The following is a 41571-nucleotide window of genomic DNA, read 5'->3' as shown; positions in this document are numbered from 1 at the left end:
GCGGCCATCCAAATTGTGGCCCATAGCCATGATCCATGCAGATCGTTGGCAGAGCGCCCCCCGCAAAACCCGCATACGCACAATCCGACCCACGCGAGCCATGCGGCTATTTCGTAGCCTGACGCCCTCATGCCCGCGCCCCCTCGTTCATCTCCAGAAATTGACGCATCACCATGGCCGCGCCCCCACTTTCTCGGATGGATCGCTGAACCATGTGCGTGGTCCGTCGAAGCGCATTGGAATATCGCGCCCTTCTCCATGTCGATTTTTCCGGTTCAGGAACTCAGCTTTGTCCTTCGTTTCCTCAAGCTGATCGCGCCACCTGCTTTCCCGATCGAGAAAGTCCATTTCGCTTTCACGCTCTCTTCGTTCCGGCTTCTGTTTTGAGAGGTAATAATGTTCTCGATAGATGAACGTGACGCTGTCCGCGTCCTGCTCGATCTGTCCGGAGTTTCGCAGGTCTGAGAGCGTAGGGCGCTTGTCGTCGCGCTTATCAACTTCGCGATTAAGCTGCTGTAGGATGAGCATCGGAACACCGAGAGATTTCCCGGTATGAAGAAGCCCCTGGCTGATCTCCGTCGTTTTCGCCGTCTGCTCAAGACGCGATGATGAGGCCGACATCAGGTCGAGATAATCCACGACCACAAGGCCCAACTTCCCATGCTTGCGGGCCAGCCCACGTGCAACTGCCTGTAGCCCGGTCACGCTGATCGCGGACTGATCGCAGATGAACAGCGGCAGTTTATGAATGGCTCTCTCAGCCTCCACCAGCGCGTCAAAGTCCCGCTGCGTCAATTTGACGCGCTCGGTTTCTCCATCGCTGTATCGAGATGGAACCTCACGATACCCGGTCCTGATCGCATTGACGGATATTCCTGTCCACGCGGCGATCAGCCTGCGCGTCAGGCTCTTGGCCGACATTTCTCCCGACCAGTAGAGCGTGGGGAGCCCGGACTGGACGGCGGATCGAACAGCCACCCCCAAGGCAGCGCCTGTCTTGCCCTGCCCCGGCCTGCCAGCGATCACATTGAACGTCCCCTCCTCCAATCCTCCCAGAGCGTCATCTAGGCCTCTAAACCCCGTGGAGGCTCCGATGATACCAGAACCGCTTTTGAACGCGCTCTCCGCTTCGGAAATCGCCTCTGCGGCTGCGTCCCCACCCGACCAGACGGTGCGCTTCGTCTCGACACCCGCCAAATCGAGCAGGCCGGTTTCGAGCCGATGGAGAATATCCCCTGTCTGCAATCCCTCGCCGGACAGAACCTCGGACCGGGCCTGCGTGGTGAGATCGAGGATCGTTCGACGCTCCCACGCGTCCTTGATCGCCCACCCATAATCGGGAGCGTTGATAATCCCCACGCAGGCGTCCAGCAGCTTCGCCACGTATCCAATGCCGCCAACGGCCTCCAACTGCGGCGAGCTGAGAAGCTCATTGCGAAGCGTGACAGGCGTGACGTTGATGCCTGCCTCGATCTGCCGCTTGATCTGCTGGTAAAGCCAACGGTGCGCCTCAACCGCAAACATCTCTGGCCGCAGGAATGGCGTGAGATCGAAGGCCTTGTTGTTCGTCAGGATCGCCCCAAGAAGCGCCTGCTCGGCATCGACGTTGCTGGGCGGCGGCACAAGGTTATCCCCGCGCAATCCGGCGAATGGGTCAGGCTGCGACATTGCGGGCCTCCATCCAATCAGCGGGGCTCATGCGCTCGGTTTTTTCGACCCGGCACTGAGCGGCGTAGGCGCGATACGCGGCCATTTCGCCCTCGGTCATTTCTCCGCTCGGGACAGCGGCGCGAAGTTCGTCCATCCGCCGTTCTGCGACGAATTTTGCAAGGTCTTCCGCCACCGGGCCTCTGAAATACTGGAGCCCCCTGCTTACCCCGTCCCTGTTGGAAACCCGCGTCACGGCCCCGACAATCACGCGCTCCGCCTCGTCCAGCGTCAGCCCGGCGTTGACGGCATCGCACAGCCACTGGCGCACAAACCCGATTTTCGACGATCCGGGAAATTTCACTCCGGGAGGGTCGCCGGCGATCCGTTCGCATTTCACGCCGAGGGTCATGTAGCGCTGGTTGATTTCTGCTTTGAGCCGCTGTGAGGGCGGGAGGTCGTCGTCGCTCTCGACCGGCTGCGTTGAGGCCATCGGCTCGCGCCCCCGCGCTCCTCTCTCTGGTTCTTGATGGTTCTGATGGTTATCTATAGGGGCGGTCAAATTGGCCGGTTTTGTGGACAAATTGGCCGGTCTAGCGGTCAAATTGGCCGGTTTTTTCTGGTCATTTTGGCCGGTTTTCCGGTCAAATTGTCCGGTTTTGTTTTCGGAATCGGGCGTGAGAATAAACCCTTTTGACGGATGATTTTCGTCTGCCAGAGCGATAAATCCACCTTCGATCAGTTCGGAAAGGGCCCGGCGCAATGTGCGCTCAGAAACGCCAGCGTCTTCGGCAAGCAGCATTCTCGATGGCCATGCATGCCACTCATCATTGGCAAAGTTCGCGAGTGATTTAAGAACCGCCTTACGCGATGATTTCAGGGGCTGCGATGTTGCCCAGTTCAGTGCCTTCCAGCTCATCGTGACACCTCCTGCATCTCTGCCCAGAACTGGAATATCCTCGCCGTCAGATGGTCTGTATGCCCCCACTCCTCTGTGATCGTGTCATAATCATTGTTCAGATAAACCCACCGCGAGAACGCGACGGCCATCTGCTGGCGGGCAAGCCAGAACTGAGCCAGTGCTTCACGCTCTCCACCCTGCGCCAGCATCCCGTTGATGATCGGGTCAATGCTCGCGGGTTGGGGCTGCGAATTATGGCTAGCGTTTGGGAACTGTAAAACTGTCATCTCTCATTCACTCCACATAGGAGCGAAGTCGCACCACGCCCATCGTTGACAGGCGGCAACGTGATCCGGCATGTACCAGATCAGCCGCGCAAGGGTGCATGCCTCGCGTTGGTTAGAGGGCCGGTCGAGTGGTTCCAACACTCCCGGCCTTCGCTGTTTTTGGTGTAGCACACGCCTGCACCAATCGTACAGATGCAGCACGCTGCTCCTCGGCATCTTGACCTGCAATGTCGATCATTTTTCCGATTGTCGCCATGTCGAGATCGAGCAGGTAGCAGAGCGAGAGGAATGTTGTCCCCGTCAGGAAACCACCTGTCCGCAAATAATTATATTGGCCTGTGGAGATATGAAGCTCTTGGCAGGCTTCTTGAAGCGGCAATTCGCGCGCGGCACGATACTTCTCGATCTCATTGAACATGATTCCTGCCAATTCTGGCGCACATTGGTGACGTTTGATCGGTTGGCTCTTCATGCGAGTTCTCCCCGCATCGGAAACCCAACGTCCCGCAGGACCGAGACCACATCATCCAGCGACCGGCACACCGCCACCGACATTTTCTGGCGCCGCAAAGACGCATGAATGTCGCGCTGGGCTTTCGTCGGCCTGTTGTCGCCGTGCTTCAGCTCGATAAACAGCGATCGTCCATCGTGATGGAACTCCATGTCTGGCACTCCGGCACGGCAGCCCCGCGCTTTTCTCCGTGCGCCCTCACGAGCGCCATTGAAACGGTTTTCGTTCGACCACCACTCGACCTTTTCCCGGTCGAGCAGCATTTCCAGCGCACGGGCAATCTGGGTGTGGAGAGCGTCCTCGTGGTGCTGGTGGCGCTTGCGAGGCTTCACGTCGCCATAAAGTGCATCGTCAACTATGCGCATGGCTGGCACTCCTCAAATCGTGTGATGGTGCCGACGAATTCTTCGATGAAGATGCTGGCGGCTTGCGGGACGATCGCGTTCCCGTAGCCTTTGAGGCGTTGCGTGCGCCACGCTTGCGGGTTGCTACAGAGATAGCTGCTTGGATCGCTGCATGGTCCCACGATTTTGGAAAGCCCATCAGCCAACGGGAATGTGCCGGATTCAACCGACCTCCACTTTCCATCTCGGCAGAGGAGCCAGTCAACATCGTTCCATCCTGGCACATCCTTACGGGGCCAGTCATCAATGCAATCTGGTTCAGAGAAACGGTCGCCTTTCTTCCATCTGGTCGCTCCCCTGTTGGGCTCGCGTCCTTCGCCATTTGAGAACCGGACGCGTTCCCCACCGTTGGCGTGGGCCACGCTGCGAGAAGTGACTGCCCCGGCAGCTTCAGTATCTTCTCCCGTGACCCGTCCGCCCTCGTTTTCCCGTAACAATGGGTCGACTGGCAATCGTTCGCTATCGGCGTTCCCCACCCGGCAATTAATGCCACTCTCGGCAGTTGGTCCAGCCGGGAACGACCGTCCTTTCGAGTGGTCTCCATTCCCGGCGTGTCTTTCCAATCCCGCGCGGCTGCGGGCGGCCAGGATGCAAGATTCACCGCCGTCTGTATGTTCAGGCCACCCTTTCTTCCGGATGCACCGGCGCCCGTCGTCGAGTTCGCGTGAGGCGTCGGCCATGCCGAAAAAGAGTCTGTCTCTCTGGTGCGGGGCACCCACACCCGCAGCCGGAATACCCGCCGCTGCGCAGGCGTATCCTGCAGCTTCTGCTCGCTCGAATAAATCATCGATCCAGCATTTATTGACGGCCGCCCAAACCTGCTCTCCAAAGATGAGTTCAGGGCGGATTGCAAGGACGATATTAAGCCAGACGGGGGCAAGGTGTCGTTCGTCGTCTTGGGCGAGTTGCTTTCCCGCGACACTGAAGGGCTGGCAGGGAGGTGATCCCGTGACGATTCCTGCGCGACCTTCAAGACCGGCCCAGCGAAGGGCAAGCGGCCATCCTCCGATACCTGCGAAGAAGTGCCATTGCCTGTATCCGACAAGATCCTCAGGTCGAACATCTCTGATTGATCTGGTGTCAACGAAACCGTCGGGGATTTCTCCGGCGGCGATAAGCGCACGCAACCATTCCGCTGTGTCTTTGTCCCATTCATTATAATAGACGGACATATCAAACGAACCTCCCGTTCGCTTCGCGGCGATACTCCCGCAGCATCCGGTCGCGACCGGCGAGCTGGCCTTTCAGCCGCTCAATTTCCCTGTCGCGAGATGCCACAAGCCCGAGGAACCGGGCGTTCTCATTGGAGAGGGCAGCAACCCGACGACGCAGGCGTTGGACTTCGTTGGACGGGCGCAGGGCTTGGAGGATCTTCAGCATCCGAGCGCTCTCCGATAGATATCCAGAAGCGTTTCCTGCTCTTCGACCTCGGCAGGCTCCTGCTTCCGAATGCGGATGATTTGCTTCAGTACTTTCACGTCGAAGCCAGCAGATTTCGCTTCCGAAAAGATATCCTTGATATCGCCTGAGAGGGCCTTGCGCTCTTCCTCCAGTCTTTCGACCCGCTCCACGATCGAACGCAGCCGATCGGCAGCGATGCCGCCCGTATTGTGTCCGATCTCTGTCATCGGTTCATCCCTTTCAGTGCCGGAACGCACATCGGCCGCACGCAATATCCGAGCGCATTGATCAGGCTTTCAGGAATCGTCTCGCGCTGCCCTGATAACACTGCTGAGATCACCGGCTGCGCTATGCCAATTTGGCGAGAAAGCGCACGCTGACCGCCAGCGAGTTCCACCCGGTCAGCAAGACGGCTGCGGATTTCTTCGACTGGGAAAGGTGTCATTCCACGCTCTCCCCATTGATGGTGATCGTGATGTCCTTACCCATATCCACTGCGGCTTGAATGCAAATGATCCGGCGCCGCATGTTCTTGCATGCAAACTGAAGATCATCATTCATCGCGGACAGTTCAGCGTTTTTTGCGCGTAATTCCTGAACCTCAGCCCACAGGCTTTGACGAGTAAATGCGAAGCCGATCACACCAAAACGAAGCTCCACAAAGCCGTCGCCTCGATCAAAACCAAAGCCTCGCCATTTCAAAGTTTGGATTGCTGTAGGCATTTCCTCGTTTCTTCGACCATGCGGTCGACCTTCTCTTGAAGCTCGGGGCAATCCGCCATCAGGACAATCAAGTCCTGCATCCGGGGCGCGTTCTTGCCGTAGAACCAGTTTGTGAATGCCTTAACCGTCCATCCGCGCGCCCGTGACACGCGCTTGGCGGCATTACGAAAATCCCCGTATTTCTCTTGAAGAGACGCGCTTACCGTCTCAATGCACTGTTCGTTCGTGATCATGTCAGTCGAACTTTTGGGGGAAAGATTAAACCGAGAAATTTCCATGCTGATTCTCCAATCTCCGTTTTGCAGACAGGAGGATTGGAGGAGACAAACATGGAGGATGAACCACGCAGGAAGTTCGAGGATTGCGTCCTCGACAAGCGTGCACAGCCCATCATCGAGCAGTCGCTTGTCACGGCGGCTCGAACATGGGCCACGCTGCATCCGGGCGCCTCGCTTGAGGCCCGGATGCTGCTGGCGGCGCGGGTGGAAGTGGCGATCATGGGCGGGGTGTCGTGCGCTTAGAACGGCGGTTCTTCGTCGTCCCAAGACGACTGAGAAGAAGCATTGCGTGGCTGCTGGCGTGGCTGGTTATTCCCGCGCTGCTGTGGCTGGCCGTTCTGCTGTTCGCTGGCATCGTCCGAGCCGCGGCCATCGAGAAGCACCAGCTCACCACGGAAGCGGTCAAGCACGATCTCGGTCGTGTATTTCTCCTGCCCGGATTGGTCCGTCCATTTCCGCGTCTGGAGAGAGCCTTCCAGATAGACCTTGCGGCCTTTGCGCAGGAACCGCTCCGCCACATCGGCAAGACGCTCATTGAAAATAACGATGCGGCTCCATTCAGTGCGCTCTTTACGCTCTCCGGACGCCTTGTCAGTCCACGTTTCGCTCGTGGCTACCGACAGACTGGCGATTTTCTGGCCGTTCTGACTGGTGCGGATTTCCGGGTCTTTCCCGAGAAAACCGACCAGAATAACCTTATTCACGCTGCCAGCCATTCAACCGATCCTTTTCGCGCAATAAATCGCCGTGTCGCCATCGTTGACGATCTTCACGTCCCATTTCCGCAGGGACCGCCACGTGTTCATGAGTTGCTGCGAGATCGGCTCGCCTGATCTTGTCTTGGCCAGCGGGAACCAGTGGCCACCCCGGAGAGCGCCGACCTTGCGATAGCCTGTGGGAATGGTGGCGCTCACGACCGCTCTCCCATCCGCACGGTCTGTCCGAACGCGACGGCCACGCAGAGCGCGAGGATGATCCAGCCGACGATGAACGCGGCGTAGGCGATGAGGTGGATCATTCTGCGGCCTCGCGGCGGAACAGGTCGGGGCGTAGTTCTTCGCGAGGAATGCCGAACTCGCGCTCGATCACCGGGCAGTGATGTGCCGGAATTTCTTTCCATAGAATTGGGGTGGAATGTTTGACGCCTAGCGCCTTACCCAACACAGAAGGCCCACCAACGCGGGCGATGAGATCACGAGGTTTCATGTTGAAATGTTTGCCACACGAACACGTCAGACAGCAAGCATTTTGTTTGCGCGGCAAACTTATTATTCCCCGACGTGTGCCATAGTGGTCGCATGTATAACCGTCAGATCATGGCCGATCGATTAAGGAAGGCACGCTTGGATAAGGCGGCTGACGAAGGTCATAAACTGACTCAGGAAGACGTATCCGCTGCTACCGGAGTATCTAGGGCCCACATTGCGAACGCCGAGGGCGCAAGAACGGGCATAAGCCTAGATGCAGCACATGCTCTATCCGAGTTTTATGAAATCCCTCTCGATTACCTTGTTGGAAAAACGTCGGTGCCGGTCAGCGTGGCGGATGATTTCGCCAAGAACGACGACGAGCGCCGACTGCTCGATGCGTGGCGCAGTATAAGCGAGGAAGATCGTGGGGCGCTGAAGATCGCGCTTCGGAACGCTGTCCGCGCTCAAGACTCTAATGCCGCTTAACTCCCCCATACCCCTCTCCTTCTCACTTCATGCGAACCATCTCACAAATGAGAACGGATGGGGAACATTGGACAGGTTAATGGCGGTTATGCAGTGATTTGGGTTGCGGAGCGCGTAGGGACGAAAGGAACATCCGAATGGATGAAAATAAAAATAACGACACTAAAATAAGAAGTTTTTCATATGAGGAATTTTCCTCAAAACTAACGCGGTATCTCAATAAAAAAGCAGGCGGTAATTATAAGTGCAATATTTGTTCTCATGAGGAGATGTGGAGCGCTAGCACTATAGGTATAGATAACCTTGATACAACAAGCCTTCGATATCGTATTGCGACGATAAATGTTGGATGTATTAACTGTGCACATATAAACTATTTTTTACTTAGCGCTGTCATCGATAGCGAGGATTTCTCCTAATGGTCATTATCTATCCCTTCCCGCCGCAGGAAACAAAAAAAGAGATGGGAAGTCGCGATGGGGACGGCTATGATGGTGGTATGGACAGACGCCTGACCGCTCTTGAAGAAGATATGAAGGTAGTCAAGAAAGACTTGACCGACCTGAAGGTGAGTGTCGCCTCGATGTCGGGGAAAATAGACATCCTAATCGCTAAAATACCAAGTTGGTGGCAGGCTCCTGTGGGAGCTGGTGGCCTGATAGCCCTTCTGGCTGCGTTGATTGGTTTAGCTAAAGCTCCTCACTGGCTGTAAAAACGCAGCGTCCCCCTCCCGGCCTTCGCGCCGGGATTTTTTTTGCCCGGATTTTGGCGGCGGAATGGACGGCGGAAATAAAATGTTTGTCCCATAAACTTTTCTCTTGACCGCAAAATGTTTGTGCGGCAAACATAATCCCATCAACACCGCACACCGGCACGCCGGACGGAGGATGGGATGGCACTCTCTTTCTACACACCAGCACAAGACGACAGACTTGCAGCACTCCGTGATGCACGAGACGCCGTCATTTCCGCAATTCAGGCGGTGAAGGCTTTAGGAGCCGATATCCCAGAAGAGTTTGAAAACGCGGAAGGACCGATGCTCGATCTCTATGGCGATCTGGGAATCTGCATTGATCGTTTCGATGACACGCTGAGGGAGGAGCATGAAAATATGCTCGAAGATGCAGCAGATGCTCGGCGTGATTTTCTCATGTTCTCCTGATCCCACTGCTCCACGAGGGCTTCGGTCCTCGCTTGGTAGCCGGATACGGCACGACATGGAGGTTCTGATGCAGAATAAAAACTACAGAACGCTTTCCGACATTTTTGAAAGCGTAATGAAGGACGACAGGTTTTCATATGATTTGAAGACCGAAATCTGCGAGCTGGTTGGAGAGGCGTTTGAAGTCGGAGCTCGCATGATCATGGATTCCAATAAGGCGCTGAGTGAAGAGTTTGCTCGGGCTGATGCAGATCTCCGAAACGAGATGGAGCGCGTGGCAGCATGACCCCGACGAAAGAAGCAATCGACGCCGCTGTCGAGGCGATGCGCAACACGCCGGTGTCAGAAGGGCCGCGCAAGGTCGCTGAGAACATGCTGCGGGCTGCTCTGGAGGTTTCGGAAGCGGATACGCGGCGGTTGGATTGGTTGGCTGACAGGGTGGTTGTTCTAGAGCGGAGCGAAGGTGGATCATTCGATATGATCTTCATGAATGAAAACGCGAAATACCCAGAAAGCAGAATACAATTTCGAATAGACATCGACGCCGCTATGAAGGGAGAAGCAGCATGAACGCCATGACCACCCTCGCCCACGGCCTGACGCACCACGATTACCCGATGATCGAGCGTGCGGCGAAAGAATTGCAGCGGTCACACGATGCGGTTGTCTCAGAGAACGACCACCTGCACAGGCGAAACCGCGAACAGGCAATGACGATCACCGGCCTCCATACGGAGTTGGATATCTGCCGCGAGTATATGGACCGTCCAATCACGCTGATTGTCCTGCCGCGCATCTGGCAACAGATCGTCTCCATGCCCGCAAACACGAGCGACGCGATCGGCATGGTGCTCCGGTGGTTAGATGAGCAGGTTGCGAAACTGCCCGACAGCATCACGGTATCGACGCGCGTTGCTGTCGGAATGGCCGCGCTGATGTTCGTCGTGTGGGCTGGGCTTCTGGCCGGGTTCGAGGCTTTGGCCGGCAACTGACACGCCCGTGTTCCCGGGGTTGCGGCCCCGGTTCCATGGACGAGTTTGTCCGATGTTTCTCCAACAATGGAGGGTGAGATGCAGGTGTGCGGCCTGACGAAAGATGATGCGTATCGCATTGGGAAACGCGAAGAGACTGCGTTCCAGCTTGAGGCGATGCGCGAGACCATGGCGCGGATGAAAGCAGATGACGATCTGGCAAACGAGTTCGAGGACCAGATCAGCTCAATCGAACTTGAGCTGGCCGAACTGACGAACGATCTGCGCCGGTCTGCGAACAGTATTCGCGCTGATGAACGCGACGCAATCATGGAAGGCGCGATGATCTTTGCTGACGTGGCATTCGATCAGGCGGGATGGGTACGATGACGCAGATCACCAAAGCCGGCATCTACGACCTTTCGAACGATGCCTATCACGCGGACCCATGCCTGCCTATGAGCCTATCCAGCACGGGCGCTCGGAAACTGACGACAGACTGCCCGGCCATGTTCAAATACGAGCGTGACAATCAGGGAATCAGGAAAAGAGCGTTCGATATCGGAACTGCTGGACACCTTATGGTTCTGGAGCCGGAGAAGTTCGAAGATCAGATCGTTCTTGTGGAGGGATTCACGAAGGATGGGAAGCCTTCTGCTGGATACGCGACCACCGATGCGAAGGAGCAGCGCGACGCAGCCTATGCCGCAGGGAAAACGCCGCTTCTGAGGCCTGAACTGGACATGCTCCAAGAGATGCGTTCCGCAATCTGGAATGATCCGGTCGTCTCCAAGGCTTTCGTTGGTGGAGAACCTGAAAAGTCCATGTTCTGGCAGGACGAGGAAACGGGGATCTGGTGCAGGTGTCGCCCGGACTTTCTACCGCGCAATGGACGTTATCTGCTCGACTACAAAACAGCAGACGATGCCAATCCGGAGAAGTTCCAAAAACGAGCTTTCGATATGGGATACCACCAGCAGGCGGCCTGGTATCTTGAGGGATACCGCGCGGTCACAGGAGAAGATCCGACACGTTTCTGGTTCATCGTCCAGTCGAAGAAGCCGCCTTATCTGGTGTCGATATGCGAGATGGACCCGTATGCGCTCCAGATCGGTGAGGCCCGCAACCGATACGCAAAGGGCGCTCTCGCATGGTGCCTGAAACACGACGAATGGCCCGGATACCGTCCGACACTAGCTGATCGGAACCGCGTGTTCCAGATCGCGCCGCCCGCATGGGTTTCCAAGGAATACGACCGGCAGATGGAAGAAGGCTCACTGGAGCCGCCTGCCGTGTCTGAAAGCAAGATTGAGGAGTTTGCGTGATGAGTGGATCACGTCAGGTAAAGCGCATGGACCGCGACACATTTGCTGCGGGCTTTGCTCAGGTTTCGTCTCAGGTGAAGGCAGTTCTGCCGACGCACGTCACCTTCGACAAGTTCGAGCGCGTGGTAAGGATCGCTGTACAGAAGAACCCGAAGCTTCTGGAGTGCAAACCCCAATCACTGTTCATGGCCTGTGTTCAGGCGGCTTCTGACGGACTTCTCCCGGATGGCCGCGAGGGCGCAATCGTCCCGCGCTGGAACAGCAAAGAGTCCTGCAACATGGCGTCATGGATGCCGATGGTGGCCGGCCTCATGAAACTGGCGCGCAATAGCGGACAGATCGCCAGCATCACTTCTCAGATCGTGTACGAAGGCGAGAAGTTCAGCGTCATCATGGGAGACGATGAACGCATTGAGCATGAGCGCGACCTTGCTAAAACAGACGGAAGTATCGTTGCAGTTTACGCCATCGCTCGGCTTAAGGATGGATCAGACCCGATCCGCGAAGTCTTGTCTTGGAAGCAGGTCGAGAAAGTCCGCAACGTCAATAAGGATTGGGCGAAAGGTCCATGGGCGCAGTGGTCAGATGAAATGGCCCGGAAGACAGCTATTCGTCGCCTTGTGAAGCGCCTCCCGTTGAGCACGGACAAGGAGGTTGAGCGCTTCGAGCAAGCCGTTCACCGCATTGATGCTCTTCACGATATCACTGAATCCGCCCCTGCCATTGCCGCACCACCAGAGGATGACTTCATGGCCGCAGCCATGGGTGAGGCGCCCCAGATCGCAGCCCCTTCCCTCACCGAGCAACTGGCACAGGCCCGCACGCTTCAGCAGGTTCAGGAACTTGAGCCAGCGGTGAACGAAGCGATGGATCAGGCTGAAACATCAGAGAAGTCTCAAGAGCTGGCGGATGCTTTGGAGAATGCCTTGAAGCGAACGGGAACAAAGCAACTCGATCTCGCGGGAGAGCCAGCATGAACATGAACGACGTATTCGCCGAACAGATGCGGCAAGAGGACGCGAAGGATGCGCTCCTGCGGAAACTGGCAGAGCGGTTCTCGGATGATGCGGAGATTGCGGCGCTTGTGCGTGCTGCTTGGGGAGGGGCGCAATGACCCCGACCCCAGAAATGATCGAGGCGGCGGCGCGGGCAATCTGCGTAAACAACGGCGCTGACCCGGATGGCAACGATTCAGATATCCAGAGCGACATGGGAGCAAATTGGCGCGCATATTCGGGAGACGCGCGTGAAGCCCTCAAAGCCGCCCTCGCCGCGATGTGGAGGCCGATTGGTGAACATGACGGAACCACAAAGCATGTTATCGGAATGGATAAGGAAGGGAATGTTTGCTCTATGTGGTATTTCGCGCCCTCTTCACTGACGCGGAATTGGTGGCGTGTTGGCGGAAGCGGTAAACGGCCAGAGGAATGTTTCCCTGTGTATTTCTGCGCACATCCATCCATTTTCGAGGACCGCAAGTAATGGCCCGGACAAGAGAAGAGCAGATCGTTCAGTTGAAGAATTGTGTTCTCGATTGGCAGCCTGAGTTGAGCCCGTCAGCAAGGCAAGCATTGGCGGCTGTAGCAAAAGCCTATGTCGAAGAAGCCGAACAGCGCGGTTACGAACGGGCGCGTGATGAGATACTGAAGGGTCATTCATGGTTTTATATGGTTGATGATCCTGAAAGCGGGTATGCAGATATGGCCGACATGCTCTGTGAGACAAAACCATTTGAAATCGTGGAAACGGTCGAGGCTGGTGATATTCGAACCTTCTTCGCATTCCAAGATGAGGACGGAGAAATTCACGAATTTCCCACAAGAGCCGAAGCTGAGCAGGCTGCAACAACAGCCGCCGCCATGAAGGAGGCCGGACTGTGAGTGATGGTCAGTTAGTCATATGCGCCGATGAAACGCGATATCCCTCTACCGAATATCGTCTGGTGGGAAGCGTAAAAACAGTTCGTGGAAAAGATATAAACAAACCCGCTCGCATAGGCCAATTCCCAGTATTCATAGATAAAAAAACAACAAGTATGTTTACATACTCAAGAAAAATAAAGAAAATTACTGATGCGTGAAGTTGTTGACATAAGGGGCCAGCGGTTCGGAAAGCGCGTTGTTATTGGCCTCGCCCCTTCAATATCTGGTCGAGCAAGGTTTTATGTCAGGTGCGATTGCGGCGATGTAACGCATGTGTTCGGGCATCTTATAAGGGACGGGAAAGGTCATTCTTGTAGAAAATGCCAGAGAATACAGGGAAGCCTAAAGAAAAAAGATGCCCTTGAACGTGAATATGTAGGAAAACGCATAGGGCTCAGGACTATCGAAGGTATCCAATTTGGCAGTTGGGGAAAAACAGGAAGTAGAGGATTTGTTGCAGAGACTGTGTGTGAGTGCGGATACAGATCACCTGTTTCTTTTTCAGCTCTAAAACGGGGAATCGTAAACGGTTGCATTTCATGCTCAAAAAAACTGAAAAAGAAACAGGATATGTGAAGTGGCATGGGATAAGAGAAGTTACGATGTGAACCTTGTCATATGCATAACAGCTAGTGGCGGAACCCGATCTGGCTTCGGCGCTCTTATGGTCAAGCAATTATCAGACCTGCATATTGCTCCTGATGGGGCGCAGTCATTCCCGCTATATGTTTACGATATGGAAAATAAAGATGAGAAATAATCAGGGTGCATTTTGTTCAGACGAGAACGAGTGCAGAAGCTATATCAGGCGCGATGCTATTACTGACGAGGGATTGAATCACTTCCTTGAAGCGTATCCCGGAGAAGAGATAACGAAGAGAGACCTGTTTTATTACGTATATGGTATTTTACACTCAGAAGAATACCGAACACGATATGCGAATAATCTTCGTAAAGAACTTCCCCGCATACCCCGCGTGGCGACAGCAGAAGATTTTTGGAATTTTTCACATTCCGGGAAAACGTTAGGTGATATGCACATTAATTTCGACAGTGGGGATATGTATCCGGCTGAACTTCGGTTCAAATGCCCGGAAATGGCAGCGTACAACCCTGAAAAATTCTACCGTGTCGAGAAGATGAAATTCGCGGGGAAGCGACCAGAGCAGGATAAAGCAATTATTATTTATAACGAATATATTGCCGTTTCAGGAATTCCTTTGGAAGCATATGACTATATTCTTAATGGGAAGACCGCCATCGGTTGGGTGATGGACGGCCAGAGGGTCAAAACTGATAAGGCCAGTGGCATACGAAACGACCCCAATGATTGGGCTATTGAGGAAGAAAGAAATCCCAGATACCCACTCGATCTACTGTTGCGGGTGATAAATATCAGTTTGGAGACTACCAGAATTGTAAAATCTCTACCCCCATTGCGATTGTTCCATGCTGATTCTCCAAACTTATCAAAGGAGGGCGCGAATGTCTGATGAAGTGAAGCTGCCTGGGAGTGACGTAGTGGTTTATGGAGATCGTTACTATTCCGCCGACCAACTCCGCGCGTACGGCGAGGCGTGCCGGAAGGATGAGCGGGAGAGTCTTCTGCAATCACTGAAAGAAACGCGGATTCCTGATTTCTCCATGCCTGAGCAGTGGTTCAACAATGGTGTTGATGCCGCAATTTCTGCCATCCGCGCGAGGTCAACACCATGACCGCCCCCACACCCCTATTCGGCGGTGCAGACCCACGCGCCGCCAGTCTGGTACGGGCAATCCTCGCGACAATCGCAGAACGCAGCGACGGAATGCCCTTCCCCACAATACTCGGCTGTATTCGCTTGGCGGAATTGCAGCTGGTCAGCGATGAGGTGCGAGCGTGAGCAAGCAACGTCTCGACGCTGAAATACGCATGTGGGCCATGGATCGAGCGCTTGATTCGTTTGATCGCAAGAGTTGGGAAGACAGTTTCTTTCGCGCCTGCGTTCTTACGCAATGGGCGTCTTCTTCGAAGATCCCTAAATTCACCAGTAATGGGGGCATCGACGTTGAGGAGTGGCTTCATCCGACAGAGGAGCAGACGACAGATGAGTGAGACGATCACGCCGCGCTGCCTGCCTATACGAGAGGCGGCGCGGTATCTCGGTATCACAGAGACGATGTTTCGCTCTATGGTCCAACCTAAGATCAAGCCAGTCTATATGAGTCCCCGACGCCCGGTTTGGTTGCGTGACCAACTGGACGCTTTTATCAATGAGAAGGCCGGTCTGTCCGCTGCCTCGCAGTCTGATGAATTAATGGATGCGATCACCGGTCATTAGAATCAAGCACGTCCAGAGATATAAAGACCGGCACGGGAAGGAGAGATGTTACCTCAGAGTGCCGGGAAAGAAGCCGGTAAAACTCCCCGCGCAGTCTGATCCATCTTTCCCGTCGGCCTATCTCGAAGCTATCAGTCTTCTGGAAGATACTGACGTATCGAGAAACTATCCTCCTCGCAGCCTGAGCGCATTGATAGAAGAATGGTATCGGTCGCCAGAGTTTCGCTCGCTTGGTGAGACCACGCAGATCACATACCGGCGAATCCTGGAATACATGCGTGAACAGCCATACGCGCAATTCAATGTCCTGAAATTCACGCCACGCCACATACGCATGATCATCGCGCAACGGGCAGATACCCCGGCTCGCGCTAATCATATCCTGCGCCTGTTCAAAATGACGTTTGCTTACGCCATTGATCTAGGGTGGCGAGACGACGACCCGTCGTTTGGCGTCAAGAGGCTCAAGACCAAAGACAAAGAGATCGAAACATGGTCGGAAGCGCATATTGAACAGTTCGAATCGTTCTGGCCGGTTGGGACGCGGGAGCGGCTGGCGTTCGATCTCCTGCTCTACACGGGACAGAGGCGCTCAGACATTGTGACTCTCGGTCCTCAATCGATCGTCAATGGCCGCATCTGCCTGACGCAGATAAAGACCAAGACATACATCGAGATACCCATCCACGAGCGCCTGCGGATGTCTTTGGACGCTACCGCTCCTCATGCAGAAACATTTATCCGCACAATAAAAGGGCAGCCGTCCTCATCGAACGGATTTTATAATCAGTTCATCAAGTGGTGCGAGCAGGCGTCGATTCCCAAGGGGCTGTCACCTCACGGCCTGCGAAAGGCCATCGCCAGACGACTGGCTGAGGCCGGATGCACGCCGCATCAGATTGGAGCCATCACCGGGCATGAGACATTGAAGGAGGTAGACCGATACACGAGAGCCGCGAACAAAACACATCTCGCTGATGAAGGGATGCAGGCTCTGTCAAAAAAGAGGTCTTTCTAACCTCATTTTATAACCATCCAAGAAATGGCCGATATCCGCGATTTTCTTTATACAATGGTGAGCCGGGTGGGACTCGAACCCACGACCATTCGATTAAAAGTCGAATGCTCTACCGGCTGAGCTACCGGCTCGCCACGGGCAATCGGGTAACGATGGCTGCCGCTCATGTCAACAGCCATCGCCATAAAAACCTGAAATCAGGCCTCCGCAGAAGCCGGACGCATCTTCAAAATCTTGTCCGGATCCTTGACGGTGCCGCCAGCGCCGGAGCCGCGCTTGATCTTGTCGACCAGATCCATGCCTTCGATCACTTCACCGACGATGGTGTACTGGCCATCCAGATGCGGAGAAGGCTCGAACATGATGAAGAACTGGCTGTTGGCGCTGTCCGGGTTCATCGTACGCGCCATGCCGATCGTGCCACGCTCGAACTTCGCTGCACGGGTGAACTCGGCCTTCAGGTCGGGCAGCTTGCTGCCGCTGGTGCCGGTGCCGGTCGGATCACCGCCCTGCGCCATGAACCCCTCGATCACGCGGTGGAACGGCGTGTTGTCATAAAAGCCCTCAGCGGCCAGCGTGCGCATACGCTCGGCAGCCAGAGGAGCGAGGTCCGGACGCAGACGGATCACAACCCGTCCACTCGCCAGATCCATGTTCAGAATATCGTTCTTGTCAGTCATGTGCCTATCCAGTCACGTGAGAAGACCAGAGGCTTCGCCTTGACGAAGCGCCCTGCCTCCCACGGCTTAGGCCACAAAAACCGGAAACGCAAAGTGCCGTTTCAGCGTTTCAGGCGTGCCAGCACACGATGGGCCGCCCCTTTCGGGGTGAAGCCGCTGATATCGCCCCCATAGGCGGCAATTTCCCTGACCATGCTGGACGAAATGAACTGGGTGCTTTCAGAGGCCATCAGGAAGATCGTCTCGATTTCAGGCGCCAGCCGCCTGTTGGCTCCCAGCATCTGCGCTTCATAGTCGAAATCGACCAGTAACCTCAGCCCACGGACGATCATGGACGCCCCGGCCCGACGAACGGCGTCAACGAGCAGTTCATCATACGCCATGACATCGATCACACAGTTGGCCCTCAGCGCAAGCGCTGGCGTTTCTTCCTGAATGCTGGCGACACGCTCATCGACGGACAGCAGGGGCTTTTTCCCTGCATTGACCGCCACGCCAATCACCAGCCGATCCACCAACCGCGCCGCCCGCTCGATGACGTCCAGATGTCCGCACGTCACCGGATCAAACGTGCCGGGATAAAACCCGACCCGCTCGGGTCTGTCAGCCTTCATTACTCGCGCTTTCTCCATCCGCGCCAGCATCGTCATCGCCGTCGGAGGATTCGTCCTCCAGAACGGGGAATACGCTGGTCACTGCCTCCGTGCCGTCGAGACGCAGAAGCGTGACGCCGCTGGCCTGACGCGACATCACTCGCACCTGATCGACCGGAACGCGAATCAAACGCCCGGCATCGGTAACAAGCATCACGTCAGTACCCGGAAGAACGGGAAGCGTGGCCACCACCTCGGAACCGCGCTTGCTGGAGGAGAAATTCATATTGGAGATACCCAGACCACCGCGCCCGCTCACGCGATAATCATAGGCCGACGAACGACGTCCGAACCCGCCATCACTGACGGTAAGGAGGATTTCCTCGCCAGCCTCAAGCTCTGAGAAGCGCTCGGTGGACAGGGTGGAATCGTCCGCCAGAACCTCCTCTTCGGCCTCGACACCGACTTCCTCGGCATCGGCCTCGTCCGTGGCGGCGTTTTCCGCACGACGTTTGGCGTTGGCCGCACGCAGATACAGCGCCCGTTCTGCTGGCGTCGCATCGACGTGATTCAGCACGCAGAGGCTGATGACCGCATCGCCTTCCGCCAGACGGATGCCACGCACACCCGTTGAGCCACGACCCGCGAACACACGCAGCGTCTCGTCCGTGATCTGGAAGCGGATGCAGCGCGCCTTGCGGGTGGCAAGGAACACGTCCTGACCCTCGCGGCAGGTTGCCACGCCGATCAGGCGGTCGCCCTCATCCAGCTTCATGGCGATCAGGCCAGACGAACGGATATTCTGGAAGTCGCTGAGACGGTTACGCCGCACACCGCCGCTCGCCGTGGCGAACACGAGGTGCAGCGCGTCCCACAGTTCCTCGTCCTGCGGCAGCGGCAGAACCGCCGTGATCTCGTCGCCGCCAAGGTCTGGAAGCAGATTGACCAGCGCCCGGCCCTTCGCGGTCGGGCTGGCTTCCGGCAGACGCCAGACCTTCTCACGATAGGCTTTGCCGCCCGAGGAGAAGAACAGCACCCATTGGTGCGTATGGGCGTTGAACGAGCGGACAACGATATCGTCCCCGCGACGCCCCGCCGCCGTCCGGCCACGGCCACCACGATTCTGGGCGCGGAAGACTTCCAGCGGCGTGCGCTTGATGAAACCGTCACGGGTGATGGTCACGACCATCAGCCCCGGCTCGATCAGGCTTTCATCGTCCTGATCGCCCGCATAGTCCGCAATTTCGGTTGCGCGTGGCGTGGCGATTTCGGCGCGTGCCAGCAGCAATTCGTCGCGCATGACTTCCATGCGGCGGATGCGGCTGCCGATGATCTCCAGCAGCTCGTTGATCTTCACCGCCACTTCGGACAGCTCGTTCTGGATCTTCTCGCGCTCAAGACCGGTCAGGCGCTGGAGCCGCAGTTCCAGAATGCCGCGCGCCTGTGCTTCCGTCAGGCGGACCTTGCCATCCACGACGACATTGCCTTCGTCATGGATCAGCGCCAGCAGCGGCTCCACTTCCGTTGCATCCCACTCAGCGGCCATCAGTTGCTCACGGGCCGTCGCTGCGTCCGGAGCCGCACGGATGATGCGGATCACCTCGTCGATATTGGCGACGGCGATCACCAGACCGACAAGGATATGCCCGCGATCACGCGCCTTGTTCAGGTCGAACCGGGCGCGACGCAGGATCACTTCCTCGCGGAAGGCCACGAACGCCGCCAGCACCTCACGCAGACCCATGAGCTGCGGCTGACCGCCATTCAGGGCCAGCATGTTCACGCCGAACGAGGTCTGGAGTTGCGTGAAGCGGTAAAGCTGGTTCAGCACCACTTCCGGCGTCGCATCGCGCTTGAGCTCGATGACCACGCGCATGCCGGAACGATCCGATTCGTCGCGGATGTCCGAAATGCCTTCGATATGGCGGTCGCTGGTCTTATCGCGCACCAGCTCGGCGATTTTCTCCTGAAGCGTCGCCTTGTTCACCTGATATGGAATCTCGGTGATGATGATCGCCTTGCGGTCCTTGCGGATCTCCTCGAAATCCGCCTTCGCCCGCACGATGACCGAGCCACGTCCCGTGGCGAACGCCGACCGGATACCCGTGCGCCCAAGGATGATGCCGCCGGTCGGAAAATCCGGTCCGGGGATGATTTCCATCAGCTCTTCGAGCGTAATATCCGGATTGGCGATCATCGCCAACGTGGCGTCGATGACCTCGCCCGGATTATGTGTCGGGATGTTGGTCGCCATGCCGACGGCGATGCCCGTCGCGCCGTTGACTAGCAGGTTCGGGAAGGAAGCCGGCAGAACGGTCGGCTCGTTCTCGCTCTCATCATAGTTCGGCTGGAAATCGACCGTGTCGCGGTCAATGTCATCCAGCAGGAAGGAAGAGGCCTTGGCCAGACGCGCTTCGGTGTAACGCATGGCCGCCGGACTATCGCCGTCCACGGAACCGAAGTTACCCTGACCGTCGATCAGCTTCACGCGCATCGACCAGCTCTGCGCCATACGGACCATGGCGTCATAGATCGAGGAGTCGCCGTGCGGGTGATATTTACCCATCACGTCACCGACCGCGCGGGCCGATTTACGATAGGGCTTATCCGCCGTGAACCCGCTCTCGCGCATCGCGTAGAGAATACGGCGGTGAACAGGCTTCAGCCCGTCCCGCACATCCGGCAGGGCGCGGCTGACGATGACGGACATCGCGTAAGCAAGATAGGAGGAGCGCATCTCCTCCTCGATCGCGACCGGAACGAGGTTGGAGGGCAAGGCGGGCAGGTCTGAGTTCTCGGTCAAGGCTCTTCCGTCATGTCACGGCCGGTGGGCACGTCGAAACGGCCCCGCGGCACAGCCAGCGTATAAAGGACCGCCTACCCTAGCACACCGCCCGCCACACCGTAAGGCGCGCAGAAGCCGCTCCTGCCCTCATCCGGTCATTAAGAGCGCTTTCAGCCGCCGTGTTGCCGGACCGCTTCAGACCATCGCCGCCAGCGTGTCGCGCAGATGCTGCGCATAACGCGTCACCGTCGCCTCGACATTTGGAGCCTTCATGACATCCGTGGCCAGAAAGGTCGGCAGTTCCGACATAGCGAGAAACTGGTTCGCCTTGTGGAAAGGGAAATAGACGGCATCGACGCCCTTTCCCTCGAAGAACTGCGCCGGATCGACGAACGCCTCGTCCGGCGCGTTCCATGTGACCGAGAGCATGTAGCGCTTGCCGTGCAGCAGGCCGCCCGAACCATATTTGCGCTCGGGATGGGCGCGGCTGCGTCCGTCATTGGCGTACAGCTTTCCATGACCGGCCGTGAACACCTCGTCCATGTATTGTTTGACGGTCCACGGCGCGCCCATCCACCAGCCGGGCATCTGCCAGATCACGATGTCGGCCCAGAGGAAGTTTTCCACTTCCCCTTCGATGTCATAGCCATCGTCGATCTTCGTCTGGCGGATAGCGAAGCCCATTCCGGTGAGCGTCTCGGCAGCCACGGCCTGCAGGGTGTCGTTGAGACGACCATGCGAGTGAGCGAAAACCTTGCCGCCGTTCAGAAGCAGAACATTCGTCATGCTTTATGACTCTTCCTGAAATTTTCGGTATTTTTCATCGTGAAAACGCGAACTCGGTCAGCCGCCCTTTTCCAGCAGGTCCCTGACATGGGCGACAGCACCGCCATAGGCTGCCTCATAGCGCGCCCGCGCCTCGTCTTCCGACAGACCGACCGGCTCGAAACGGCTGCCCCAGCTTATCAGGCAGGTCTTTTCACCCGTTTCCCGCACCCGAACCTCGCCGACATAATCCTTCACCGGGTCCGGCCCTGATACATAAGAGTAGGTGTAACACCGCTCCTGTTCGCTGAAGGTCAGGAGACGCTCGACGATCACAGTCCCGTCGCTGGTGGTCAGGCGGCGGACACGACCGCCCTCTTCCAGAACACTGCCTGCGATCATCGGAATCCAGAGAGGAAGATTGTCGAACCCTCCGAGAAGTTCCCATGCCGTCTCTGCCGCGACACTGGCCTCGATCTGACCGCTGACATTCATCATGTTCCTGCTCTCACACTGTTCCAGAAGAAGCCCGAAGATAAGGCGCGCCTTCCAGAATGGAACCGGAGAGCGGGCATGATGCTCATTTATCCATTCCTGATGGATTATCGGACGGTTTCGCTTTCGCGCATCATCATCCACGCAATGTCGCTCAGACGCCTGGGCGTCAGACGGGAAGATGGTCCGCTGAGGCCGATGCTGGCCCGGACTTCTCCGCCTTCACGCCAGGGAACCGCCACGCAGTTCAGTCCCGGCAGATGGCCTTCCCGGTCCAGCGCAAAACCATGTGTTCGAACGGTTTCGATCTGCTCGCAGATCTCCGGTCCCAGCGCCTCCGCCCGTATCGCCAGCACACGCTGCCGAAGGCCGAGCATGAAAGCGAGAAAGACCAGCCCGATGGCCGAATTCTCCAGCCGTCCGCACTCACCCACCGGTGAACCGGCGCGGAGAGCCTGAGGCGATTCGATCGCATCGAGATAATGGACCTCGTCCCCGCTCGGCACGGCGAGATAGACCGTCTCGCCGGTGCGCTCGGCAATGGTCTCCATGATCGGCCGCAACCGTGTCCGCAGCGCCCCGTCATCTCCCGCCATGCGGGCGAGATTGAGGATGCGCCCACCGAGATGATACCGCATGTCGCCCGGTCGCCGATGGACGTAACCGAGTTCGCGGAGGGTAATGAGAATGTTGTGCACCGTCGTCTTGCCGACACCGCTCAGCCCCGCAATGTCCTGAAGCCGCGCGGCGCCGCCCTCGCGCGCAATAATCTCAAGCACGGCCAGAGCACGTTCGACGGACTGAATCAGTTTGGGTGCAGGAATAGGATGCTCTCCTCTGTTTGGGCCCACCACCATGCAGGGCAAAAAGAGATGCTGCCAACTTCTGGACACGCAAATGGCGGCCCACCTTCTGTTAACCCCCATAATGTAACTGTGAAACGAGCCAGCAAACCGTCTTCGCGTCAGAGCATGGCTTTCCGCTCACCTCACTGAAGGTGTGTCGATCACCATTCTTCAGCAGATGGAGGCTTCATGACCACCATTACCAGTGGCAATTCAGCGACCGATCTCGAAGTCACGTCCTCAGATCCGCTGATTGTAGACACTGGTGCGACCGCCACCACAGCGACCGTCAACAGTGGTGCTGAAGCAATAATTTCAGGGAGTTCTGTTTCTGCAACCGTGCTGTCCGGCGGCTCGCTAACGGTGTTGTCCGGAGGCATTGCGAGCGGTACGACACTGACGAGCGGCAGTAGAGAGATCATCGGCGCAGATGGTCTCGAATCGGGTGCTATCGTTCAGTCTTTCGGGGTGATCGACATCACCAGCGGTGGCGTAGCCAGTGCGCTCTCCCTCAATGTTGGCGCTGACGACACTTACTACGCCGCGGATGGCACCACTGTTGTCACCATGATGGATCCGACCGCCTTATGGGCAAGCGGTCCCACCGCCGTGACGGTCGAAAGCGGCGGCTTGCTGAGTGGCGCTCAGATGGGCGACGCCACGATATTTGTTTCATCTGGCGGATCGGCAACCGATATCATTCTCGAGTCCGGCAGTATGGGTGGTGCGGCAAACACCTCCGAGGGGGGCGTCATCTATTATGGTGGCATTGTCGTCAGCGCAGGTGGTGCACTATCGAATGTCGCCATCAACGCCTGTGACGAGGTTGTCGAATACGGTTCCGAAACCAATATCACGATCGGCGGTCCGAGCACCGATAATGCTCTGCTCCCCAACGGCTCAGCCCCCGGCAGAGTGCCTGAAGCCTCAGACGAACTTGCAGATGCCAAGGCTGTCGCTTTCAACGACACAATCTCTTATGGCGGCGTGCTGGAAGTTGTGTCCGGACAGGCTCTGAATACAACTGTCGTAGCGGGCGGAACGCTCCTCGTTGGCGAAACAGGATTTGCATCCGGCGTCACAGTGCAGACGGTCGCCTCCGGGCAGGTCCCTTTTCACTCCCTTCTGGACGCGGAAGCCGAATTTGTCGGTGGGTCGGCCTCGGATATTTACGTCCACTCAGGCTGGATTCTGGCTGATGGCGGCACGAAAATCTCTAATGTCCATCTGGATTCATCCAGCCTTCTGACTCTAAGAACCAACGGCACGGCCAGCGGCGTTACACTCAGTGGTGGGGCTTCCGCCTATGTCAGCGCAGCTTCACTGAGCAACGCCACAGCAACAGAAACGGCCAACATTGTCGTCTGTGACGGCGGTAATGCTGACGATCTGCATATCACTGACGGCAGTACGCTTTTGGTCAGTGGTCAAGCTACCGCCACAAACGCAACTCTGGACACTGATGCGGTTCTGACCGTCTCATCCGGGTTGGCCGATCATGTCACTCTGCTGACAGGCGCAGCAGAAATTGTGAGCGCTGGTGGTCATGCCAACAACACCGAGGTGGAGGCCACTACAACCGAGACGCTTTACAGCGGCGCTCAGGCCAGTGCGACATCCATTACATCGGGCGGCGTGCAGGACGTCTCATCTGGCGCAAGCGCCAGCACGACGGTGATTTCCGGTGGATCACAGACCATCCAGGATGGCGGCAAGACCTCCGAGGTCACTGTCTCAGGTGCAGGAACACTCACGGTTCAGGCCGGTGGACTGGCCCGCGGTGTTGTCATTGATCCTGACGGGATCGGCATGATTTACGGCTCCGCCGATACCGTGACTGTCTCGGGCGGCTCCCTGACAGTGGACGGGTCCGCCGCCAGCCTCGCCGCCGTCAGCCTGAGCGATGATGCCCTGTTGACCCTTGCAGAAGGTGCCTCTGCGACGGGGCTGAATTGTGGGAGCGCCACGACAGTCATCGACAGTGGCAGCACGCTTGGGCAGACCACGCTCGATTCTGGCGCGACCCTTGATCTGCACAGTGGTGGCTCCGCTGACACACTGACACTCTCTGGCGGTGCTCTGACTGTCAGCAGTGGAGCGACCGCCACCAATGTCACGCTACAATCAGGCGGATCAGCAACCGTTTACGGCACCCTGAACAGCGGCTTTATCAGTGGCGGCAAGCTGGTGCTGGATGGAAGCGCTGCCGATGCAGAAAACGTGCATCTGACTGCGAACGGGCAGATTCTTGTCACAGATGGAGCGCAACTTTCTGGACTTGCCTACACCAGCGGCGTCGTCACGGTAGAACGCGAGGGCGTTTTCATCGTCACCTCCAACAAGTCCGCCAGCGGCACCCAGATTCTCGCGCAGGGCACGGAAACCGTTTCTGCCGATGCTCTGGAGAGTGGGGGAACGATCTCTTCCGGGGGCACGCTGACTGTTTCCTCCGGAGGAACTGCCAACGGCGTGACCCTGCTGTCCGGCGGTACTCTCCTTGTTTCCGGCAACGGGATACTGATCAATACCGTCCTTGCTTCGGGCACCCAGTTTGAGATCGCTTCCGGCACCTACACGGAAGATACCTGCGTTGACAGTGCAGCGGGTGTCGCTGTTGAGTCCGGTGCCGTGGCGTCCGGGATAACGGTCGCAGGCACATTGTCCGTGCAGTCGGGCGCTACCGTTATTTCTGGAACCGTCGCTTCAGGCGGTCAAGCGCATATTGCAGGCACCCTAACCAGCGGGCTGATCAGCGGCGGCACACTCACTTTCAGTGGTTCCGACGCCAGCGGCACACAGATCGATATTCTCGCTGACGGCACCCTTGATGTCACCAACAGCGCACTTGTGTCCGGTCTGGAGACTTTCAGCGGCACGGTCACGACAGAAGATGGTGGCATACTATCCGGAACCACCATCGAATCCAATGGCACGCTCAATGTCGCGTCTGGTGGTATGGGAAACACCATCACTCTGGATGGAGGTTCCGTAAAAATCGATGCGGACGGCGAGATAGATGACCTTAACGCCGAGAGAGGCACGCTGACGGTCTCCAGCGGTGGCGTTCTCAATGGCGGTTCACTCTCAGAGCATACGGTTGCCTACTTTGAGGCAGGCGCACGCGTCAGAAATCTGGCGATGACAAGTGGCACGATCACCTATGTCAAAGACAGCGCCATCATCAGCGCGACACAACTTTCCTCCGATACACTCACCGTCATCCTCTCGTCCGGATCTGGGAGCGATCTGACCGTCTCAGGCGGCTCACTCCTGATTTCCGGAGGCGGCGCTCTCAGCACGGCGACCGTTAGCGCCGGGGGCGACGCCCATCTCTATGGCGGACAGGCAAACGAGGTTCAGCTGCTGTCCGGCGGCACGATGGAAATCGACGACGACGGTTATGCCGACCACACACAGGTTCTTGCCGGTGGTCTCCTGGCGGTCGGCGATCCTTCCATCAGTGAAAACGCTGTCGTTTCAGCCGGCGGTTCGGCTGTCGTTTCATCCGGTGGCGTTGGCAGCAATACATTGGTGAAAGAAGGCGGCCAGGAAACAGTTTTTTCCGGCAGCATCGAGAGCGGAGGTACAGTCAGCGGTGGTCTGCTGACCATCAGTTCCGGTGGTTCGGCCGTCGATGTGACGCTTGCGACTGACAGCACGAGTTCTTCCACTCTCATCATTGAAAGCGGGGGTAGCGCCAGTTCCACACTGATTGACGATCAGAGCGTGGCGCTCGTGTCCGGAATGACCGTCGCCGATACGGTCAGCGGTGCCGCCGCACAGGAAACGGTCTCATCCGGCGGCAACGCTTACAGCACCACCGTGGAGGGCGGGGGCACTCTGACCGCTCTTGATAGCGCGACTGTCTCTGGCGCCACGATCAACGATGGCAAACTGGTGCTGAGTGGCGCCGAAGCCTCCGCTTCCGCCGTCACGCTAACCATGGCTGGCCAGATCGATGTGTCCGATGGGGCCATTCTCTATGGTGATACTTCCGGGTTAAGTGCTGGAACGGTGACCATAGAAAGCGGTGGTTCTTTTAAGAATGCAACACTTTCCAACACCGTATCCACAACCATCAGTTCCGGTGGTGTAATCTCGACAGCAACGCTTCATTCCGGCGCTGAACTCACTGTCTCATCGGGCGGCTCCGCCAATACAACCACTCTGGGTTCCGGAACGGTTCTGCATGTCGAAAGGGGAGCCGTCGTCAATGAAACGAGCGTCGATAGCGGCGCGGTTCTTCAGATCGACAGTGCAACCACCAATACGGACACCACTCTCCTGTCCGGAGGCGCGGTCGAGCTTCTTGAAACGTCATGGTCTGCGGGAGATACCATCGATTTTGAAAACGGCATTCTCACCATAAACGATGATGGCACCGCACTCAGCCTCAATCTGTCAGCACTGGACGATTCCTACACCGCACAGGATTTCGTTCTCTCGGCAGCCGACACCGATCCGCTTTACGCGAATGCCAATGACATCCTTGTCACTCTGTCGCCTGCGGCCTGTTTCTGTCGGGGCACGCTGATCGAAACCGAATTCGGTCCGATGCTGATTGAAAACATCACGGAGGGAACGCGCATTCTCACAGTGGATGGGAGTCTTGCACGTGTCCGCTGGCATGCCTTGAGACGATACAACCACAAGCAACTGGCGCTTGGAGCAGACCTGCGTCCACTCGTCATAAAAGCAGACGCCCTTGGGGAAGGACTCCCGCGGCACGACCTACGCATTTCACAAATGCATGCCCTGTATATCGATGGCATGCTCGTCCCAGCATCCGGGCTGGTGAATGGCCGCACCATCTTTATCGAGGATTCATCAGATTCCGTGGAATATCATCATCTGGAAATTGGCAGGCACAACATAATTTTTGCCGAAAATGTAGCAACGGAATCGCTAATGAATGACGACGCCTCCCGTCGCGGCTTCGACAATTACAACCAGCGCATCGCCGTCACGTTCACTGACGAAAACGCCGTCCCGGCAGCGCCAATGGTATGGGAAGGGGTTCACATCGCGCCGTTGCAGTCACGCTATATGCGGCGGGCGGATGCACTGAATGCCCGGTTTCCGAAAAAGGTAGAAGAAAACGCGATGGTATTATAATTATAAGCCCCGCATCAGAAATGCGCATATTTTAGCCAGACAACGCTCTCATCTTCTGCCATGCCAGCAGGAAGGAAAATACGATGGTTGCCCGGTTCGAATTATACAAAGACAAGGCAGGAGAGTTCCGTTTCCGCCTGAAAGCCGGAAATGGCGAAATCATCCTAGTGAGCGAGGGCTACAAACAGAAGGCCAGCGCGACCAACGGCATTGAGTCCATCAGGAAAAACGCGCCGGATGACGCGCATTATGAACGCAAGACATCGACGTCAGGCAAGCCGATGTTCAATCTCAAGGCAACCAATGGTCAGGTCATCGGCACCAGCGAACTCTATAGCAGTGTGGCTGCACGCGAGAACGGCATTGAATCCGTCAAACATAATGCGCCGGAAGCGTCCGTCAGCGATCTCACCCATAGCTGACCTCACTTCCTCTGTCAGAACCGTCGCCCGTCAGCGTTTCTGACTCTTTCCAACCATTTCACTTTTATAGGACTGGGGCAGAACCGGCTTCGCGGTATGCGGCAAGGCCGGCGTCTCGGGAGCACGCCGCTCGGTCAATGGCGATTGATAAGGTGTCGTGCGTCCTGACGACGTTCTGGGAAATAGAGGTGATGTAGCGCGCGGTTCAGTGCCCGCACCCATTCCGCTGAGACCAGACGGAGGTTTCGGCATACTGCTCCGCCGATAATTATCCGTACGGCTGCCGGAGGTGATCGCACGGCCCGTGTAATATGTCTGGGCCATCGTGGGAGATGACACCGCCACCATCCCCGTGATGACCATCATCCCGCAAAGCATCCTTTTCATACGACGCATCCTTGTCCGCCTCTCTCTTTTGATTAGGAAACGCCTGCAACACTCCAAGGATGCGTCGTTCCGCAGTTTCAGCCCTTGATACGACGCAGAAGCGCAATCGACTCAACACACGCCGCAGCAGCCTCACGCCCTTTATTGTGCACATCCGCACGCGAGCGGGACACAGCCTGCTCTTCCGTGTAGGTCGTCAGAATACCGAATGCGATCGGCGTTTCCGTCGCCAGCGAAGCCTGCTGGATGCCGACCGTGGCGCCAAGACTGATGAATTCGAAATGCGCCGTGTCACCCTTGATGACGCAACCGAGGCAGATCACGCCTTCATATTTACCGGTCTTCGCCAGTGTCTGGGCCAGCAGCGGCAGCTCGAACGCACCCGGCGCGAGGAATACATCCTCATCCGAAACTGAAATGCCATGCTCGCCCAGCCACTCAATGGAACCGTTGCGCAGACCGCCTGTCACGTCCTCGTTGAAACGGCTCACAACCAACGCCAGACGCGGAGCCGGTGTCAGGTGAAGGGACGGCATGGATTCAGGAGAACGTGTGCTCATGTCAGAGAAAAACCTTTTTGAAGAAAATCAGCGAACGACAGCCGGTGCAGGAACGGATTCCGCCTGCAGGGCATGGCCCATGCGTTTCCGCTTGGCGTCGAGATAGGCGCGATTGAACGGGTTGGGTGTCACTTCCAGCCCGATACGCTTGCGAACGGTGAAACCGCGTTCTTCCAGCGCTTTGACCTTGGAGGGGTTGTTGGTCAGCAGATCCAGCGTCGTCACCCCAAGATCACGCAGAATGGCCGACGCCGCCGCCCAGTCACGCTGATCGGTCTCGAAACCGAGTTCGTGGTTGGCGTCGATCGTATCCAGCCCCCGATCCTGCAATGCATAGGCCCGGATCTTGTTGCCCAGCCCAATGCCGCGCCCCTCGTGCCCGCGAACGTAAAGCAGCACGCCACTCTCCGCCTGCCCGATTTCACGCAGCGCCTTCTGAAGCTGGTTGCCACAATCGCACCGCATCGAACCAAGCGCATCACCCGTCACACATTCGGAGTGCATCCGTACGAGCGGCACAGCACCTTTCGCCGCTGGATCGCCTTTCACCAGCGCCACATGCTCGACACCTTCGGCATCACGGAAAGCGTGGATCATCAGATCCTCGCCGCCATACACCGTCGGCAGACGCGCCTCAGCCAGTTCCGCCACGACAGAGGCGGACACCGGATCGATATCCACATTCTCACTCAGGACTGGGGCCGTTCCATGCTGGCGAACCCAAGCCGTCAGTTCAGCAATGGAGACAATGGGCAGATCGTGCTTGCGCCCGAACACTTCCAGCTCCGGGCGACGCGCCATCGTGCCGTCTTCACTCAGGATTTCGCAGATCACGGCAGCAGGTGCGCAACCCGCCAGACGCGCGATGTCGATGGAACCTTCCGTGTGACCGTCACGCTCCAGCACGCCGCCGGGTGCTGCGCGCAGCGGGAAAATATGCCCCGGCGAGACGAGGTCTGTCGGTTTCGCATCCGGCGCAACGGCGGCCAGCACCGTGCGGGCGCGATCATGGGCGGAAATACCGGTCGTCACGCCTTCATTGGCCTCGATGGACACCGTGAAAGCCGTGCTGCGCGGAGCGTTGTTGACCTTCACCATCATCGGCAGGGCAAGTTGCTCGACGCGCTCCGGCGTGAGCGGCAGGCAGACAAGCCCACGCCCGTGCGTCACCATGAAGTTCATCGCCTTTGGCGTCATGAACTCGGCAGCCATGACGAGATCGCCTTCGTTCTCACGGTCCTCATCATCGACCATGATGACCATGCGACCCTCACGGATTGCCTCGACCGCCCGCAACAGCGAGAGAGGCATTCTGTCTTTTATCGATACTGACATACGCTCTCCACATATTTTGCAATCACGTCGACCTCGACATTCACCGGATCACCCGATGAAAGCGCGCCCAGCGTGGTGTGGTCCCATGTGTGGGGAATGATCATCACCTCGATGGTGAACTCCCCGTCCTTTGGTTCGCTCACGGCATTCAGTGTCAGGCTGATGCCGTCCAGCGTGATCGATCCCTTCTCGACCATGTAACGACGCAATGCTTCGGGCACTGCGAAAACCAACTTACGGGCGTCACCCACCAGATCCGCCGTGCAGAATGTCGCTATGCCGTCCACATGACCCTGTACGATGTGGCCTGACAGGCGCGTGGCGGGTGTGACGGCGCGTTCCAGATTGACGCGCGCACCTTCCTTCAGCCGTCCCAGCGCCGTGCGGTCGAGGCTTTCGGAACTGACAAAGAAGCGAACCCGCCCGTCTTCATTAAACTCCGTCGCCGTCAGGCAGACACCGTTTACGGCGATGCTCTCGCCGAGGATCACGTCGGTTATCCCCGTGTCGATATCGAGAATACAGGACGCGTTTCCCGGCTGAACCGCTGCGACCGTCCCCAGATGTTCGATGATTCCTGAAAACATACGTCCTCTCACACAAAGTCCGGTTGCATGGCGGCTATGGGGCCAGCCAATTCATCGAACAGGGCCAGAGGTGTCGCCTCGTGACGCCTCTCGACCGAAAAATCCTCGTTACCATCGGCACGGACCGCGATCCGCAGCCAGTCGTCCCACAGGCTCCGCGTGCGGATTTCTCCCAGCAGAGTGGGGCCCGCTTCGACCAGCGCCCACAGCACACCCGCTTCTGCCAGACGCCTGGGCGCTTCTTCGATGGATTCGGAAAAGATCACATCAAACCGTCGCTCAGCGATCGTCAGCCAGTTCTGCGGCACATCCTGCGTGCGCGAACAGACGACCAGCAGCCGTTTCGGCCGGTTCGTGTGATCCTCGACCCGCCGGACATCCAATCCCGGCAGATCGGCGCGCACGGTGCCCCCTGCGGTAATGACCGCATCGGTCGCCCGACGCAGACGATGCGCCAGATCCAATGCCTGTTTGGATGTGAAAGTTGTTCGACCGGGGGGAGGTGTCATCAGGCCATCAATGTTGACCGCCTGTTTTACGGTGAGCCAGCTTTTCCCCTCCACACTCCAGCGAATGAAGGGGGCGATAAGGCCTCGGCACTGAGCCAGCAGAAGGGCACCATCAGGAATATGCGCCTTTTCACGTTCCAGCCAGCGCACCTCCCGGCCTTCCGCTTCCAGTCGCGCACTGCCGCCGCCTGCCACCTTCGGGTTGGGGTCCGGACAGGCAATCCATATCGTTTTGACGGGTGTAGCGAGCAACCCTTCGGTGCAGGGAGGCGTGCGGCCGGTATGATTGCAGGGCTCCAGCGTGACAATCGCCGTTGCGATCCGGTCTGTCAGTCCGCGCTCTTCGCACAGACGTAGCGCATTCGCTTCTGCATGCCCCGTGCCAGCGCGATGATGGGCGGCGACAGCCAGAATCGTGCCGTTTTCATCGAGCAGAGCGCAGCCCACAGGCGGGTTCGGCATGGTGGCGCCGACAAACCGACGCGCCTCTCCAACAGCCGCATGAAACGCTTTTGATACCTGTTCGTAGACTAGACGACCGGCCATTCATTCCGTCCGCAAAACGACACACCACACACGTCGATTCAGGGCGGATACACGATGGCACACGCAGGACACATTTCAAGCGCCCGCATTCATCGCCGCTCTCTCTCATCCGGACTATGACCGTCGGCTCCGGAGTTTCACCGGATCTGCTGACCCTGTCCCTTGCGGAACAGGCGCTCGCGGGCTTCCGATTCCTTGCAGAACCGATTACCGCCGGTGGGGAGTTACACCCCGCCCTGAGAACGCTTTTTTCAATATGTGGTTATCACGCAGAGAAATGCAACTCACTTTTCCCAAAGTGTCACTTCACGGTTTATCGACTTTTCCATTTTCGTCATAAAACATCAGAAATTGCGCTCATAAGCGTACCGAGCGGATGACTGTTCCCAAACTATCATCGTGATGGGTTGAAAACACTTCCCATTCCTCGGCAATGACCAAGACACCTCTGTTATCCAGTTGCTATAATCTTCTCGAAATATCAGGAGGGAAGATCGCATCATGGATAGCGCGTTCTGGCTGGAAAAGTGGCGTATCAATCAGATCGGCTTCCATGAAGGCGTACCCAACACCCTGCTTACCGCCCATTTCTCTGAACTGGGCGTGAAAGCTGGTGCACGAATCTTCGTTCCGCTGTGTGGCAAAACACGTGATCTGTCATGGTTTCTCTCAAAGGGATTCCATGTCGTCGGCATTGAACTCAGCCGCATGGCTGTTGAGCAGTTCTTTAGGGAAGAAAATCTTTCCCCGACCATAACCCGTAATGGCGCCCTCGAACGCTTTGAAGCCGAGAATATTACGCTGTTCTGTGGAGACATTTTCGATCTGGAACAAGCAGTTCTGGGGCATGTCGACGCTGTCTATGACCGTGCAGCGCTTATCGCCCTGCCACCCGAAATGCGGAAGCGCTATGCGACGCATGTCATCAGCATAACGCAGACCGCTCCTCAGTTTCTTATCACCCTCGACTATGACCAGTCGCTCTATAGTGGACCACCATTTGCAGTGGCGGATGACGAGGTCCACGCGCTTTATGACGCCGCCTACCCTTCTCTGATCCCAATGGAACGCGTTGAGGCCGCAGGCGGCATCAAAGGCCGTGGTCCCGCGTGGGAAACCGCATGGCGCATGCAACACTGATGACTGTCAGACCGGCAGCGTCGGGTCGGATTTGACCTCCTCCATAACCGTATAGGTGTGCATCTGCCGCACGCCGGGCAGGCGTGTGAGCGTTTCACCCAGAAAGCGACGATAGGCAGCCATGTCTTTGACACGCGCCTTGAGCAGATAATCGAACCCACCCGCCACCATGTGACATTCGCTGATCTGGGGAACCGTGCGGACGGCGCGGGAAAACCGTTCGAACAGATCATCCTCCGTACGATCAAGCGTGATCTGTACAAAGACCAGCAGCCCCAGTTGCACCGCTGCCGGATTGAGCTGCGCCGCATAGCCCTGAATGACACCCTGCTGCTCAAGCCGCCTCACGCGTTCCAGCGTCGCCGCCGGGCTGAGGTGAATCGCGCGGGCCAGATCGACGTTCGTGATCCGTCCATCTGTCTGAATAATCCGCAGTATTTTCCGATCCTGAGCATCCATCGACGATTTCTGTCCGAACGAATGATGGGCGTTTTCCCACCCGACCAAATTTTATTTTTACACTGAAACGATAATACGTCGATAATTTTTCCAGAAACTTCGTATGCAGAAGAGGTTACAACTTCAGAACGAGCCCGCCACATGGTCGTCCCTGCCCCTTCGTTGCATGTTCCTGAACGCTCTCCGCTTCGTCACGCCATCACCGATCATACATGGACATCGGAAGCGGCGCTGATCGCCGATCTGGGCAAGGCCGCCTCGCTCACAGATGAACAGGAAAGAGCGATCCACGCCCTTGCCCGCAAGCTTGTGGAGGAACAACGCGCAGCACCGTCATCCGGTCTCGTGCAGACACTGGTGCGGGAATATGATCTTTCCACGCCCGAAGGCCTTGCTCTCATGGAGCTTGCCGAAGCGCTACTCCGTATTCCTGACAAAGCCACACAGGATGCGCTGATTCAGGACAAGCTGTCCGGACGCAACTGGCGCGGCCATATGGGGCGCACGAAGACACCTCTGGTCAATCTTTCCGCAGGCGGCCTCTCCTTCGCGACCGGTCTTCTCGCCAGCACAAAAGGAAAGGGCGTAAAAGCCACCCTGCTGACCCAGACGGCCACACCAGCCCTTCGTCATATGCTGCACGCTGCGATGAAGATGATGGGCAATCAGTTCGTTTCTGGCGAGACAATACAGAAAGCGCTGAAAAACGGACAGTCACGCCACAACCAGCATCTTCGTTATTCGTATGATATGCTGGGCGAAGCCGCCATGACGGCCGCCGACGCGGAGCGTTACTATCGCGATTACGAGCAGGCCATTCACGCTGTCGGTGCAGCCTCAGGTGGACAAGGCGTCTACGCAAGCTCCGGCATTTCGATCAAGCTTTCCGCACTCCACCCACGTTATGTCAGAGCGCAACATGAACGCGTGATGACGGAACTCCTGCCTCAGGTTATAAAACTTGCTGCGATAGCAAAACGCTATGACATCGGCTTCAATATCGATGCGGAAGAAGTCGACCGACTGGAACTGTCTCTCGACATTCTTGAGGCACTCGCGCTTGAACCACAGCTGAAAGGCTGGGACGGCCTCGGTTTCGTTATTCAGGCTTACCAGAAACGCGCCCCGTTCGTCATTGACTGGGTGATCAATCTGGCACGGCGCTCCGGCCACCGCCTAATGATCCGTCTTGTCAAAGGTGCTTACTGGGACACGGAAATCAAGAGAGCACAAGTCGACGGCCTCCCGGATTTCCCGGTCTACACCATCAAAGCACACACCGATATCGCCTATCTCGCCTGCGCGCGAAAGATGCTTGCAGCCAGAGACGTGCTGTTCCCGCAATTCGCCACGCACAATGCCCGCACGCTTGCCAGCATCTATACTCTGGCTGGCGACCGATTTTCTGTTGGTGACTACGAATTTCAGTGTCTGCATGGCATGGGCGAAGCTCTTGCCGCACAGGTGACGGCATTGAACCGCCCGATGCGGGTGTATGCCCCCGTGGGCACGCATGAAACGCTTCTGGCCTATCTGGTGCGGCGCCTTCTTGAAAATGGCGCGAATTCGTCTTTCGTCAATCAGATTCAGGATAAATCCATCCCGGTCGAGTCACTGATCGCTGATCCGCTCACTTTAGTGCAGCCGGGTGAAACGGCAAAAAACGTGATCCGGCCGGAAGCGCTTTTCGCTCCCTCCCGGCGCAACTCTGCGGGACTGCCGTTGTGGGATGAAAATGCACTCACAAAGCTCTCAAATGAATTCAACGCACTTACGTTTCCTCCGCAGGATGGAAATCAGAGCATCCTGAATCCGGCTGATAACAGGGATATCGTTGGCAACATCGACTTCCTTGATGAAGCAGCCATTGATGCTGCGCTCGACAAAGCCGTAACAGCTTATGATGACTGGAAAAGCCGCACTCCAGCGGAACGCGGTGACATTCTTTTCAGAGCGGCTGATCTTCTGGAACAGAATCATGCTCTCCTGATGGATATTCTGGTGCGGGAGGCAGGCAAGACCCTCCCCAACACCGTTTCCGAAATCCGGGAGGCAGTCGATTTTCTTCGTTATTACGGGGCACAGGTTCACGACAACTTTGATAACACCACACATCGTCCGTTGGGCCCCGTCGTCTGCATCAGCCCGTGGAATTTTCCTCTGGCGATCTTTCTCGGTCAGGTCTCGGCTGCTCTCGCCACGGGCAACAGTGTGTTGGCAAAACCCGCCGAGCAGACGCCACTTGTCGCGCAGGCGGCAGTCGCTCTTCTCCACGAAGCTGGCGTGCCGAACACCGTGCTGCAACTCATCCCCGGTGATGGAAAAGCGGGCGCCAGACTGGTTGCGGACTCCCGTGTACAGGCCGTCGTTTTTACAGGCTCCACTGCAGTTGCCCGCGCAATCCAGGATCAGCTGTCCAGCCGCCTGACCAGCCATGGTCTGCCCGTGCCGCTGATTGCTGAAACAGGTGGCCAGAATGGCATGCTAGTGGACAGCTCCGCCCTTGCGGAACAGGTCATCGGCGACATTCTGATATCAGCCTTTGACAGTGCTGGCCAAAGATGTAGCGCTCTCCGCGTATTATGCGTTCAGAATGACTGTGCCGACCGGGTTCTGAATATGCTGCGCGGCGCCATGCAGGAACTTCACACGGCACAGCCGCAATATCTGAAAACGGACGTTGGTCCGGTCATCGATACGGAAGCGCGGGATGGCATTCTTGCCCATATCGAACGCATGCGCGCGCAGGGTTTCCCCATCTTCCAGACGACACCTGATGCGGAATGTGCACACGGCACCTTCGTTCCCCCCACCCTCATTGAAATCGATGCTGTCACAACATTGAAGAATGAAGTTTTTGGCCCGGTTCTGCATGTCGTCCGTTATGCCCGCGAGGATCGTCAGCACGTCATCGACAGTCTCAACGCCACAGGCTACGCGCTCACATTCGGGATGCACACACGCATCGAAACCGAAGCAAATAATGCCATCCATAGTTCTCATGCTGGAAATATCTACATCAATCGCAATATGGTCGGTGCTGTAGTCGGCAGCCAGCCATTTGGGGGACACGGTCTTTCGGGTACAGGCCCGAAAGCAGGTGGCCCGCTCTATCTGCGCCGCTTCCTCTCCGCCTGCCCGCCTGCCCCAGACTGGGTGCCAGCAGTTCTTTCTGGTGAAAGTCGTCTTTTCCGGGATTGGCAGAAACTGTCTGAAACCATCATACGTCTTCCCAAGAAGAGTGAAACACTTCCCGGCCCCACAGGCGAACTGAATGTCTATGAGCTATCCCCTCGCGGGCTCGTCATGTGCGCCGGTCCGGATGCGGAAAGTCTCAGTCGGCAGATTGATGCGGCTCTGACGGCTGGCAATCAGGTAATCCTGTCACCAGAGATGGCTTCCCTTCTGGGCGAAATCCCTGACCGCTTGCGGGGTGCTATCAGCCTCATGGGCGCGACAACCCATCCGGATGTCATCCTCTGCGCCAAGGATCCAGATGAAATCGTGAAACTTCAGCAATGGAGCAAACGGTTCAGCACCATCGTTTCTGTCATTACACCGACTGAAGCAGGGCTCTATCCGGTGGAATGGCTGGTGCAGGAACGCTCGGTGAGCACGAACACTACCGCCTCCGGCGGCAATGTCGCGCTGATGAGCGAAGCACGCTGAGAAAGACGCCCCCTGACGGAAAGCAGTTTTCCGTCAGGAAGAGGCAACAATCTTGATCAGTTCAGGCACAATTGCCGGATTGGCGAGAGTGGAAAGGTCTCCAAAACCCTCCGTTTCGCCACAGGCAATCTTGCGCAACAGACGCCGCACGCTTTTGCCCGAACGTGTCTTGGGAATGTCCGGAACAACGTAAACCTGTTCCGGCACGGCGTAGCGCCCGACTTTCGCAGCAATCGTTCTGGTGACCATCTCAGGCAGAGCGGCCAATGTCGCTTCGTCGAGACCCGGATGCGGTACGATATAGACGATCAGTCCCTGTCCCTTGATATCGTGCGGAATCCCGACCGCAGCACTTTCCGAAAGATCGTGAACCTCTGAGAGCGCGTCCTCAATTTCCGCCGAGCCGATACGATGGCCGGACACATTGATCACGTCATCAACACGTCCCGTGATCCAGTAATATCCATCCTCATCCCGACGGGCACCGTCTCCGGTGAAATAATGACCGGGATAGGGCTTGAGATAGGTCGTCTGGAACAGGGCATCATCACGCCAGATCGTAAGCGCCCGACCGGGCCAAGAACCGTCGATACAGAGCAGCCCTTCCGTGGCTCCATCTAGCGGCTGCCCCTTATCGTCAAGCAACACCGGATTGACACCGGGTAACGGCAAGGTGGCCGACGCCGGACGGGGCGCGACAGCCCCCGGGACCAGCGAGATCATCGCGCCACCGGTTTCCGTCTGCCACCATGTATCGACCACAGGACAATTCCCGCCACCAATAATTTCATGGAACCATGTCCATGCTTCATGATTGATGGGTTCACCCACGGAACCAAGAATGCGCAGACTGGAAAGATCGTAACCAGCAGGAATCTCGTCTCCCTCCGCCATCAGCGCACGAATGGCGGTGGGCGAAGTATAGAAGGTCGTCACCTTGTGGTTCTGGATGACCTCCCACCACCGGCCCGGAGTGGGGTGAGACGGCATGCCTTCGAACATCAGCAGCGTGCCACCATTCGCCAGCGGCCCATAGGCGACATATGTGTGCCCCGTGATCCAGCCGATATCAGCCGTGCACCAGAAAATATCGCCGCGCTGATGGTCAAAAATCAGTTCATGCGTGAAAGAGGCCCAAGTGAGATAGCCCCCCGTTCCATGCACGATCCCTTTCGGTTTCCCCGTGCTACCAGATGTATAGAGCAGGAACAGCGGATCCGTGGCCTTCATTGCCTCCGGCTCACATTCGGTCGGTGCCGCCTCAAGCAGTTCAGTCAGGCGGAAATCCCGTCCTTCCTGCATTGGCACTTCAGCCCATGCAATTTCCACCACCAGCACGCAACGAACCGCCTGCGCATCCTTCCGCAGTTCAAGCGCCGCATCCATCGTGGCCTTGAACGGCACCCGTTTCGCGCCCCGACGGCCCACATTGGCCGTGATGACGGCGACAGCGCCACTATCGACAAGACGGTCCGCGATCGCCTCGGCCGAAAAGCCGCCGAACAGAACGACATGCATCGCGCCGATACGGGCGCAGGCGAGCATGGCGATCACCCCCTCCACAACGGCAGGCAGATGGATCGCCACACGATCCCCACGCTTCACGCCGTGATCGCGCAAAACGTTCGCCATGGCGCAGACACGGGCATGAAGTTCCCGATAGGTCAGGCGCAGAACACTTGCGGCCTCTTCTCCCTGCCAGATAATGGCGGTCTCATCACCTAGCGTATCCAGATGCCGGTCGAGACAATTCACACTGGCGTTCAGCGTGCCGTCAGCAAACCAGCCCTGCCCACGATCCACTGCCGTCTCCGGCGCATGAAACCAGTGCAGACGACGGCTTTCCCGAAGCCAGAAGGCTTCCGGATTTTGGCGGGCGTCATCAGCCAGATGCTTGTACAGCGGAGGCGTGAGGCGGGGGGACAGCAGCATGATCATGGCTCTTCATCAGGACAGACCCGCAGGTAAGGGCTCAGGAACCGCTACGGGCGAATAAAGTGACGGTTTATTCGCCTGAAATCCAGACAAACCCCAGAATAACATTGCAAATCAAGGCAAAGGCCGATTCACAACTTTGCGCTCGGAGGTGGATTGGGATGTTGGGAGACCACGAACACAAGCTCTATATTCGTAGCAAACCGTTCATGACTCCGGAACCCCCGCCTTCAGAGCTTCCTGTTCAAATCTACGCACAATCCTGGCATATTCCCGCGCATTAGAGCCCCCTCCATTGTACCTCGCGATAGCCAAATCCATATCGCCCCCACTCACGGAATATTTCTTTGTAAGCACCTTCAGAAAACGATCCGTCGATGTCCCGATATCACCCCACATTCCTCGCACATCCCCTCCCCTGCCAGGCATAGACTTGAACCAGAAATCAGGATCATCAACGATATTCTGAAGATCATACTGAAACAGCCCATATCCAAACAAAAGATTGCCCGTTTTCTTGATACGCCGCACCTCTCGTGAGGTATCACTGGCGGCGATCAGATCCTGTGCAATCTCGCCATATCGAACATCTTTCAAAAAAGTCTGTGTGTCTCGAGGAAAGGCATTGCGTGGCGTAACGTTATCCAGAACAAGTAACCGCAATAAGTCAGCCGGCCTGTATTGTTTCCGCAGCGGCGTCCACCACATGTAACCACTTTCCTGGCACGCGAAAGCACATAATAACGCAGAAGAAAACGGTGTATTCAATAAACGCTTTCGGAAAACATCTCCCCATGTTTCCATCAGCCATAACGAAGCTGGGCCAACAAATTTGTCTGGCATTCCTGCTGAAACGCTGAAAGCTGCATGAGCCGTCTCCACAGTTTGCAGAAAAGCTTCCCCGGCCATCAGTCCAGTGGATAGACCTGCAAGTAACTGGCGTCGTGTAACAACTTTTTCGTACGTCATTATTATTCCCCTTTCTCGGCAGCACTTGCCGCCTGCAAAGCCGCTTTTTTCGCCAAAAGATCAATCTGCGCCTCAATCGCAGTTGCTTCCGCCGCTGTTACGCCTTTCGCCGCCTCGATTTGTTCTATACGAAACGTCAGAACCGACGCTGGAATCGCTGCTATTGCCTTTAGAAGATCAACAGGCAATGACACATATGCTAGAATATTACTGGGTGAATTGAGTTTCACTTCAGAAAGCATTCCATTGGAAATGGCGAGATTTGTCGTTCGCTTGACCAGCGTCTTTCGACTCACCTCTTCTCTGAACAAACCATCAGGAGACCTATCCGGCACCAAAGCGGAAAAAGACATTTTCTGCGCACTTATTCCACATGCCTGCTCTGCTTCTGGATTGGGCGTCACAGTCAAGGTATAACGCGCTATGAAGGGTCGCCGAAAAACAATACCATCGTGTTTTTCTTGTAAGAAAGTATTTTTTTCAACATCTGTTTTTGACAGTATTTTTTCAGGATGCAGCTGGATATCGATCTTTTGTGTGCTATCTGCCCTTTTTATGGAGACAAGATCATATTTTTCATCCGGAAAAAATGAAACAGTCTTTGAAATGGAAGGAAGTCGGCAATTTATACGCTTTCCCTTATCTTGATTTACAATTAAAGTCCTTGTCGTCGGCACTCCACCAGCCAACTTTGCGACTTCACCGAGAATTTCGACAGTCTTTTTTGCAATATCTCCAGTCTTATCGTCAGATATTACATTTGTATTTTGCAAAAGACCGTCACTTCCGACCTTCAGATCGATATCGTCTTCTGTCCAGCCAGAGTGGTGCCAAGCCAGAAACAAAGGCTCATCAGGATTGGCGACATAAACCGTAGGATTAACCGTGATGGAAACCCGATAAGTGTCGGCATCCGTGCTCGCAATACCCTCTTCCTTACCAGATGCGACAGATGAACCACCGGTGATCGTGATGGGCACATACGCCATCGGAAGATAATAATGCAGTCCTGATGCCAGTTTTCCACCTCCTATTGGAGGCATTGTTACCAGCGCCTGCTCCGTGCAGGCCGTCATGGTAAGCGAGCACAAAAACAGGCAATAACACATGCGCCAATGACAGAGCATGGCAACCTCCGTCTTATTTTTTATGCATTCAGGTCTGGGTATTTATTTCATAATATGTTTAGTTACCTGAGAATTATTATACAATGAAGTAAAATGTATAG

At 56.7% G+C, this 41571-nt stretch carries 55 protein-coding genes, 1 tRNA gene and 1 riboswitch; of the genes, 26 read left to right on the top strand and 30 right to left on the bottom strand.

The window, feature by feature from the left end; all coding sequences use genetic code 11:
- Positions 1 to 168 precede the first annotated feature (168 nt).
- From ABF824_RS05355 to ABF824_RS05305, 11 genes are all read right to left on the bottom strand, one after another.
- Positions 169 to 1668, bottom strand: a complete 1500-nt coding sequence (locus ABF824_RS05355; protein ID WP_415486856.1) for a replicative DNA helicase — start codon at positions 1666 to 1668, stop codon at positions 169 to 171.
- Positions 1655 to 2566: a helix-turn-helix domain-containing protein gene (locus tag ABF824_RS05350; protein WP_415486855.1), complete on the bottom strand. Its 912-nt coding sequence runs from the start codon at positions 2564 to 2566 to the stop codon at positions 1655 to 1657. Before ABF824_RS05350 ends, ABF824_RS05355 begins: the two co-directional genes overlap by 14 nt.
- Complete coding sequence (locus ABF824_RS05345) at positions 2563 to 2835, bottom strand: hypothetical protein (RefSeq protein ID WP_415486854.1); 273 nt, start codon at positions 2833 to 2835, stop codon at positions 2563 to 2565. The genes ABF824_RS05350 and ABF824_RS05345 overlap by 4 nt, the downstream gene beginning before the upstream one ends.
- Positions 2836 to 2947: 112 nt before the next feature.
- On the bottom strand, positions 2948 to 3307 hold the full coding sequence (locus tag ABF824_RS05340; protein WP_415486853.1) for a hypothetical protein: 360 nt from the start codon (positions 3305 to 3307) through the stop codon (positions 2948 to 2950).
- Positions 3304 to 3711: a hypothetical protein gene (locus ABF824_RS05335; protein ID WP_415486852.1), complete on the bottom strand. Its 408-nt coding sequence runs from the start codon at positions 3709 to 3711 to the stop codon at positions 3304 to 3306. The genes ABF824_RS05340 and ABF824_RS05335 overlap by 4 nt, the downstream gene beginning before the upstream one ends.
- Positions 3702 to 4922 carry a DNA cytosine methyltransferase gene (locus ABF824_RS05330; RefSeq protein ID WP_415486851.1) on the bottom strand — a complete coding sequence of 407 codons (1221 nt, stop codon included), beginning with the start codon at positions 4920 to 4922 and terminating at the stop codon, positions 3702 to 3704. Before ABF824_RS05330 ends, ABF824_RS05335 begins: the two co-directional genes overlap by 10 nt.
- Position 4923: 1 nt before the next feature.
- On the bottom strand, positions 4924 to 5130 hold the full coding sequence (locus ABF824_RS05325; protein ID WP_415486850.1) for a hypothetical protein: 207 nt from the start codon (positions 5128 to 5130) through the stop codon (positions 4924 to 4926).
- A complete protein-coding gene (locus tag ABF824_RS05320) occupies positions 5124 to 5378 on the bottom strand; it encodes a DUF2312 domain-containing protein (protein WP_415486849.1) in 255 nt (84 codons plus the stop codon). Before ABF824_RS05320 ends, ABF824_RS05325 begins: the two co-directional genes overlap by 7 nt.
- Entirely contained in the window at positions 5375 to 5596 is a 222-nt protein-coding gene (locus ABF824_RS05315) for a hypothetical protein (RefSeq protein ID WP_415486848.1), read from the bottom strand. Before ABF824_RS05315 ends, ABF824_RS05320 begins: the two co-directional genes overlap by 4 nt.
- On the bottom strand, positions 5593 to 5874 hold the full coding sequence (locus tag ABF824_RS05310) for a hypothetical protein (protein ID WP_415486847.1): 282 nt from the start codon (positions 5872 to 5874) through the stop codon (positions 5593 to 5595). The genes ABF824_RS05315 and ABF824_RS05310 overlap by 4 nt, the downstream gene beginning before the upstream one ends.
- The gene (locus tag ABF824_RS05305) at positions 5850 to 6152 is read right to left on the bottom strand and encodes a hypothetical protein (protein WP_415486846.1); all 303 of its coding nucleotides are present in this window, start codon (positions 6150 to 6152) and stop codon (positions 5850 to 5852) included. Before ABF824_RS05305 ends, ABF824_RS05310 begins: the two co-directional genes overlap by 25 nt.
- Before the next feature lie 51 nt (positions 6153 to 6203).
- Between ABF824_RS05305 and ABF824_RS05300 the strand changes: the two genes are divergently transcribed.
- Entirely contained in the window at positions 6204 to 6395 is a 192-nt protein-coding gene (locus ABF824_RS05300) for a hypothetical protein (RefSeq protein ID WP_415486845.1), read from the top strand.
- On the opposite strand, the gene ssb is transcribed toward ABF824_RS05300, so the two are convergent.
- From ssb to ABF824_RS05285, 3 genes are all read right to left on the bottom strand, one after another.
- Positions 6392 to 6868, bottom strand: coding sequence for a single-stranded DNA-binding protein (gene ssb / locus ABF824_RS05295; RefSeq protein ID WP_415486844.1), 477 nt, complete (start codon positions 6866 to 6868; stop codon positions 6392 to 6394). The genes ABF824_RS05300 and ssb overlap by 4 nt on opposite strands.
- Entirely contained in the window at positions 6869 to 7066 is a 198-nt protein-coding gene (locus ABF824_RS05290) for a hypothetical protein (protein ID WP_415486843.1), read from the bottom strand. It abuts the gene before it with no gap.
- Between the two features lie 100 nt (positions 7067 to 7166).
- Positions 7167 to 7358, bottom strand: a complete 192-nt coding sequence (locus tag ABF824_RS05285) for a YdaS family helix-turn-helix protein (RefSeq protein ID WP_415486842.1) — start codon at positions 7356 to 7358, stop codon at positions 7167 to 7169.
- Between the two features lie 92 nt (positions 7359 to 7450).
- Between ABF824_RS05285 and ABF824_RS05280 the strand changes: the two genes are divergently transcribed.
- From ABF824_RS05280 to xerC, 21 genes are all read left to right on the top strand, one after another.
- On the top strand, positions 7451 to 7828 hold the full coding sequence (locus ABF824_RS05280) for a helix-turn-helix domain-containing protein (protein ID WP_415486841.1): 378 nt from the start codon (positions 7451 to 7453) through the stop codon (positions 7826 to 7828).
- Between the two features lie 418 nt (positions 7829 to 8246).
- Positions 8247 to 8540: a hypothetical protein gene (locus tag ABF824_RS05275; RefSeq protein WP_415486840.1), complete on the top strand. Its 294-nt coding sequence runs from the start codon at positions 8247 to 8249 to the stop codon at positions 8538 to 8540.
- A gap of 180 nt (positions 8541 to 8720) precedes the next feature.
- On the top strand, positions 8721 to 8990 hold the full coding sequence (locus ABF824_RS05270; protein ID WP_415486839.1) for a hypothetical protein: 270 nt from the start codon (positions 8721 to 8723) through the stop codon (positions 8988 to 8990).
- 55 nt (positions 8991 to 9045) lie between these two features.
- On the top strand, positions 9046 to 9276 hold the full coding sequence (locus ABF824_RS05265; RefSeq protein ID WP_415486838.1) for a hypothetical protein: 231 nt from the start codon (positions 9046 to 9048) through the stop codon (positions 9274 to 9276).
- Positions 9273 to 9560 carry a hypothetical protein gene (locus ABF824_RS05260; protein ID WP_415486837.1) on the top strand — a complete coding sequence of 96 codons (288 nt, stop codon included), beginning with the start codon at positions 9273 to 9275 and terminating at the stop codon, positions 9558 to 9560. Before ABF824_RS05265 ends, ABF824_RS05260 begins: the two co-directional genes overlap by 4 nt.
- Positions 9557 to 9982: a hypothetical protein gene (locus ABF824_RS05255; RefSeq protein WP_415486836.1), complete on the top strand. Its 426-nt coding sequence runs from the start codon at positions 9557 to 9559 to the stop codon at positions 9980 to 9982. Before ABF824_RS05260 ends, ABF824_RS05255 begins: the two co-directional genes overlap by 4 nt.
- Before the next feature lie 45 nt (positions 9983 to 10027).
- Positions 10028 to 10351, top strand: a complete 324-nt coding sequence (locus ABF824_RS05250; RefSeq protein ID WP_415486835.1) for a hypothetical protein — start codon at positions 10028 to 10030, stop codon at positions 10349 to 10351.
- Positions 10348 to 11286: a PD-(D/E)XK nuclease-like domain-containing protein gene (locus tag ABF824_RS05245; RefSeq protein WP_415486834.1), complete on the top strand. Its 939-nt coding sequence runs from the start codon at positions 10348 to 10350 to the stop codon at positions 11284 to 11286. The genes ABF824_RS05250 and ABF824_RS05245 overlap by 4 nt, the downstream gene beginning before the upstream one ends.
- Positions 11286 to 12263 carry a recombinase RecT gene (locus ABF824_RS05240; protein ID WP_415486833.1) on the top strand — a complete coding sequence of 326 codons (978 nt, stop codon included), beginning with the start codon at positions 11286 to 11288 and terminating at the stop codon, positions 12261 to 12263. Before ABF824_RS05245 ends, ABF824_RS05240 begins: the two co-directional genes overlap by 1 nt.
- 2 nt (positions 12264 to 12265) lie before the next feature.
- Positions 12266 to 12400 (top strand): hypothetical protein, encoded by a 135-nt coding sequence (locus ABF824_RS05235; RefSeq protein ID WP_415486832.1) that lies wholly within the window; start codon positions 12266 to 12268, stop codon positions 12398 to 12400.
- The gene (locus ABF824_RS05230; protein ID WP_415486831.1) at positions 12397 to 12768 is read left to right on the top strand and encodes a hypothetical protein; all 372 of its coding nucleotides are present in this window, start codon (positions 12397 to 12399) and stop codon (positions 12766 to 12768) included. The genes ABF824_RS05235 and ABF824_RS05230 overlap by 4 nt, the downstream gene beginning before the upstream one ends.
- On the top strand, positions 12768 to 13166 hold the full coding sequence (locus tag ABF824_RS05225; RefSeq protein WP_415486830.1) for a hypothetical protein: 399 nt from the start codon (positions 12768 to 12770) through the stop codon (positions 13164 to 13166). Before ABF824_RS05230 ends, ABF824_RS05225 begins: the two co-directional genes overlap by 1 nt.
- Positions 13163 to 13366, top strand: coding sequence for a hypothetical protein (locus tag ABF824_RS05220; RefSeq protein WP_415486829.1), 204 nt, complete (start codon positions 13163 to 13165; stop codon positions 13364 to 13366). The genes ABF824_RS05225 and ABF824_RS05220 overlap by 4 nt, the downstream gene beginning before the upstream one ends.
- Positions 13359 to 13784, top strand: a complete 426-nt coding sequence (locus ABF824_RS05215; RefSeq protein WP_415486828.1) for a hypothetical protein — start codon at positions 13359 to 13361, stop codon at positions 13782 to 13784. The genes ABF824_RS05220 and ABF824_RS05215 overlap by 8 nt, the downstream gene beginning before the upstream one ends.
- Position 13785: 1 nt before the next feature.
- The gene (locus ABF824_RS05210; protein WP_415486827.1) at positions 13786 to 13968 is read left to right on the top strand and encodes a type ISP restriction/modification enzyme; all 183 of its coding nucleotides are present in this window, start codon (positions 13786 to 13788) and stop codon (positions 13966 to 13968) included.
- A complete protein-coding gene (locus ABF824_RS05205) occupies positions 13958 to 14701 on the top strand; it encodes a type ISP restriction/modification enzyme (protein ID WP_415486826.1) in 744 nt (247 codons plus the stop codon). Before ABF824_RS05210 ends, ABF824_RS05205 begins: the two co-directional genes overlap by 11 nt.
- Entirely contained in the window at positions 14694 to 14924 is a 231-nt protein-coding gene (locus ABF824_RS05200) for a hypothetical protein (protein ID WP_415486825.1), read from the top strand. The genes ABF824_RS05205 and ABF824_RS05200 overlap by 8 nt, the downstream gene beginning before the upstream one ends.
- Entirely contained in the window at positions 14921 to 15091 is a 171-nt protein-coding gene (locus tag ABF824_RS05195; RefSeq protein WP_415486824.1) for a hypothetical protein, read from the top strand. The genes ABF824_RS05200 and ABF824_RS05195 overlap by 4 nt, the downstream gene beginning before the upstream one ends.
- Entirely contained in the window at positions 15088 to 15303 is a 216-nt protein-coding gene (locus tag ABF824_RS05190) for a hypothetical protein (protein ID WP_415486823.1), read from the top strand. The genes ABF824_RS05195 and ABF824_RS05190 overlap by 4 nt, the downstream gene beginning before the upstream one ends.
- Entirely contained in the window at positions 15296 to 15529 is a 234-nt protein-coding gene (locus ABF824_RS05185) for a helix-turn-helix transcriptional regulator (protein WP_415486822.1), read from the top strand. Before ABF824_RS05190 ends, ABF824_RS05185 begins: the two co-directional genes overlap by 8 nt.
- Positions 15530 to 15587: 58 nt before the next feature.
- Positions 15588 to 16547 carry a site-specific integrase gene (gene xerC / locus ABF824_RS05180; protein WP_415486821.1) on the top strand — a complete coding sequence of 320 codons (960 nt, stop codon included), beginning with the start codon at positions 15588 to 15590 and terminating at the stop codon, positions 16545 to 16547.
- A gap of 55 nt (positions 16548 to 16602) precedes the next feature.
- On the opposite strand, the gene ABF824_RS05175 is transcribed toward xerC, so the two are convergent.
- The 7 genes from ABF824_RS05175 to ABF824_RS05145 all read right to left on the bottom strand — a co-directional run bounded on the left by ABF824_RS05175 (position 16603) and on the right by ABF824_RS05145 (position 22722).
- Positions 16603 to 16678 (bottom strand) — tRNA-Lys (locus ABF824_RS05175).
- A 66-nt stretch (positions 16679 to 16744) separates the two neighbouring features.
- Positions 16745 to 17227: a peptidylprolyl isomerase gene (locus ABF824_RS05170; RefSeq protein ID WP_232876828.1), complete on the bottom strand. Its 483-nt coding sequence runs from the start codon at positions 17225 to 17227 to the stop codon at positions 16745 to 16747.
- A gap of 101 nt (positions 17228 to 17328) precedes the next feature.
- Positions 17329 to 17841, bottom strand: a complete 513-nt coding sequence (gene coaD / locus ABF824_RS05165) for a pantetheine-phosphate adenylyltransferase (protein ID WP_415486820.1) — start codon at positions 17839 to 17841, stop codon at positions 17329 to 17331.
- Positions 17831 to 20623 (bottom strand): DNA gyrase subunit A, encoded by a 2793-nt coding sequence (gyrA, locus tag ABF824_RS05160; RefSeq protein ID WP_415486819.1) that lies wholly within the window; start codon positions 20621 to 20623, stop codon positions 17831 to 17833. Before gyrA ends, coaD begins: the two co-directional genes overlap by 11 nt.
- Before the next feature lie 177 nt (positions 20624 to 20800).
- A complete protein-coding gene (locus ABF824_RS05155; RefSeq protein WP_415486818.1) occupies positions 20801 to 21391 on the bottom strand; it encodes an NAD(P)H-dependent oxidoreductase in 591 nt (196 codons plus the stop codon).
- A gap of 57 nt (positions 21392 to 21448) precedes the next feature.
- The gene (locus ABF824_RS05150; protein WP_415486817.1) at positions 21449 to 21868 is read right to left on the bottom strand and encodes an SRPBCC family protein; all 420 of its coding nucleotides are present in this window, start codon (positions 21866 to 21868) and stop codon (positions 21449 to 21451) included.
- Positions 21869 to 21972: 104 nt separating this feature from the next.
- Positions 21973 to 22722 (bottom strand): IclR family transcriptional regulator, encoded by a 750-nt coding sequence (locus ABF824_RS05145; RefSeq protein WP_415486816.1) that lies wholly within the window; start codon positions 22720 to 22722, stop codon positions 21973 to 21975.
- Positions 22723 to 22899: 177 nt separating this feature from the next.
- On the opposite strand from ABF824_RS05145, the gene ABF824_RS05140 reads away from it, so the two are divergent.
- Both ABF824_RS05140 and ABF824_RS05135 read left to right on the top strand, forming a co-directional pair.
- Complete coding sequence (locus tag ABF824_RS05140; RefSeq protein WP_415486815.1) at positions 22900 to 27825, top strand: Hint domain-containing protein; 4926 nt, start codon at positions 22900 to 22902, stop codon at positions 27823 to 27825.
- Positions 27826 to 27908: 83 nt separating this feature from the next.
- Complete coding sequence (locus ABF824_RS05135; protein ID WP_415486814.1) at positions 27909 to 28247, top strand: YegP family protein; 339 nt, start codon at positions 27909 to 27911, stop codon at positions 28245 to 28247.
- Positions 28248 to 28277: 30 nt separating this feature from the next.
- Here ABF824_RS05135 and ABF824_RS05130 read toward each other — a convergent pair whose 3' ends face one another.
- The 5 genes from ABF824_RS05130 to ribD all read right to left on the bottom strand — a co-directional run bounded on the left by ABF824_RS05130 (position 28278) and on the right by ribD (position 32171).
- A complete protein-coding gene (locus tag ABF824_RS05130; RefSeq protein WP_415486813.1) occupies positions 28278 to 28634 on the bottom strand; it encodes a hypothetical protein in 357 nt (118 codons plus the stop codon).
- A 77-nt stretch (positions 28635 to 28711) separates the two neighbouring features.
- Complete coding sequence (gene ribH, locus ABF824_RS05125) at positions 28712 to 29194, bottom strand: 6,7-dimethyl-8-ribityllumazine synthase (protein ID WP_415486812.1); 483 nt, start codon at positions 29192 to 29194, stop codon at positions 28712 to 28714.
- A 27-nt stretch (positions 29195 to 29221) separates the two neighbouring features.
- Positions 29222 to 30505, bottom strand: coding sequence for a 3,4-dihydroxy-2-butanone-4-phosphate synthase (ribB, locus tag ABF824_RS05120; protein WP_415486857.1), 1284 nt, complete (start codon positions 30503 to 30505; stop codon positions 29222 to 29224).
- An 8-nt stretch (positions 30506 to 30513) separates the two neighbouring features.
- Positions 30514 to 31116 carry a riboflavin synthase gene (locus ABF824_RS05115; protein WP_415486811.1) on the bottom strand — a complete coding sequence of 201 codons (603 nt, stop codon included), beginning with the start codon at positions 31114 to 31116 and terminating at the stop codon, positions 30514 to 30516.
- Between the two features lie 8 nt (positions 31117 to 31124).
- Positions 31125 to 32171, bottom strand: a complete 1047-nt coding sequence (gene ribD / locus ABF824_RS05110; RefSeq protein WP_415486810.1) for a bifunctional diaminohydroxyphosphoribosylaminopyrimidine deaminase/5-amino-6-(5-phosphoribosylamino)uracil reductase RibD — start codon at positions 32169 to 32171, stop codon at positions 31125 to 31127.
- 93 nt (positions 32172 to 32264) lie between these two features.
- Positions 32265 to 32419: riboswitch (FMN riboswitch) on the bottom strand.
- Positions 32420 to 32672: 253 nt separating this feature from the next.
- On the opposite strand from ribD, the gene tmpT reads away from it, so the two are divergent.
- Complete coding sequence (tmpT, locus tag ABF824_RS05105) at positions 32673 to 33311, top strand: thiopurine S-methyltransferase (protein ID WP_415486809.1); 639 nt, start codon at positions 32673 to 32675, stop codon at positions 33309 to 33311.
- A 6-nt stretch (positions 33312 to 33317) separates the two neighbouring features.
- On the opposite strand, the gene ABF824_RS05100 is transcribed toward tmpT, so the two are convergent.
- Positions 33318 to 33770, bottom strand: coding sequence for an Lrp/AsnC ligand binding domain-containing protein (locus ABF824_RS05100; RefSeq protein WP_415486808.1), 453 nt, complete (start codon positions 33768 to 33770; stop codon positions 33318 to 33320).
- Positions 33771 to 33911: 141 nt separating this feature from the next.
- On the opposite strand from ABF824_RS05100, the gene putA reads away from it, so the two are divergent.
- Complete coding sequence (putA, locus tag ABF824_RS05095) at positions 33912 to 37439, top strand: bifunctional proline dehydrogenase/L-glutamate gamma-semialdehyde dehydrogenase PutA (protein ID WP_415486807.1); 3528 nt, start codon at positions 33912 to 33914, stop codon at positions 37437 to 37439.
- Between the two features lie 33 nt (positions 37440 to 37472).
- On the opposite strand, the gene acs is transcribed toward putA, so the two are convergent.
- The 3 genes from acs to ABF824_RS05080 form a co-directional block, all read right to left on the bottom strand.
- Entirely contained in the window at positions 37473 to 39371 is a 1899-nt protein-coding gene (gene acs, locus ABF824_RS05090) for an acetate--CoA ligase (protein ID WP_415486806.1), read from the bottom strand.
- Between the two features lie 210 nt (positions 39372 to 39581).
- On the bottom strand, positions 39582 to 40343 hold the full coding sequence (locus ABF824_RS05085) for a hypothetical protein (protein WP_415486805.1): 762 nt from the start codon (positions 40341 to 40343) through the stop codon (positions 39582 to 39584).
- Between the two features lie 2 nt (positions 40344 to 40345).
- Positions 40346 to 41419 carry a hypothetical protein gene (locus ABF824_RS05080; protein ID WP_415486804.1) on the bottom strand — a complete coding sequence of 358 codons (1074 nt, stop codon included), beginning with the start codon at positions 41417 to 41419 and terminating at the stop codon, positions 40346 to 40348.
- Positions 41420 to 41571: the final 152 nt, after the last annotated feature.

It is taken from the genome of Acetobacter sp. (genome assembly GCF_047721705.1).
Lineage (GTDB): Bacteria > Pseudomonadota > Alphaproteobacteria > Acetobacterales > Acetobacteraceae > Acetobacter.
The sequence above is the reverse complement of the archived record's forward strand: the minus strand, read 5'-3'. Positions and strand labels throughout refer to the sequence as shown.

Excerpts from the sequence above, each read along its gene's own strand:
- ABF824_RS05355 (WP_415486856.1), bottom strand. The coding sequence starts at position 1,668 with ATGTCGCAGCCTGACCCATTCGCCGGATTGCGCGGGGATAACCTTGTG.
- ABF824_RS05350 (WP_415486855.1), bottom strand. The coding sequence starts at position 2,566 with ATGAGCTGGAAGGCACTGAACTGGGCAACATCGCAGCCCCTGAAATCA.
- ABF824_RS05345 (WP_415486854.1), bottom strand. The coding sequence starts at position 2,835 with ATGACAGTTTTACAGTTCCCAAACGCTAGCCATAATTCGCAGCCCCAA.
- ABF824_RS05340 (WP_415486853.1), bottom strand. The coding sequence starts at position 3,307 with ATGAAGAGCCAACCGATCAAACGTCACCAATGTGCGCCAGAATTGGCA.
- ABF824_RS05335 (WP_415486852.1), bottom strand. The coding sequence starts at position 3,711 with ATGCGCATAGTTGACGATGCACTTTATGGCGACGTGAAGCCTCGCAAG.
- ABF824_RS05330 (WP_415486851.1), bottom strand. The coding sequence starts at position 4,922 with ATGTCCGTCTATTATAATGAATGGGACAAAGACACAGCGGAATGGTTG.
- ABF824_RS05325 (WP_415486850.1), bottom strand. The coding sequence starts at position 5,130 with ATGCTGAAGATCCTCCAAGCCCTGCGCCCGTCCAACGAAGTCCAACGC.
- ABF824_RS05320 (WP_415486849.1), bottom strand. The coding sequence starts at position 5,378 with ATGACAGAGATCGGACACAATACGGGCGGCATCGCTGCCGATCGGCTG.
- ABF824_RS05315 (WP_415486848.1), bottom strand. The coding sequence starts at position 5,596 with ATGACACCTTTCCCAGTCGAAGAAATCCGCAGCCGTCTTGCTGACCGG.
- ABF824_RS05310 (WP_415486847.1), bottom strand. The coding sequence starts at position 5,874 with ATGCCTACAGCAATCCAAACTTTGAAATGGCGAGGCTTTGGTTTTGAT.
- ABF824_RS05305 (WP_415486846.1), bottom strand. The coding sequence starts at position 6,152 with ATGGAAATTTCTCGGTTTAATCTTTCCCCCAAAAGTTCGACTGACATG.
- ABF824_RS05300 (WP_415486845.1), top strand. The coding sequence starts at position 6,204 with ATGGAGGATGAACCACGCAGGAAGTTCGAGGATTGCGTCCTCGACAAG.
- ssb (WP_415486844.1), bottom strand. The coding sequence starts at position 6,868 with ATGGCTGGCAGCGTGAATAAGGTTATTCTGGTCGGTTTTCTCGGGAAA.
- ABF824_RS05285 (WP_415486842.1), bottom strand. The coding sequence starts at position 7,358 with ATGAAACCTCGTGATCTCATCGCCCGCGTTGGTGGGCCTTCTGTGTTG.
- ABF824_RS05280 (WP_415486841.1), top strand. The coding sequence starts at position 7,451 with ATGTATAACCGTCAGATCATGGCCGATCGATTAAGGAAGGCACGCTTG.
- ABF824_RS05275 (WP_415486840.1), top strand. The coding sequence starts at position 8,247 with ATGGTCATTATCTATCCCTTCCCGCCGCAGGAAACAAAAAAAGAGATG.
- ABF824_RS05270 (WP_415486839.1), top strand. The coding sequence starts at position 8,721 with ATGGCACTCTCTTTCTACACACCAGCACAAGACGACAGACTTGCAGCA.
- ABF824_RS05265 (WP_415486838.1), top strand. The coding sequence starts at position 9,046 with ATGGAGGTTCTGATGCAGAATAAAAACTACAGAACGCTTTCCGACATT.
- ABF824_RS05260 (WP_415486837.1), top strand. The coding sequence starts at position 9,273 with ATGACCCCGACGAAAGAAGCAATCGACGCCGCTGTCGAGGCGATGCGC.
- ABF824_RS05255 (WP_415486836.1), top strand. The coding sequence starts at position 9,557 with ATGAACGCCATGACCACCCTCGCCCACGGCCTGACGCACCACGATTAC.
- ABF824_RS05245 (WP_415486834.1), top strand. The coding sequence starts at position 10,348 with ATGACGCAGATCACCAAAGCCGGCATCTACGACCTTTCGAACGATGCC.
- ABF824_RS05240 (WP_415486833.1), top strand. The coding sequence starts at position 11,286 with ATGAGTGGATCACGTCAGGTAAAGCGCATGGACCGCGACACATTTGCT.
- ABF824_RS05235 (WP_415486832.1), top strand. The coding sequence starts at position 12,266 with ATGAACGACGTATTCGCCGAACAGATGCGGCAAGAGGACGCGAAGGAT.
- ABF824_RS05230 (WP_415486831.1), top strand. The coding sequence starts at position 12,397 with ATGACCCCGACCCCAGAAATGATCGAGGCGGCGGCGCGGGCAATCTGC.
- ABF824_RS05225 (WP_415486830.1), top strand. The coding sequence starts at position 12,768 with ATGGCCCGGACAAGAGAAGAGCAGATCGTTCAGTTGAAGAATTGTGTT.
- ABF824_RS05215 (WP_415486828.1), top strand. The coding sequence starts at position 13,359 with ATGCGTGAAGTTGTTGACATAAGGGGCCAGCGGTTCGGAAAGCGCGTT.
- ABF824_RS05205 (WP_415486826.1), top strand. The coding sequence starts at position 13,958 with ATGAGAAATAATCAGGGTGCATTTTGTTCAGACGAGAACGAGTGCAGA.
- ABF824_RS05200 (WP_415486825.1), top strand. The coding sequence starts at position 14,694 with ATGTCTGATGAAGTGAAGCTGCCTGGGAGTGACGTAGTGGTTTATGGA.
- ABF824_RS05195 (WP_415486824.1), top strand. The coding sequence starts at position 14,921 with ATGACCGCCCCCACACCCCTATTCGGCGGTGCAGACCCACGCGCCGCC.
- ABF824_RS05185 (WP_415486822.1), top strand. The coding sequence starts at position 15,296 with ATGAGTGAGACGATCACGCCGCGCTGCCTGCCTATACGAGAGGCGGCG.
- ABF824_RS05170 (WP_232876828.1), bottom strand. The coding sequence starts at position 17,227 with ATGACTGACAAGAACGATATTCTGAACATGGATCTGGCGAGTGGACGG.
- coaD (WP_415486820.1), bottom strand. The coding sequence starts at position 17,841 with ATGAAGGCTGACAGACCCGAGCGGGTCGGGTTTTATCCCGGCACGTTT.
- ABF824_RS05155 (WP_415486818.1), bottom strand. The coding sequence starts at position 21,391 with ATGACGAATGTTCTGCTTCTGAACGGCGGCAAGGTTTTCGCTCACTCG.
- ABF824_RS05150 (WP_415486817.1), bottom strand. The coding sequence starts at position 21,868 with ATGATGAATGTCAGCGGTCAGATCGAGGCCAGTGTCGCGGCAGAGACG.
- ABF824_RS05145 (WP_415486816.1), bottom strand. The coding sequence starts at position 22,722 with ATGGTGGTGGGCCCAAACAGAGGAGAGCATCCTATTCCTGCACCCAAA.
- ABF824_RS05140 (WP_415486815.1), top strand. The coding sequence starts at position 22,900 with ATGACCACCATTACCAGTGGCAATTCAGCGACCGATCTCGAAGTCACG.
- ABF824_RS05135 (WP_415486814.1), top strand. The coding sequence starts at position 27,909 with ATGGTTGCCCGGTTCGAATTATACAAAGACAAGGCAGGAGAGTTCCGT.
- ABF824_RS05130 (WP_415486813.1), bottom strand. The coding sequence starts at position 28,634 with ATGAAAAGGATGCTTTGCGGGATGATGGTCATCACGGGGATGGTGGCG.
- ribH (WP_415486812.1), bottom strand. The coding sequence starts at position 29,194 with ATGAGCACACGTTCTCCTGAATCCATGCCGTCCCTTCACCTGACACCG.
- ribB (WP_415486857.1), bottom strand. The coding sequence starts at position 30,505 with ATGCCTCTCTCGCTGTTGCGGGCGGTCGAGGCAATCCGTGAGGGTCGC.
- ABF824_RS05115 (WP_415486811.1), bottom strand. The coding sequence starts at position 31,116 with ATGTTTTCAGGAATCATCGAACATCTGGGGACGGTCGCAGCGGTTCAG.
- ribD (WP_415486810.1), bottom strand. The coding sequence starts at position 32,171 with ATGGCCGGTCGTCTAGTCTACGAACAGGTATCAAAAGCGTTTCATGCG.
- tmpT (WP_415486809.1), top strand. The coding sequence starts at position 32,673 with ATGGATAGCGCGTTCTGGCTGGAAAAGTGGCGTATCAATCAGATCGGC.
- ABF824_RS05100 (WP_415486808.1), bottom strand. The coding sequence starts at position 33,770 with ATGGATGCTCAGGATCGGAAAATACTGCGGATTATTCAGACAGATGGA.
- putA (WP_415486807.1), top strand. The coding sequence starts at position 33,912 with ATGGTCGTCCCTGCCCCTTCGTTGCATGTTCCTGAACGCTCTCCGCTT.
- acs (WP_415486806.1), bottom strand. The coding sequence starts at position 39,371 with ATGCTGCTGTCCCCCCGCCTCACGCCTCCGCTGTACAAGCATCTGGCT.
- ABF824_RS05085 (WP_415486805.1), bottom strand. The coding sequence starts at position 40,343 with ATGACGTACGAAAAAGTTGTTACACGACGCCAGTTACTTGCAGGTCTA.
- ABF824_RS05080 (WP_415486804.1), bottom strand. The coding sequence starts at position 41,419 with ATGACGGCCTGCACGGAGCAGGCGCTGGTAACAATGCCTCCAATAGGA.